Here is a 57,671-nt window from a genome sequence, read left to right on the forward strand (position 1 = left end):
AGGTAGAGATTTTTGAGAAGTTATAATTCGCAAAGCCTTTCCCAGATAAGCTTTGCGAGTTTTGGGAGATGTCTAATGATGGTAACACCAATATCTTCAGGATTGACGGCATTAATTCGTTCAATTACAACAGGATGATTTTGTTGAAAAAGTGAAACATGATCTGTATCGAGTACCCACAAACTCACTTAACTGCTTCCTCCGCATCCAGTTTCCGGTAATACTCTTCCATTTCTGCATCTCGCTCGCGACGAAGAGCTTGTATATCTTCCAGCATATCATCGAATTGCGGATCGTCTTTGAACATACCAGCAAACTTCATCCACGGATGCTCTGGTTTTGGCTGTTGAATTTCCAGAGAAATAAGTTCGGCTTTTGCTAAGCGATCGCCCAAAATGCTGCTAATATTTGCAAGAGCTTCTTCGCGAGTATTCCCCTGAGCCTTACAGTCAGACAAACCTAGAACCATCGCCTGATAATTTCCCTCTGTTTCCTGTTCCATGAGGACTGTCAAACCGGGAACATCCGCTTTTTGTTGTTGAATTTCCAGAGAAATGAGTTCGGCTTTTGCTAACCGATCGCCCAAAACTCTGCTAATATTAGTAATAGCCTCGGAGCGAGTATTCCCCTGGGCTTTACAGTCGGGCAAACCCAACACGATCGCCTGATACTTTCCCTCTGTTTCTTCTATGAGGACTGTCAAGGAAAAATCACCTAATTTTGCCGAGGGTTTTAGTAATATTTGAGTATTCATAAGAGTAAATTCAAGTAACAATTATGCCTTAATTATAACTGGCTTGCTCGCTCTTTAGGGCGATCGCACTCCCAAACCAAAGAAACCGGGTTTTTACCAATTCTACGGACTCGAACCTCTGGATTTTCGTAAAAAAACCCGGTTTCTGGCCACCCGTGCGTCCAAAAGCTAGGACGGGCACGCGAGCCCGTCCCACAATTGCTTTTTCTTGTGGGATGGGCACGCGATCCCGTCCCAAATATAGAATTTAAATGGGAAACAGACGATCGGGACGATCGCCCCTGCGATCGCCCCTACACGCATCACGAATCCCGATCGAGCTTAAGCACAGCCATAAAAGCCTCCTGCGGCACATCCACAGTACCCACAGACTTCATCCGCTTCTTACCCTTCGCCTGCTTTTGCAGCAACTTCTTCTTCCGCGAGATATCGCCGCCGTAACACTTCGCCAACACATCTTTCCGCAAAGCCGGAATATGCTCGCTCGCAATCACCTTAGCGCCAATTGTCGCTTGAATCGGCACCTTAAATTGGTGGCGGGGAATCAACTCCTTGAGTTTTTCCGTCAACCCGCGGCCCACATTGTAAGCCTTATCCCGGTGTACGATCATCGCCAAAGCATCAACCGGATCGCCATTAATTAAAATGTCCAGTTTCACCAGCGGATTTTCGCGATAACCGATCAGGTGATACTCCATGCTCGCATAACCGCGCGATCGCGATTTCATCTGATCGAAAAAGTCAGTCACCACCTCAGCCAAAGGCAACTCATAAACCAGCGTAGTGCGCCCCTGACTCAGATACTTCATATCCATAAAAATGCCCCGCCGACTTTGAGACAGTTCCATCAGCGCGCCCACATAAGTTTCCGGCGACAGCATTTCTACCCGCACGTAAGGCTCCTCAATTTTGTCCCGATACTGAGGATCTGGCAAGTGACTCGGATTGTCAATTGTTAGCACTTCTCCTTTAATTGTTGTGACTTGATAAACCACAGAAGGAGCCGTAACAATCAAATCCAAATTGTACTCTCTCTCCAATCTTTCCTGCACGATTTCCATGTGCAGCAAACCCAAGAAACCGCAGCGGAAACCAAATCCCATCGCGCTCGAAGTTTCCGGTTCGTAAGAAAGCGCCGCATCGTTGAGTTCGAGTTTTTCGAGAGCTTCCCGCAAGTCGGGAAATTGGTCGGCATCGATCGGGAACAAGCCGCAAAACACCATCGGCTTTGCTTCCGTATAACCCGGCCAAGGCTCGGGTGCCGGCTTTTTGACCAAAGTAATCGTATCTCCCACGCGAGCATCAGCTACGGCTTTAATTGCCGCGCCCAGATAACCAACTTCCCCCGCGTGCAGTTCATCTACTTGTACTTGCGTCGGTGACAGGATGCCCAATTCATCGATGACATATTCCTTCCCCGAAACCATTAACAACACCCGATCGCCCTTTTTGACACTTCCGTCCATCACCCGGAAATACACAATTACCCCGCGATAAGCATCGTAATAACTGTCAAAAATTAGCGCCCGCAGCGGTTTGTCAACAGTATCCTGCGGCGGCGGCACCAATTCGACGATCGACTCCAAAATCTCATCAATACCAATTCCTTCCTTAGCAGAAGCCTCAATCGCCCCGCTACAGTCCAGACCGATAATTTCTTCAATTTCCCCTTTTACCCGTTCCGGTTCCGCCCCTGGCAGGTCAATTTTATTTAGAACCGGAATAATTTCCAAATTATTTCCCAAGGCAAGGTAGACATTTGCCAAGGTTTGTGCTTCCACGCCTTGAGATGCGTCTACCACCAGCAGCGCCCCTTCGCAAGCAGCGAGCGATCGCGAAACCTCGTAGGAAAAGTCAACGTGTCCGGGAGTGTCGATCAGATTCAGCACGTACTCCTGACCGTCCTTGGCAGTGTAATTCATCCGAGCCGCTTGCAGCTTGATCGTAATGCCACGTTCGCGTTCGATATCCATATTGTCTAAAAACTGCTCCTTCATCTCCCGTGCTTGCACAGTTCCCGTCGCCTGCAACAGCCGATCGGCCAAAGTGGATTTTCCGTGGTCGATGTGAGCAATAATCGAAAAATTACGAATGCGAGATACAGGAACGTTTGTCATAAAACCTATCGGCCAAAGATTGACTTTTGTTGTATTATAAAACTTCATTCAATCTACAATCATTTATAGTCATTTAGAGACTTAAATAGAATTTAATTTTTTCTCGGCGGTGGGTTGACAGATCCATTATGTTTATGCTATGTTCGTCCCTTGACTCCAGCCAAGATGCACTCCAAGAAAAAAACTTTTCTCTCTGTGGCTATACAAAAAGCTGTTGAACGGTTGGGAATATTGCCGATCGCCAACATCCGTCCTCAAACCTCCAGCCCAGTCAGTCGATTGGGGCATTGAAGATTTTCGATTTGAGACGGCTCGGCGCGAGACTTCGGCGCGACTCTCCTAAGCAGCGCTAAGTAGAGTCGCCGCTCAGGAGAGTCCCGACGGAGCCCTGACGATTTTAGATTTACAAAGCAGCGCTGTGAATCAGCGAGCACGAACTCGGGTCTAAAATTTTGGGCGGCTCACGACGATTGTACGTGGCACGGTATCCATTTTTGGGGTCAGGTTGCTCTACAAAGGGCGTGAGCCAACTTAAAAATATTGGTGAAAAGTTGCTAGCGCTTGACAAGAAGCAGATAATTTGGTCAAATGACGGAAGCGGGACGGTAAGGCTGTAAAAAATATAAGTTTTCATCCGCTGTGCATCTCTACTAGAGGTCGGCCATCACTTCCTTCAAAACACTTCCTTCAAAACAAAAAGGCGTAAATTCCTAGAAGGAATTGAAACTTAAGAATTAAAACTAGGATTTTTTAACTATGAGCGACTCAAGTATACCCTCCCACAGTTCGTCAGAAAAAGTGGAACTGTCTATCCATATAGATTCTGAACTGCTAGACCAAATTAAGCACTTGACAAATGACCCCAGCAAAGTCATTGAAACAGCAATCAAGCAGTGGCTCAGAGGCGAGCGCCGCGAAGACGATCAGGCTATGAGTTTGCGCCGCAACCCGCCAGTCCCGCCCCGCGGCGAGTGGAACGACTGATGTTCTGTCCTCTCAAACCCCGAGACGGCGGGCGCAAATCTGCATGGCTGTGAAATTGCGGGCTGTGAAATTTCGACCGCGCGATCTCCGGCTTTGAGAGGACAGCAGATCGCGCGGGCGAAATACAGGTTGTTCGGAGCAATCAGGGTTAACTCACAACCTGGGAACTCTTCTCTTGTGACGGCAAAAATGCGTGAAGCGAAGCTATCCCGAAGGGAATCGCCCGTCCCCGACTTGAGTTGTTTCGGGCCTTGAATTTTCGCCGATTTTTCAAACTCGATCGTTAATCTGTGCAGACCACTAATTCCTAAATCTGAATTTGGATTTGTTAATTACCCAAAACGGCTGACCACAAATAGTTGTGAGTTTAGACTAGAGTTTTGAATTAAATAATTAATATTTTTTTAGTTCATTAATAAGTCAAAACGAAAGGGTAGAAGCATAAAAAAGTTGTGAATAGTGAGTGGCGAGCTGTGAAATTTTTAATTAAAAAGACAACAACTTTTTAGTTAATTAAGATAGCAACCGCGCCCGACGGTGAGGAAGTTCTTAATTTCCCAAATATGAACTCTTATATTGTTTCTTCCTTATTCCGCCGACCTGCTGGACTTCTTCCTTCTGCGATAACTCACAACTTAACGGTCGAAGCCCAAAACAATTTTGAGGCTGGAGTTGAGAATTATAGCAACCGCGCCCGACATCCGGTTCTTAATGGCTCTTTCCCCATACCGTCGAGTGCTTCTATCGCGACGATAACTAAAGCCTTCTATCGCGACGATAACTAAAGCCTTCTGACTTCAACATCTACTAGAAAAACTTAAGATTCAAAAATCAGAACTACTTTTATCCCCTACTCTGATGGACTCTAACACAGATTTCCGGCGATCGAGCCTCGCCTCTACAGCCTTTTTTCAAGAGTTAGGGGCAGAATTAGTATTTACCCAAGACGCAAGGGGTCGATATCTATCTTTTTACTGGCAAAAAGCCGAGCAGTACAACCTCACACCAGAAAAAATTGTCGATCGCCCCCTCAGCGAAACCCTGCAACCCATCGCCCCTGCACCTTATCTCGACCGGCTGCGGCGGGTGCTCGAAACCCTCGTCCCGCAACGGTTCAGCTATCCATTTGGCCACGCCGGACAATATTTTCTGTTCGATTTGACACTCACTCCGGCGATCGACTCCAACGGCAAAGCTGCAAAAGTCTTAGTTATGGGAAGGCTGCTGTCTGACAAACCCGCTTCCAGGCCGCCAGATTCCCCAGAATTCATGCCCGATAAAGCTTTGCCATCCCCCTCAAAGGCCCGCCAACAAATACTGTATCCAGCGAGCCTCATCGGTAGAGCGCTTTCTCCCTCTTTGGAAATCGACCGCAAAATCATCTCCCAAATCGCTCAAAACCTGCACAAAACCCTCGACTTAGAGACAATTTGGCAGCAAACGGTTAACAGTTTGGGTCAAGTCTTGAACGCCAGCCGCTGCATCATCTGTTCCTCCAAAAAACCCCGCGAAAATCTCGAATCCTCCCCATTCCTTGGCCCGGAAAATCAGCAAAATTATCCAGACCCAGCAGCCGAATTGCAACAGTCAATTGCCAGCGATCGATCGCCCCCGCTTTCCTCCGATCAAATCGAAAATCTCCAATCGAAAACTTTTAAAGTAGTAGCTGAGTACCGCCAAGAAGCTTACTCTTCGATGCTCGGACTAGAACTGCGCGCAGCCGAACAGCCCGGGTGGATTCAAACTTTAGCCACCTTAAAACCCGTAGCAGTCGATTACGCCTCCCCCGTCGCCGATCGGTTCGATCGGCATTCCGTGCTCGTAGCAGCTACCTCCTATGAAGACCAACCCAATGCCCTGATATGTTTGCACCGCTGCGGCAATTCCCCTCCATGGAGTGCTGTCGAACTCGAATTCGCCCGCGAGTTAGTCGCTCAAGTCGGCAGCGCGATCGCCCACGCTACACTTTACCAAGAATTAGAACAAGCCCGCGCCGAAGCCGTCGCTCTTTCCCAACTTAAAAGTCAATTTCTTGCCAATACTTCTCACGAACTCCGCACCCCCCTCAACGGCATCCTCGGCTTCCTGAAACTGCTTATGGACGGCATGGCAGATGACCCGCAAGAAGCACACCAATTTATCGAAGAAGCTTATCGATCGGCGTTACACTTGTTCAATGTGATTAACGATATTTTGGATATCGCTAAAATCGAAGCTGGCAAAATGGAGTTAGACCTCGCTCCCGTCAAACTCGGCGAACTGTTGCAGCAAGTTGAGAATTTTACGCGGGTTCAAGTGCAGCAAAAGCGATTGCAATTTCAAATCCAAACACCCCCTTCCCAGGACGAGATTATTGTGTACGGCAACTACCAACGCCTGCTTCAGGTAATTTTGAACCTCACCGGAAATGCGATTAAATTTACCACGGAAGGGGGAATTCGCATCAGTGCCGAAGTTATTAAGAAAAAAGTGACCGTTCAAAACCAGGAGTTCCCCGGAATCGTCAAAATCCGAGTCGCTGATACTGGCATTGGGGTTTCTCTCGACAAGCAAGATAAATTATTTGAATCATTTTTTCAGGTGGACGGCGCTCGTACCAGGCAATACGGCGGCACCGGTTTGGGATTGGCTATTTCTCAAAAACTGGTAGAAGCAATGGGGGGTACCGTAAATTTTTACAGTATGGGGGAAGGACTCGGATCTACTGTTACTTTTACTGTGGCGCTTTATCAAGAACCCCTCTTTAAAAATTAATCATCGGTCATCGGTCATCGGTAATCGGTCATCGGTCATCGGTCATCGGTTATCGGTTATCGGTTATCGGTTATCGGTAATCGGTCATCGGTCATCGGTAATTTGTCATCTGTTATCGGTCATCGGTAATTTGTCATCGGTAATTTGTCATCTGTTATCGGTCATCGGTAATTTGTCATCGGGACGTTAAAGGAAGTGCGGCAACGAAGCAGTGTAAGGGATTTGACGGATTTAACAGATTTAACGGATCGATGTTGAAGTCAGAAGTCCGAGGTCACAAGTCCGAGCTTCTCAGGAAGAAGCAAGAGGGAATCAGGAATCAGGAAGAGGTAAAAAACAGCGGTAGCGGTTCTCAACTTTCTCTTCTGTACTCGCCAGTTGTCTTACCAATTCCCAATTCCCAATTCCCAATTCCCAATTCCCAATTCCCAATTCCAATTACCTTTTTCCCAATTACCAATTACCTTTTTCCCAATTACCAATTACCTTTTTCCCAATTACCAATTACCTTTTTCCCAATCTGTACCCACTCACTGAAGAATTGCTATATCAGTGTATCCATGACTTCCGTTTCGTGAATAAAGGTCATCGATAATTGGCAATTTTCCTATTAACAGAGTTATATACCGTTCACAGTATCAATTTTTACTTTATCCGCTGCCAAACTCCCTCCTTAGGTGTTTTGGACTCAGACCGAGCGCCCCCGCCACTTCCAGACCCCACGCAGAATTAGCATCAGTGGCATTCGGAGGGTTAGGGATAACACCTAATCTTTATCTGTCCCCTGGGGGCTGACACCGCCGAGTAAACCCCCGCCAATCGCCGACTTTACAATAACTTAATGCTAACTCATACCACTGATTCAGCTTCCAAATCCCTAATGTAAAGGATTATTAATAAAACTTGACACTCTCTGTTCTATGTGAGAATCATAAAGATATTGTAAAGACACCGGGACTACTTAGTAATCTTTGACTGAGTGTGGCAAAATTTAAGTGTAATTACGTAAGTCCCAAGTAGGACAGCCTGCTGCTGGCAAATGCAGTAAATTCCTGCTCTGTTGGCGGGGTGGTAAACTTTTGCCAGTCTCGTAGAAAAGGGTTGCTATGAATCAGCAAATATCAGCTCAATCGCAAAAACTTTTACTCCAAATTGGCAGAAAGATTCGTCGAACTTTGGATCTCGATACCATTTGGCAGCAAACAGTTAACACTCTGGGACACACACTAGGCGTCAGCCGCTGCATCATTTGTCCCTATCCAAGTTCTAGCCTGCAAGTCAAAGTGGCTGCTGAATACTGCCAAGAACCATTTCTACCAATGCTGGGAATGGAAATCTCGCTCACAGCAGCACCTCATTTCATTCAAGCTCTGGCTACCCTCGAACCGGTAGTAATAGAGTCCTTTAAAGCCGACGATCTTTTTGAGCGGCAGTCGGTGCTAGTGGTTGCTACTGCTTATCAAGAACAACCTAACGGCATAATTAGCTTGCATCGGTGCGAGGGCGAATCGTCGGCGCAGGGTAATGCCGATCGAGCTTGGAGTGAATGCCAAATCGAATTCGCACAAGAACTTGCCGATCAAGTCGGAAGTGCGATCGCCCTTGCCACCCTCTATCAACAGAACAGCCAGCGACTACAAGGACTATCCCAGCTCAAAAAGCAATTTTTATTGAGCGCATCCCACGAGATTCGCACTCCCCTAAATCACATCATCGGCTATCTTCAACTAACTGTAGATGATATGGCGGACGATCCAATAGAGGAGAGAGCTTTTATCGAAGAAGCTCACCGTTCGGCTCTCCACCTTTCTAAGGTAATTGGTAATGTCTTAGATTACATTCAGTTAAGTGAAGCTTGCCAGACTCACTCAGAGTTAGACACTCTCAGGAGTAAGGAGGAATCTGGACACAAGTAAAGAGGCCAGCCCCGCATTCAAAAAGTCGAATATTTACCCTGGAGGCAACTCTTCTGCCTGGAAAATCAGACACTTGCATCTATAGATTCCATGAATAAATTCAGTGGCTGGTTACTCAATTATTTTTATGTTATTAGGGTTTTGTGCAGCACAGCATACCAACTACTAAACGTAGTGTCGGGGTGTATTTATCATATTATGTCCGCTCGAACCACCCCTATCAAATAGGTTATTTTACCGGAAACGATCTCGCCAGCAGAAGATTGCAGTTTCGCACTTTGAATATTTTTTACTTGTGCTTGAGAGAATTACGTATCGCCATTTTTTTTCTTGGTTTTTGCAGGGCTGACATAGCGCGCCCAAAAAGGTTCTTCCATATTTTTCAGCGCTGCTAGTTTTTGGCGCTCCTCCTCTATGCGCTGGCGTTCTGAAAGGTCAGAAAATATGTTGATACTGCCGAGTGTCTCGCCGCCTGCATCTCGCACGGGTGCGGCCCAAAGCCAAACATCGATCGAACTACCGTCTTTTTTCAACAAAGACAATTCCAAACCGTTTTGCAGTTTGCCATTACCCGCAGACTTCAGCAGCGCGTAAAAATCCTGCTTTTTGCCTTCAGGAATATTCGGTAAAGGTTGCCCCAAAACCTCAGCCGCAGTCCAGCCAAAAAGTTGTTCGGCGGCGCGGTTCCAGACAACGGTACTGCCGTCATTGGTGGTACAGTTAATCGCCAGCGGCGCCGATGCCATCTGCGCTATCATTACTTGGTTAACGAGTTGCAGTTTCAATTCTACTTGCTTGCTAGCGGTAATTTCCTGACAAGCGCCCCACAAACGGACAACCCGTCCTTCAGTTTGGTCCCACACCGCTTGCCAGCAGTCCCGCACCCAGCGCACTTCACCTTTTTGATTGATAATGCGGTACTCATTGGCTCCCGTGCGGCTGAAAGTACAGCCTTCTAATTGTTTAATTAATATTTCCCTATCGTCGGGATGAACCAGTTCGGAGTTCCACCAACCAAACGATTCTAATTCTTGAGGAACGCGGCCAGTGCAGCGCTCAAAAGCTTCTGTCGCCCACTCGCAGGCAAACTTGCCGTCTGGCAGTCCCTTAAAAGAATAGGCAAAATCCGAAGTAATTTGCGACATAACTCTGTAGTGCAGTTCCGACTCTCGGACTGCGATTTGTGCTTGCTTGCGTTCCCCGATTTCCCGCGAATTAATTACGATTCCCTGCACGCTAGAATCGTAAAGCAAACTGTTGCCCATCGCCTCCAAGTAGATCCAAGAACCGTCAGCGTGGCGTTTCCGATATTCGATCGGCCCCCCAACTCCAGGATATTCTAGCAACTTGCCAAAATACCCCTGCCAAGCCAGCAAATCGTCTGGATGGATTAACTCGCCGTGAAACTTGCCAATTCTTTCTTCTGGGTTGTAACCCAAAATCCGCTGTAGGGCTGGGCTGTGGTATCGGACTCGCCCGTCGGCGCCGACAATGCTAATTAGATCCGGAGAATTGCGCAGCAGAGCTTGCAGTTTGGCTTCGCTTTTAGTTAATGCTTGATTGTCTCTGCGGTGCTGGCTGACTTCTTGGTTCAACTGCTCCTGTAGCTTTCTGAGTTGCGATGCTTGCTGCGCGACTGTGCGTTCCAAGAGGCGATTTGATTTTTCGAGTTCAACCAGCTTTGCCGCGTTATTTGTCGCGCTTTCAAACTGGCGGCCCGCTGCCATGGACTGCAAAGAATTTGATAAATCTGCCACAGTTTTTGTTAAAATTGCCTGTTGCGGTGGTGGCAACTTGCTAGCTTGTTCCTGCAAGATTTCTAAGTATTTATAGACTGTTTCTAGCATTTTATTAATGGGGGAATCTGATAGTTGCCACAGGTGCAAATTCTAAAAAGCGGACACAAGTTTTTTTAAGATAACCCATAACTAAGACGACTATCTGGCGATCGACCGCGATCTTAATCACCTGCCATTTCGTCACTTTATTTTCAGATCATAGCAACCGACACAGAAATTAAATTATTGTGGCGATCGCATTGCCAGCCCAGCAGCACCCGAGGTAGCAGTGCTCGGGCGAGAGTCGGCAACCCGCCTATGCGGTGAATGCAGGACACAGGAGCGGTTAAGCTAAACTAGATGGGTGTCAAGAGAAAGAGGGATTTATGACAGAGCCAGCCAACGCTCGCGATTTGTTTCGCGCTGCTTACGAACACCGCTACACCTGGGATGCCAACTTTCCCGGTTACAGTGCCGATATTGAGCTCAAACAGGGCGACGAAGTATATACGGGTCATGTTTCTATCAAACCAGACATGAGCGTGGAAGTCACGGGCATTGCAGACGAGGAAGTAAAGCAGAGCGTTTACACCCAAATGCGGGACATTGTTACCCACCGCAAGCGCTCATCATTTGAAAAATCTCACGGCAAAAATAGCTTCACCCTAGGCGAGAAGGACAGCACCGACGCTGTGGATATTTTAGTGCAAGGCGACTCAATGGGATCGAATTATAAAATCCGAGGTCTCTCAATTTGTCAAGTCAGCCGGGTGATGGGCCGCATGGCTTTCGTAATTGACACGCACAAAAGCTTAGAGACACCGGAAGGTTCTTTGGCCAGCCACTACGATGCCGTTTTCCGCAACCCCCAAACCGACGAAATCATCAGAGAACTCGAATTTGAAGATACCTTTGACAAGATAGGCGACTATTATGTCATGACCAAGCAAGTAGTGCGATCGAAAGAAAAAGGTCAACTGACAACAACCGAGTTTAACTATTCTAACGTCAAACTGCTAGAACCAGCAGTAGTCTAAGGTTATACCATTTTCGATTGGGGATTTTCGATGGGCAATGACTGATGACAACCCGGGTTGGCAAAATATCCTAAAGTTGCATTACTTTTGGGAACTGGTATTAATTGCAAAATCCGTTTTCTTGCTGAAAGCGGGTTTTGCGATTAATGTATCGGGCTAAACTTGATTTAGCCGCAAGTAACGGTACGATCGAACTTTCATCAACTGCAAGAAATCATCACAGAGGCAAAATATGACGACACTAGCACTAACCAGAGATAACGTCGAACAAGTTCTCGATGAAATGCGCCCCTACCTGATATCCGACGGCGGCAACGTCGAGCTCGTAGAAATCGACGGCCCAGTCGTGCACCTGAGACTGCAAGGAGCTTGCGGCTCTTGCCCCAGTTCCACAATGACCCTGAGAATGGGCATTGAACGCCGCCTGCGCGAAGCCATCCCTGAAATTGCTGAAGTCGAACAGGTAATGTAGCTTGATAATGAGTAATTAACACTCCCACCCCTTGAGCCTTAGATGAGTGTGAATTTTTTTGCAACACCGATCGTCACAGCAATCTAAGCTGGTATTCAGTAAAGCGCCTGGAGCCATTAAAGAGGATGAACGCGACCCCTTCTCCCCAGAACTTTCTGCACAGGATTCGCAAGCAGCTCGGATACAAAGTACGTATTGTTGGACGGCGGACATCGGGAAGTCCGCTACAAATGGCGGCTCGATAGTCTGAATCGTTGGGCGGGCAACCTGCTCGACCAACTGGCGTCCGAGGGTGTCCTCAATCCGATCGATACTCCTGTGGAATCAGATATCGAACTTCATATGCTCTGCAGTCATTCCAGCGTAACGATGGGAATCTGGAGCTTGTGGAGCCTGCTGCGATGGGGGGAGGGCAAGATAACCCCGGCGATCCAATCGGACGGTTCGATCGCCCCGGAGGATGTCTTGCGGTTTCGGAAGTTCTTTCCGCACGTCCGATTCATCATGCCTGAAGAGGCGGAGCGGTTGGTGGAGCAGCGGTTAGTCGGGAGCGAGTTTGAATTCTTGCGCCGCTTCTTCCACACTCACTTCTTCGGTTCGCGACTTCTTACTTCCCATATGTCAGAGCAGGCGCGAGTAGTGGTTGGTATAGACTCCGATGTCCTGGTCTTCGATCGCCCGACTGAGGTTCTCGAACAGTGCGCAGCAGCCAAAAACAGCCCCGCCCTCACGAGTTTCCGCGACGAATTTGACTGGGTGACGGTATGCGCTCCGGTCAAGGAAATGGAGGCGCGGTGCGGGACTCGCATTGAATCCAGGTTCAACGGCGGCCTGGTGGTTCTGCCCAAATTTGGGGACGAACAGTTTCGCTTCATGGAGCGGATGCTGCGGGCCTACAGGCCCGAATGGCGCGCCCATTATTTCGCAGAGCAGACCCTGCTGGCGCTGATGGCGGGGGAGTTCGGGTGGAATCAACTGCCGCCTTTGTACCAGATGGGAGAGGAGACGAATTCTCCCGATGCGATCGCGATCCACTACATCTCGAACCAGGCAGTCCGTCCCCGGTACTTCTCCGAGGGAGTGCCCCGGCTAGTCGGGCGACGGCCGTGACGCTGCCCAAATCAACGATTAGGCTGTTTCGGATGCCCCCCAAATTTCGCGCGTGCGATCGATCGTCCCACGCGCCGTGCGAGCGCGTCTCTACCGGAGATCGATAAGTGCAGCGAATATCAGCGCGGCATCCAGGCCCTGAACTTATTGAGGAAGTGGGAGGAGCGCTCAATCTTAGGAGTATTTCTGAAGTAGTAAATCTATAGGAAGACCAAACCCCAAAAAGTAGCGAGCTGCCACCACGGCTGCCAGCAATCCTAAAAGCAGAAGTGTAGCTTGAATATCTTGCACCAGACAATTCACTTTTTCACGCCAGAGACCGTAGCTAATTGCAGCGTACAAGCCAAGGTCATTCAGGGCAACTGCGACGATCGCTCCGGGCAGTCCTGCGATGGAAAATGCTACCCACAATCCAATGCTAGTCCAAATAAAGCGCAAGAATTGGCCGAAAGCTGGATATTGAATCTTCCCGAGCGCAAACAGAGCTGACTCAATTCCTGTATTGCAGAGTACGCGAGGCCAAATGCCAAGAGCTAGGATCGGCAACATCCAAGCAGCCTGAATATACCTATCGTCATACAATATCTTAATCGCGACATCCCCAAAGCTAAGCAACAGTGCTAAGCCAGCCGCGAATGCGATCGGGATCGGTTGGCGATTTTTGAGGATTTTAGCGCGAAGTATCTCGCGAGGCTGGTCAACCAACTTGGTAATAGCCGGAAACATCACCTTGCCACGAGCGGGCTAAAGTGACAGAGCGCGGTATGTCAGCAAGCGTGAGAGCAACGCCGTAAACGCCCAACACATCCAATGTCAGTAATTTTCCCAGAATCAGCCGATCGGCTTGCTCAGCAAAAAATGTTAAAGCTGTTGAAACAAATATCCACTTTCCAAAAGACAGAATTTCTCTAACTACCTCTTGATTCAAGATGAAGCGGTTAGGGGAACCACAATTCCAATAATGGCTCCAGACCAATTGCAGAATTTGTGACGCAAAGGAACCCATCAATATCGCCCAGATGGTCGGACTCAACCAAGCCCAAACAATCATTACCACAATCCCGATCGACTGTCCCGACAACTCAAAAATTGCTAGCTTACCAAAAGCCATATTCCGGTTGAGCGTGAACACCGAAGTTGAATTGAACCCGGAGATCGCCGTCCCCAAACCCACCACAGGGATTAACCAGAGGAACTGAGGCTGTTGGTATAACTGGGCAATTGCCCAGGCCAGCAAAAGCGTACAGAACCAAAGAATCACGCCGCGACAGACCTGCAAAGTCCAGGCAGTGTTGAGAAAATCTGGCTCTTCCCCGCGCTTGTTCTGGATGACGCTAGTACCGATACCGAGGTCTGAGAACAGGTGCACAGCCGTGATGAATACGTAGACGAGACTCATAAGACCAAACATTTCCGGTACTAGCAGGCGAGTCAGGATCGGGTTAGTGCCTAACCGCAGCACCTGACTGAGCCCATAACTAGCAATCGTCCATACTGCCCCTCGGACAGCAAGCTGTTTAACTGATGACATAATAAATTTGGCGTAAGGGACACCGAAAGAGCGGGCTTTTGAGCGAAGTTGGGGTATCAGTTAACACAGAAAACGGTCGCCTATCTATTCAGCGATTAATGGCGAGATTTCTCGATTTTCGACCTCAACAGCACTGCTAAGAAAGCTGCTCTGTGCAGCGCGATCGGCACCCCGGCCCGTCGGCAACTCCCCCGGCCCTAAATGTGTCGGTCTGACATAACATATAGCGGTTCTCAGGTTGCTGGAGGTACGCTGAAACTTTGCATTATCAAGCTTTCAAGGTCAAAATTCCTACGCGAACCTTTTTGAGAAAGGCTATAGTTCCACTGTACTTAACAAAAACATCATAAACTTTATGTTAGGGAACAAAGTGGAATTGATCTGAAAGTTGCACAAGACGTAACTACCTCATTAATAATTACTCATTACCAATGTCACACCCTCTCTACGTCGCCTTTATTTGGCACCAGCACCAGCCTTTGTATAAATCGAGGGCATCCGCCGCTGAGCCAGACACCAGTTCCAAGTCAAACTCGCCGATATTGCAGTCCAGAAACGTTGACCTCCAAGCTCACTATCGACTGCCTTGGGTGCGCTTGCACGGAGTCAAAGACTACTTAGATTTAGTGCTGATTCTGGCAAAATATCCCAAACTGCATCAAACAGTAAACCTGGTTCCGTCCTTGATTTTGCAGATAGAAGACTGCATAGCAGACAGAGCATTAGACCCTTACTTGGCGGTAACTCTGAAGCGAACCGAGGATTTAAACATCCAAGAACAAGAGTTCATTTTAGAACACTTCTTTGACGCCAACTACCACACCCTGATTGGGCCGCATCCCCGCTACGCTCAACTCTACACTCAGCGGCAAGAAAAAGGCATTCAGTGGTGCTTGGCCAACTGGAAATTGCAGGATTTTGGCGACTTGCTGGCGTGGCACAATTTAGCTTGGATTGACCCGCTGTTTTGGGACGACCCCGAGATTGCAGGCTGGCTGACACAAGGACAAAATTTTAGTTTGGCAGACCGAAAAAACATCTACTCAAAACAAAAAGAAATCCTCGCCAGAATCATTCCCCAGCACCGTAAAATGCAAGCCCAGGGACAGTTGGAAGTGTCCACAACCCCCTACACTCACCCGATTTTGCCGCTGCTTGCTGACACAAATGGCGGCCGCATAGCGATTCCTAACATGACGCTGCCAGAACACAGGTTCCAGTGGGCTGAAGATATTCCCAGACATTTGAGAAAAGCCTGGGATATGTATCAAGACAGATTTGAGTGCCAACCGCGCGGTTTGTGGCCGTCGGAACAGGCAGTTAGCCCGGAAATTTTGCCCTACATTGCTAAACAAGGGTTTAAATGGATTGTCTCGGATGAGGCAGTATTGGGGTGGACAATTAAACACTTTTTTAACCGCGATGGGGCGGGGAATGTCTGCGAACCAGAATTGTTGTATCGCCCTTATCGTTTAGAAACTCCTGACGGCGATTTGGCGATCGTATTTAGAGACCACCGATTGTCTGATTTGATTGGTTTTACTTACGGTTCTATGGAACCGAAAAAAGCAGCGTCAGATTTAGTGGGACACTTGGAGTCGATCGGCAGAACTCTCAAACACCGACAGTCCGGCGGCCAAACAGCTTTAGAAAATCCCTGGTTAGTGACGATCGCCCTAGACGGCGAAAATTGCTGGGAATTCTATCCCCAAGACGGCAAACCGTTCTTAGAATCCCTCTATCAAACTCTCAGCGATAATCCAGATATCAAATTAGTCACAGTCTCAGAATTTCTCGACCAATTCCCAGCAACCGAAACAATTCCCGCAGCCCAACTGCACACCGGTTCCTGGGTGGACGGTTCCCTGACAACTTGGATCGGCGACCCCGCGAAAAATCGCGCTTGGGACTTGTTAGGGCCCGCGAGACAAATGCTGGCAAACCATCCAGAGGCCACAGAAGAAAGCAACCCAGAAGCTTGGGAAGCGCTTTATGCGGCCGAAGGTTCTGACTGGTTCTGGTGGTTTGGCGAGGGCCACACGTCGAATCAAGATGCTATGTTCGATCGGCTGTTCCGGGAACACGTAGCTGCAATTTACGAAGCTCTCGGCGAGCCTGTACCCCCGTCCGTGCTGCGGCAAGTAGAGGCACACGAGGTTCAAGGCGACCACCAACCGCTGAGCTTTATTCACCCGATTATCGACGGTATCGGCAACGAACAGGATTGGGACAAAGCAGGCCGGATTGAAGTTGGGGGAGCAAGGGGTACGATGCACCGGAGTTCGGCAATTCAGCGGCTTTGGTACGGGGTTGACCACTTGAATTTTTACCTTCGCGCCGACTTCAATGCAGGGGTGCGACCGGGAATTGATTGCCCGCCGGAGTTAAACTTGTTCTGGTTTTATCCCGATCGCACGATGAAAAACAGTCTGATTCCGCTGTCGGGTTTGCCCGACCAAGCACCGCTAAACTACCGATTCCACCATCAGTTAGAGATTAATTTGCTGACGAAATCGATTGGGTTTCACGAAGCAGGAGAGGGCGATGAGTGGCATCCCCGCCTCAGCCGGGCCCAAGTGGGATTGGATAAATGTTTGGAGGTAGCAGTGCCTTGGGCGGATTTGCAGATTATGCCCGACTGGCAAATGAGGCTGATTGCGGTTTTATCGTCCGGGGAGCGTTACTCTAGCTGTATGCCGGAAGATACTTTGATTCCGATCGGAATGCCGTAAAAAGTCAGCAGTCAGCAGTCCTGCCGTCATCAGTCAACAGTCCTGCCGTCATTAGTCATTAGTCATGAGTCATGAGTCATTAGTCAACAGTCATTCGTCTCGGAGTGCTGTGCGATCGAACCTGCTATAAAATTGGTTTGATCGTTCGGACTTCAGTCCTCTATTTTTTCAGGACTGAAGTCCGAACGATCGACACCTGCTCTAAAATAGGTTCGATCGTTCGGAGTTCAGTTCTCTGTTTTTTGAGGACTGAAGTCCTCATTACAAACCTGCTATAAAATTGGTTCGCAGTCTGGAGTTCAGTCCTCTGTTTTTTGAGGACTGAAGTCCGAACGATCGAACCTGATAATGGGTGAATTTACCGGATATCAAATCATTAGTCATTGGGAAATCATCAAACTAATGAGCCGCATTTTACTATTGGTCGATCGCCACCAACAACATTTGCCGATCGCACACCTCAACACCGAGCATGAGGCGATCGTACCCGATCGCACTTCCGAACCCAACTCCGAAATTTCCCTTCTCCAAATAGGTTTTGACTTGTGCATTCTCGACCAGGAAAATTACGATCGCATCGGGCCGCTGATAGAAGGATTAAAAGCAGCAGCCGAGCCGAGTTTTTTACCGTTTTTGCTGCTGCAAAAATGCCAAACGCCAGCTATTTATGAACCGCCGTTTTCGCCGCAGGCAAAACAACTCGATCGCAGAATAGACGATTTAATAACAACTCCCGTAGATGCAGCCCAACTGCACTTGCGGGTAGAGAATTTGTTGGCCCGCAGGCGATTGTCCCTAGAACTCCACAGACTTCAGGAAGTAATTAAAGAACGCACTTTTACAGAAAGTTTGTTAATCGACTCGCTGCAAACGGCAAACGAAAACCTGCAACGGGAAATCGCCAAGCGGGGAGAGGTAGAAGCTGCACTGGCAGAAAACTCCTATCTCGAATCGCTGATGAATGCCATGCCAGATATTGTCTGCTTCAAAGATGGCGAGGGCAGGTGGCAGGAGGCAAATCAAGCGATATTGGAATTGTTCGAGCTAGAAAAAATAGACTACCGCGGCCTTAAAGATTTTCAGCTAGGAGAACTCAGCAGTTTTTACCGCGAGGCCCTACAGGCGTGCGAGGTCAGCGATCGAGAAGCGTGGGAAAAAGGTAAGCTTTCTAGGGGAGAAGAAGCGATCGGGCGATCGAACGGTACTTTGAAAATCTATGACGTGATTAAAGTACCCGTATTTCACCCGGACGGCAGACGCAAAAGTATCGTGATTTTGGGCCGCGACATTACCGAATACAAGCAAGCTAGAGACGAACTCGTGCGCTTGGCGTCGATTGTCGAGTCTTCCGACGACGGCATCATCGGCAAAACCCTCGCCGGGACAATTCAGAGCTGGAACGCTGGAGCCGAGAAGATTTACGGCTACTGCGCGCCGTTCGTCAAGGGGCTGTCGATCGAGATTTTAGCCATACCCGAACGCCCCAAGGAAATTTCCCAAATTCTGGAAAATATTCGGGCTGGAGCCACCATCGACCATTACGAAACGGTACACTTGCGCAAAGACGGCGAACAGATAGATGTGTCTCTGACGATTTCTCCGATTAAAGATGCCACAGGAGCAGTAACGGGCATTTCGACAATCGCTCGCGACATCAGCGACAGCAAGCGAGTCGAAAAAGCTCTCGAACAACTCCGCCACCAAACAGAAATGATTTTGTTCTCCGCAGGAGAAGGAATTTGCGGGTTGAACAAACAGGGAAAAGTTACTTTTGTCAATCCGGCGGCGGTGAGAATGGCCGGCTGCGAATCGAAGCAATTGATCGATCGACCGCTCTATGAAAGCTTACACCGTTCACAGCCAGAATGCTCACAGGCGATCGAGCAAATTTCACCTGCAACAGACATCAATTCCGGCTCTGAACTTGCCACAAACAGCAGCGCCCAGGCGACGGGAAAACAGCCGTTGCGGGTAAGTTCTCAAATTTTAGCCACCTTGGAAGATGGAGAGGTGCGGCGCGTCACCGATGAGGTTTTTTGGCGGCGAGACGGCAGCAGTTTTCCGGTTGAGTACGTTGTCGCTCCGATGCGAGAACAAGGCGAAATTATTGGCGCTGTGGTGACTTTTAAAGATATCACCGATCGGCTGGCGATCGAGCGCATGAAAGATGAATTCATCTCGGTTGTCAGCCACGAACTGCGGACGCCCATGACTTCGATTCACGGGGCCCTGGGCCTCCTCAACAGCGGCCTGCTTGACGCTCACCCCCAGAAAGCCAAGCGGATGCTGGAGATTGCTGTCACTAACACTGACCGCTTGGTGCGCTTGATCAACGACATTCTGGATTTAGAGCGCATGGAGTCGAGTTACAGCACTGCAATCAAACAAACTTGCAATGTCGCGGATCTGATGTTGCAGGCGGCCGACGAGATGCAGGGAATGGCCCAACAGGCGGGAGTTACTCTGTCGGTGAGGCCTGTGGGGGCGCAATTGCTGGCTGTGCCCGATCGGCTAATTCAGGCCTTGACAAATTTGCTCAGCAATGCTATTAAATTTTCGCCTGCGGGTGCTACTGTTTGGCTGAGCGGGGAGTTGACCCACAATCCGGATGTGGCAGAAAAAGCTGGGTTGAATTCGGTCTCGTCTGTGTCTTTGTGGTCTCAATCGCCTGCCGCCAATCGGCACTTACGGGTGAGTTCGTCCATCCTGATTGCTGTTAAAGACCAAGGGCGGGGAATTCCGGCGGACAAGCTGGAGATGGTCTTTGAGCGCTTTCAACAGGTTGATGCTTCAGATTCTCGCCAAAAGGGAGGAACTGGTTTGGGGCTGGCTATTTGTCGCAGTATCGTACAGCAGCACGGGGGCCGGATTTGGGTGGAGAGCGTTTTGGGGGAGGGCAGCACTTTTTTCTTAAGTCTGCCAGTTATGGGTCCGGGAGAAAGTTAAGGGAGGGCATTGGTCATTGGTCATTAGTCATGAAAAAATATGAATGCAAAAATTTTCAATCAATCCCGGAGGCAGAAACCGGGCTTTTTGACCAAAATACTTGGTTGCCGCCAGCAGAAACGCTAATAGTCCTGGACGCATAGAGGCGCAGAAACCGGGTTTTTTTACGAAAATATACAGGTTGCAACCAGCAGATTAGGTAAAAAACCCGGTTTCTTTGTCGGAGTGCGTCTAGGACTAGCTAAAAAAACCCGGTTTCTCAGAGTCGCGAGTGCGTCCGGGACTGTCATTTTTGCCAAAGAGGGATTATACAGGCAGGGGCGGGCAAAAATCGCGATGTGAGGTCGAAAAGCGGATTTTTTGGGGGTAGATTTTACAGTTTTGTACATTTACTGTAAAGTTCGATCGGGTAAAACAGTTTGCTTTACAAAACATTCACATTTCCCCTCTAGTCTGGGATCAGTTCTCATTCATAAATAAAGATGTTAATTTTGACTGCCAAACGCATTTTGGTGATTGACGATGCCGAAGATATTCGGGAAGTGGCTCAAGTCAGTCTTGAGGTGGTGGGCGGCTGGGAAGTCCTGACTGCGAGTTCTGGCCGCGAGGGTGTGGCTAAGGCTCTTGCCGAACAGCCTGATGCTATTCTCTTGGACGTGATGATGCCCGACCAAGACGGGCCTACTACTTTTAAACAGTTACAAGCTAATCATGCTACGCAGCACATTCCAGTAATTTTATTGACGGCTAAGGCTCTCGCTAGCGACAGGCGGATGTTCGCGGATTTGGGGGTGGTGAGCGTGATTGCTAAGCCTTTTGAACCGATGTCTTTGGCTGCTCAGGTGGCCCAAGCTTTGGGCTGGGAGGAAGCATAGGTCGATCGCGCGCCTTGAATTTTATCAAAAATTTGGGTTTAAAACCCCGTGCTTCTAGCACGGCTTTCCCAAAATTTTTGCTACAATAGAACCAAGTCGGCATGGGGCCTCGGCACTCTGAGCGCAGGGACAGGTCGGGAAGTTCAACAGTTGACAGTTGACGTTCATGACAGTTGACCTGTGGAGAGCGACCTCTACCTAGAAGGAAGAGGATTGGAGTAATGAATAGTCTGATTTTAATTTCTCCCTCACTCGCGAGAGGCTTTCAACCAATTATTTCTGGTAAGACGACGAAAGGTAGCGCATCCCATTGAAGTGTCAAGGAATCCCCGTCGCAGAGAGCCCTCTGAGGTATGTCAAAACGAAAGACAATAAATTATTCCTGCTCGGTTTTTATGCTGAATATAATCGGGCAGGATTATATTTTATTTTGTAACAAGTTGCTCGTCTTCATAAGTTCTTCAGGTTTAGGTTTTAGTTTAAGCACATCGTCAGGCATCGATCCTGACTGTTGGCCGAACATCTTGGGAGAAGACGACTATGCCCTCAGCTTACATTTTGCTACTGATAGTTTCTCTGGCGGCAGTCTGGATTTACTGGCAAACCTCTCAAGATATTTTAGTGCTTGTGGCTTTCGCCGGACTGGGTTGTTTTATTTGGGGTTTCTCTTGGGCGCCTTGGAGCGTTCAGTTTCTGATTGTGGTGTTGCTGTTGGGCCTCCAAAAGTGCTACTTGTCAGACGCTCGCAGTTTTGAGTGAAAAGAGATTTTTTATTGTTGTGTCTGGAGTTGAGATGCGCGGGCATTCGTCAATCTCTGTAATTAATTGGTTATCGATCCATATCTTAAAGAAGGTTTAAAATATCATGAATAGTTGCCCTTGTTGCTCATCTCAATTGCTCCGCCACGCTCGCCACAATCGCGTTTATTGGTTTTGCTCGCGCTGCTGGCAGGAAATGCCGGATCTGTCGGAGATGATTTTAGGTAACAACCTGCGGACTCACAAACGAGACGGTTTGGTGAAGCTTCCAGCTTTAACTCCTAAAGTGAGGATTTTGGATTCAGTAGGAATTGCTTAGGAAAGCTGGAGTTTGACTGACGATAAATATTGAGACGGAAAAAATTTTTGATTGTGCCATCGGTTGGATTTTTTAATAAAAAATGCAAAAGCCCCTTCACCGCGAGTGAAGGGGACTTATACCATTTTAGATTTTAGATTTTAGATTTTAGATTTTAGATTTGGAATGGCTGATGACAACCAGGGTTGGGATCGCGGGCCTACAGTTGCATTCTTTTTGGAAACTGGTATTATTAGCGGGCGGGCGGGCGATCGCACTTGTAAAGGGGTCGATCGCCCGCCACAAATTGCAGCTATTGTATAGAGTTAAGCTGATTACATCAAACCGATTTGAGAGAGAATGCCTTGACCGGTGAGGAATTCGGTAGCTAAGCCGATCGCGAAGCCCAGCATTGCCAAACGGCCGTTCCAGGTTTCAGCGAACTCAGTGAAGCCTACTTTTGCGTCTTTGTTTTCCATGACCAGAAACCTCGTTGTATTTCAACCTTATGTAACTAAACTTAACACAACAAGAGAAACATTGCAACATATTTTTACATTTATTTTTCAAATGGCCCCGATAGGCTCATCGGGGCCCACGGGGAGAGGGGGGAGTTTGCACGCTAGATCGTCTGCGGGATGTTAGAATGGGGCACGCGGACTCGCCCCGACAAGCAAGGGCGATGGTGACAAACTGCGATGAAACTGATTAAGCGGACGGCTCTTTATTTTCAAGACGGTCGATCGGATAAAGTATACGAAGTCGATTTGTGTCAGGCGGGCGAAAACCTGTACTCAGTCAACTTTCGCTACGGACGCCGCGGCGCTACTCTCAAGGAAGGCACAAAAACCGATACACCAGTGCCCTTAGTCCAAGCTGAGAAAGTTTTCGACAAGCTAGTCGCCGAAAAGGTAAAAAAAGGCTATCAGGAAGCAGCAAGCATTCCCGATGCTGCACCCGCGCCAGAACTTCCTCGCGCCGAGACGCGCCAGCAAGCTATTTTGAACCGCATCGCCGGCGGGGGCAATGCTAAATGGCCTCTGGAACGGGCTATTTGGCGCGCTGGCGAACTGAAAATTGCCGAAGCCGGGCCGGGACTGATTAACTTAATCGGTACAGGAGAACCGCTGCGAGACTACTGTATTGCTTGGAGTTTGGGTTGGTGCGGCGGCGAGGGCGCTGTGGAGGCGCTGACTCGGCTTTATCGGAATCCTGCGACTGCGGAGTTTGTGAGGAGAATTGCTTTTGAAGGATTGCTGAAGTTGGCGGATGAGGAAGGGCGATCGAACTTGCGATCGTCCATAATCGAATTGCTACCCGCACAGTTGCGCGAATTAGCCGAAAACGGCAGCGCGGAGGAATTTTCTACAGCATTGAAAACTCATCTAGATACCCAAGATTGGAAACTTTTTACTGTAATTGATGAAGCTTTTTCGACAGCAGTGAGAACCGATCTGGACAGCCAAGATGGCAGGCGTTTTGCTGTGCTTGATACAGTTTATCAAATTGATAGTGAAGGCGCGCGAGCGGCTTTACTAGATATCTTAAGAACCGCACCGCTAAAACCGCATTACTTTAAACAAATTCGCCACATTTTCAAAATGGCCGAATACCGCCGCGATGCCGAAGTATTTGCGATTATTGCGCGCCGCTTTGAAGACGAAAAAGCCATGTACCGCAGCAATCCTTGGGCTATCATCATTCCTGGTGGCGGCGGCTATCTGATGAGGAGTGAATGGGCGTACAGCGAACAAACCGGGTACACTCACATCAACGGTTTCCAAGAGGAAATGCAGAGTCCCAATTGCCGAATTGCCTACAGCAGCAATACGCGCAGCTACTTAATCAAACGGGTGTGGCGCACTCTCAAACAATTAGGCGAAGAAAGCGACGCTAATTATGTAAAAATGGCTGTCAGCATCCTGCTGCAATATTCCGATGCTGATGCTGAAGGTGTCAGGAATACACCTTGGTATCGCTACGAACGAGTAGGCAATACATGGAATACGATTTCGCATTCCGTTGACTGGGATGCTTGGGCAGGATATTTAACATTAAACCGCATTTTGTACGCCAACAGTCCGCGCTATGTCTTAATGCCAAACAATCAAGCGTGGCGCTGCAAAGAAGGTTACAAACCCGGAGATGCGGAACCGTCGGCGCGAGAGGAAGCTTTTCCCGAAGTTTGGGAACAACATCCCGATGCGCTGTTGCAATTATTGTTAGCCAGCAACTGCCACCCGGTTCACCATTTCGCTGTGAAAGCCCTGAAAGCTTGTCCGCAATTTTTGGCTGGGATAGATGCTGACAGCGCAATCAAACTTATTGCTGCACCTTACGAAGTTACAGCAGAATTTGGTTTCAATTTGGCAGTCCAAAACGGATATCACAGATATCCAGCCCACCGGGAAGTGATTGTAGCGCTTGTTAACTGCGTATTTTTGCCAGCAAGAACCCAAGCTTTTCAGTGGATTGACGAACAGCGCGATCGCATTTTATCAGATACAGAACTAATAGTTGCTTTAGTCACCAGTTGGTACGCAGACACCAGGCAATTTGCCCGCAGGTTTCTCAATTCATCAATTCTGGAGTCTGCAACAGTCAGGGTACTAATTGGCAAACTTATAGCTTATTTATTAACATTTCAACCAGCAGAATTCATTCCGCCTCATACATCAATTGTAGCAAAAGACATCGCCGACACGCTCCTGCTCAACTTTACGCCGCAACTGCGGAACATAGGATTGGGAGTTGTCCTGGATTTGCTGCGGCATCCGCTGCCGGAAGTTCAGGAATTGGGGGCGAGAATTTTGCTGAATCACGAAATCGGCGCGGCTGATTTGCCACCTGAATTAATCGAATCGCTAATTGCATCGCCCTACGAACAAATTAGAGGAATTGGCATCAGGTTATTCGGTCAATTGCCTGACGAATCCCTAACAAATTCTCAGAAAAGTTTGATAGTAGGAATGGCCGTCAATGCTTTGGCAGATATCCGCAATTCTATTAAACCAGTAATTCGGCGTTTGGCGGCAGAATATCCAGAATTTGCAGCGCGGGTTGCTGGTGAATTGATTGATATCTTGATGTTGCCGGAAAGACAGGAAGGAGTACACAGTTATTTGCTAAATTTGCTGCGGCAAGATATTCCGGGGTGGATGTCTGCGATGGATAAAAACAAGACTTGGCTGCTGCTGAAAGCTAAGTCTGCTGTCGCGCAGGAATTAGGCGGATTTGTGCTGGGCGAAAATTGCACGAATTGGGCGGCAGAGTTTGATACAATTGAGCTGGTAAAACTGGCAAGTCACGAGATTTTATCCGTGCGGGAAGCGGCGCGGCAAATGTTTTTGCAAAAGCTAGATACGATTCGCACAAATTCTCAAGAAATGCTGTCAGCCGTGCGACTGTTGGAGGCAAAGTGGGAGGATTCGCGGGAATTTGCAGCGAGGATTTTTCGCACGGAATTGACTGATGAAGATTGGACTCCCGAAATCATGGTTAGCCTTTGCGACAGCATTCGGGAAGACGTGCGGCAATTTGGCAGAGATTTGGTAATTCGCTATTTTCAGGATGAGTGCGGACAAGATTATTTGCTGAAGTTTAGCGAACATCCGTCAGCGGATATGCAGTTGTTTGCGACAAATTATTTGGAGAGTTATGCTGCAAGCAATCCCGAGAAATTGCGGGAGTTGGCGCCGTTTTTTGTCGCCGTTTTGTCGCGGGTGAATCAGGGAAGAGTTGCGAAAAAGCGAGTTTTTGCGTTTCTGGATGCGGAAGCCCAAAAGAGTGAGGCGGCGGCGAGGATTGTCGCGGATATTTTAACCAGGCAGTCTGCTACGATCGCCCTTGGAGATAAAGCAGCCGCCATCGAGACAATGCTGAAAATTCGCCGGAGTTATCCTCAGATAGATTTGCCAATTCAGGTAAAGCCTGTAGTTGAGGTGAGGACTTAATGCGATCGTCCAAATTATCTGCGTTAATCTGTGTTAATCTGCCTGAATCTGCGGTTGGTCTATCTATCAAAAATTTTTCGCTGTAGGGTGCGTGACTTTGAAGAGATTTGGGCGCAGTGTAGAAAATCTCTGATGTCACGCACCGTAATTCTCTTTATATAAAAATAGTCGTCTCGGCGGTGATTTGTTAGGATAGTTAAGGGCGAGCGTAAATTATGCCAAAAAAAATTAGAGAAATAAAAAGTATGCTGCTGAAAGCAGGATTTACGTTCCGCTCAGGCAAGGGAAGCCATACAAAATGGTATCATCCCCTGATTCCAGGTGCTTTAACTCTATCGGGCAAAGAAGGAGATGATGCCAAACCTTACCAGGAAAAAGACGCCGCTAATGCGATAAAAAAAGTACAGGAACTAGAAACAGAACGGGAGGAAGAATAACAGTGAATAGTCGCTATACTATAATTATCCAATGGTCTAACGAAGATGACTGTTTTGTTGTCAGTCTTCCCGAATGGGGAGAGTTTTCTCACACGCATGGAAATAGTTATGAAGAAGCACTCAAAAATGCTATGGAAGTTTTAGAACTTTTGATTGAGTCATGCTTAGAAGATGGCAAACCTTTGCCAGAAACTCAGATATTTGGAAAAGCATTGCTGGCAGCATAAAATATACGATCGTCCCTTAATTATTATGGAATTTAACTACTCTTACAAAGGAAATACCGAAGTTGCTGAAAGCGGCGGCAATACCCAAATGTCCTTCTCCCCAGACACCAAACGTCCGCCCACCTATTTTATCGGAGAATTGCGCCAAAACGTTGCCTTTCGCGAAGCAATTAGCGCCTTGCACGATGTCGTTGTTTCCGATATGCGCTTCAAACCAAAAGACAAAACAGCCTATAAAGAATGGGCAGCCCAACAGCAGGAAATGGACTGGCAACTCGTCGCAGCCCGCCAACAAAAACTCGCGGAAAAAGTTCAGCCGCTGCAAGCCGAATTAAACGATTTAACTCAGCGTCATTCCCAACGCTTAGCACCTTTTTATCAATCCCAAAAGCAATACTTCGACTACCTTTATCAAAAAGACCGCGATGCTTGGTTTGTCCTCGATCCGGTAATTACAGTTCATCCAGACGAAGTATTCTTCGAGTGTTTCAGTCAAGATGAATCGAGTTACGGCCGCCTCGGTGCCAGCTACGAAGTGTTTAAAAATATCAGCGAGTTTGCTTGCGGCACGACTAACATCGACTACTCCGCAGCGCTTTACGATGAATTTCAAAAAATCCGCAGTTACAAGACTACTTCCCTGCAAGTAGATCCGTCCGGTTTTGAAGTTCAGACTGTGAATGAGGAGACTTTTAAAGAAGTTAAAATTGACTTACCCGACAGTTGGGTGAGAGGATTTTTGCAAGTTAGTTCGGCGATGTCTTTGCCGGCGGTGCGGTTTGATTTGCACCCGATGGACATCCACAATATTTGTTTTATCTTGCGCCGCCACAAGGAGAAGCAAGGCCCGCGCAGTATGCGCTACCACCTGAAGCCGGGGGAACCGGTGCGGGTGATTTTCGATCCTTGGGGAACGGAGGTAGTTTGCGCGCGATCGATCTATACTGGTTCCCAAGAGCAGCAAATTCGCGTTTGGGGAAGGCGCCGCATTCACATTCTCGAAAGACTGATTCCCGTGGCGAAAAAGTTCACAGTTCACCTGTTAGGAACGGGAATGCCTTCTTTTTACGTAGCCGATTTGGGCGATATGTCATTTACCCTGGGATTGTCGGGATGGAGTGCCAATGATTGGTCGCAATCCGGCAACTTTGATTTAATGGCACCCCGCGCCGATGTTGATGCTTGGACGCAGCAATTAATCTTTGATGCGCTCAAAGAAAATTGGGTAGAAACTGCTGACAGTTTGGCAACAAGACTGAAGTTAAATCGGGCGTCGGTGTTGGGTGCATTGAGTGCTTACACGCAAGCGGGAAGGGCAATTTACGATTTGAACAAACAGGTTTATCGAGTGCGGGAATTGAGCCGAGAACCTTTACCGCTAGAACGGTTGAGATTTGCCAACGAAAGAGAATCAAAAGCAACTGGATTCCTGAGTGAAAATGCGGTACAAGTGACCGATTTTACCAGCGATTCTTCCGGCTCATTCACTGTGCGAGGCAGTGTCAAAGACCGGGAAAAAACTTTGAATCCGCACTTGACAATTGATGCAGACGAGCGTATGATTGAGGCAGAATGTACTTGTAATTGGCACCAGCAAAATAAGCTGTACAAAGGCCCTTGCGAACACATTTTAGCGCTGCGAATGCAACACGCACGTCAGTGTCAATAACCAGCGTCAATAACTTAATAAATCGCGCGTTTAAATTGGTAAACAGCCTTGCAATCCGGGCGGTGGATCGCCGTCCTTGCGCTTAGTCGAGACAAGCATCACTAGCCTGCTCTTGACTGTGCGGGGCTTCAGGTACTGTTGGTGTTGCGGTGTGGCTTCTGTGAAGCCAACGACCAACAGTACCTGGCCCCGCTGGAGTTGAGCAGTCTAGTCCTGAGGGGTTTACGAAGGGGCAACCAGTGGCGGCGCGCGATTTTTTTTGTTAAATTTAGAGGTTGGGAGGGTTCGAGGGATGGTAAATGTAGCAATCAATTGGATGTCAATTCTGGGCATTGTCGATATAGCTTTGGCGGTTGCTTATCTAGTTAGTGCGATCGTAAATTCGGGAATGCGATCGCAAATTATCGGCGGTACAGGCATAATTCTTTACATCATTCAAGGAATCATGGCTGTTGTAGTCTTGCCCGTCAGCGGTTTTATTTTATTCTTTCAAGGTTGGCGGCTAGATCCTATTTTGGGATTTCAGCAATTTTTACTTCATGTTTTGCTGATTTTCTTAGCATTTAAGGATGCTTTTATTTACGGTTTAGTTACTCGACAATCTCGGCGGTGAGATGCTTGGGGATGTCATAAAAATAATTGTTACTTAATAGCAAATAGCAAAAATCTAGTGACACTCTGCGTAGGGTGCCGCGGAAGAGCAAACCCTAATTGTTTCGCACGCAGCATAATTCCGGGGCACCCTACAGCCTGAATCTATTAGCGTCGCGGCCGGAATTGGATAAAAAACTCTGTGTCACAGTCATTAAGGCCTTTTGCTCGTTGAGTGCTACATCCAAAAAATACAACACCCAGCCCATCGCAGTCACAAAGTTGGTGTAATTATTCACCTATTATTTGAGATTTATTTTTGATTCGCTCCAGTACCTCCTCTAAAAAATCTTCGTTTTTGCCAGCAACCTCGATCATCTCCCGCAGCGTGTCAGCGTATGACAAGGTACGCTTGTGGTGGTCGGGCATTTTTTCAAAACGCGGCCCCCACCGCTTGACGGCATCGATATTAACGCCTAAAACCTTTACCAAAAGCAGGTTGCAACGCGCTTTGTAGCCTCTGGCTGTTTCTTCTTCTTGTGTGGCGTGGAACCACCGACGGCAAAAATCCCAAGCTTCCATTAATTCACTCAGCAGGCTAAACCATTTGTCGCGTCGCGACGTTCTGCAAGGCAAGCAACATAGGGGAAAAATTACACTGTTTGAGGATTATGGTATCATCCCATTTGGTGTAAAATTTCCCCTAATAGACTATAGCTGACAATTGATTCGACGATCGCACAGCATGAAGTTCGGGATCGCACTTGGTGGCAGTTGTTGAAAGGGAAGGGCGATCGGCAAAAGATCGTAAACTAATTAAATATAAGCAGGTTTATTAAAAAAGATCGGCTTTTACGAAAAACTCGCAACTCTGAATGTAGCAACAAAAAAGAAAGGCAAGTAAAAACAATATATGGCTATTAGCAATCGCGAACGAGTTGACACAGCTTTAAATTTATTATGTCAGGCATTGTATCCTTATCTTAAACAGGAAATGCAGAGAGTTTACAGCAATAGCTGGGAAAAAGAGGCTAAGTCCTGCTTACCTAAGCATAAACCATTGAAACAAAAATCAGCAGACAGTATTCTGAGTGAAGATGTTGCGATGCTGCTGTTAGTCATGTCAAAGCAGTGGGATAAAGTTTTCAACGAAAAGCTAAATTATACAGGAAACGGCCTAGTAGTTGAACTTATCCAAGTCCGCAACGATTGGGCACACCAAGTCCCATTTTCCACCGCTAACACCTATCGCGCCCTGGATAGTATTGCCCGACTACTAAAAGCTGTCTCCGCACCACCAGCCGATATTAAAGAAGTAGAAAAGCAACAGCAAGAAGTCCTGCGACTCCTGTCTCAAGAACAAACTCGTCAAGAAAATCGCCATTTTTCTGCGGAAGAAGACCGCATTAGAGAAAGATTGGGCGATTTACTAAAACGGCTACCTTTTCAGGATGCTTCTCTGCTAAATCAGGCACTCACTCACCGCTCTTACCTTTACGAAAATCCTAAAGCAGTCAGCAAAGATAACGAGCTATTAGAATTTCTAGGCGATGCCTTGCTGACTTTTCTAAGTGGCCAATATCTCTACCGCCACTACTCAAATAAAAATGAAGGCGATCTAACTCGCCTGCGTTCCTTGTTGGTCGAAGACAAGCAATTGGCAAAGTTTGCTGCCGCCTTGAATGTCGGTCAGTGGATGCTGCTAGGCAGGGGTGAAGCAACAAATGGAGGCACTGCTAAAGAGTCGTTGCTCAGCAACACTTTTGAAGCAATTATCGGCGCGTATTTTCTCGATTCTGGCATTGAGGCAGTCCGCGATTTTGTAGAACCGCTATTTACGCCAGTAGTGGAAGAACTTATTTCTGCTGAGCCAGAACCGGACTCTAAGATTCCTGGAGACCCAAAAAATCAGTTTCAGGAACGGGTACAGCGGAAGCTCGGGCCAATTACCCCTGAATACATCACAATCAACGAGGCAGGGCCAGATCATGCTAAAGAATTTACTGTTGAAGTGCGCGTAAATGGAGAGGTTTACGGTAAAGGAAGTGGTCGCAGTAAAAAAGAAGCTGAAAAACGTGCTGCTGAAGACGCACTTAAAAACTCAGGCTAATATAGAAACGTTTTCCATGCTATTAATTTCCCAGCAAGTCCAGACATCAAAATGTACAAACTTCCAAAATTCAAAGATGAATCCCTCTTGCAACGCGCTTTCACCCACCGCTCCTACGTTAACGAACACCCAGAAGCAGGCGAACACAACGAGCGACTAGAATTCCTCGGCGACGCTCTGCTAGGTTATCTAGTCGGCGAAATCTTGTACAAGCGCTATGAAGATTTTAGCGAAGCTCAATTAACTCGCTTGCGCTCTGGATTAGTCGAGCAGAATCAGCTAGCAAAGTTTGCTGAGCAACTAGGTATAGGCAAGTTAATGCGCCTGGGAAAAGGTGCAGAAAAAGATAAAGGTCGCGAAAATCCCTCTTTGCTTTGCGATACTTTTGAAGCGATGATTGGTGCGTACTATCTCGACTCAACCATGAAATCTGTCCGCCCCTTTGTTCAAAAGCTGTTTATTCCAGTTGCTGATAGTATGGTTTATCCTCAGTCCAATACTGAGCCAAAAAACCTTGTAGACTTTAAAAATCGATTTCAGGAGTGGGCTCTAGAAAAATTCGGTCAAAACCCCGAATATTCGATCGCAGACGAGGAAGGCCCCGATCATGCTAAAGAATTCACTGCTGAAGTGTACGTCAGCGGCAAAATGTACGGTGTGGGCAGAGGCCGCCGCAAACAAGATGCCGAAAAACTTGCCGCCGAAGCCGCTCTCAAAAAAGTTGGGTTAACTTAGAGAAGTAAAGTTCGGTTTGGCGGCGAATGAATCGACTAATTATCGATGAGTTAACCCAGAAAACCGACAATATACAATTCACAATCTAAAATCCAAAATCTAAAATCTAAAATCGATATGACTGACCAGCCGCGCACTCGCCAGGAATTGTACGATCGCATTCGTTCTACCAGCAAACAAGAATTCATTCTCGAAGAAATGATCCGACTCGGTTTCTGGCCCGCACAAGGCGAAATTCCCGAAGATCCGGCCGACGAAATTCGCCGGAGCGGGGAAATTCGGCGAGAACTAGACGAACTGCGGCGGGAAAGTTCGCGGCTGCAAAACGAGCAAGCACTCCGCAAGGAAATGCTGAAACAGCGGCTTGCCGAGTCGCGGCGAAAACGGCAGGAAACTAAGGAACGCCGGGAAAGAGAACGGCAAGAACGCGCTGAGAATTGGCGGCAAAGAAAACAGCAAGAAATTGGCTATCTCGGCGAGGGTGTATCGGCAGGACTAAATAACACAAACTGCAACGCAGAACGCTTGCAAAGCTATCAGTTACCGCTTTGCAATACATCAGCAGAAATTGCTGCGGCGATGGACATCAGCATCGGACAATTGCGGTTTCTCGCTTTTTCCCGCAAAACTTCCCATATTTCCCACTACATCCGGTTTAAAATACCTAAGAAAACTGGGGGAGAAAGACTTATTTCCGCGCCCATGCCCCGCCTCAAAAAAGCACAGCACTGGATACTTGCCAACATTCTCGAAAAACTCGAATTGCACGGCGCAGCCCACGGTTTTCGATCGCACCATTCAATTGTCACAAACGCTCAACCTCATGTAGGTTCAGAAGTTATTATCAACTTCGACCTCAAAGACTTTTTTCCCTCAATTTCTTACAAGCGAGTTAAAGGACTTTTTCAATCTTTCGGTTATTCTGAAGCTGCGGCTACAATTTTCGGATTGCTGTGTACGGAACCGGAGATTGAAGAATTGGAATTAGACGGCAAAACCTACTTTGTCGCAGTTACAGAACGCCATTTGCCCCAAGGTTCTCCCGCAAGTCCAGCTATTACGAATTTGCTGTGCCGCCGCCTCGACAAGCGCTTAACTCAAACGGCTGAGGAATTGGGATTTGTTTACACTCGCTACGCCGACGATTTGACATTTTCCGCATCGGGAGACAGCTTGCAAAACATTTGTAACGTACTCAGGCGCACGGAGGCGATCGTTACTCATGAAGGATTTAGTATTAACGAACAAAAGACTCGAATCTTGCGGAAAAATCGGCAACAAGAAGTTACTGGAATTGTTGTTAACGAACAACTCAGTATTTCTAAGAAAGTTTTGAAACGCTTCCGCGCTGCTTTATTTCAAATTGAGAAAGACGGGCCGGAGGGCAAGCGGTGGGGGGATTCGGCTGATGTTTTAGCATCCATTCAAGGTTTTGCTAACTTTGTAGCAATGGTAAATCCTGAGAAAGGTGCAGAATTTATCGAACAGGTGAAAGCAATTAAAAATAAATGGTAATATCGCCCTGCTAAGGAACGAAAATTTAATAACTTAAACATTTGCCACACTTACCTCTCTCCAGAAGCGGTGAGGTAAAGAGAGGCAGAGCCTCCGGATCTTCATTACCAGGCAGAGCCTGGTAACGAGCAAAATGAAGGTATTGATGCGTCCGGGAGGCTCGAAATTATAGTTAATAAGGACTAAATTCATGACTACAAACAACTTTTATTTTTTGCCTAAAACCACCCTTTCTTTCTCAGAGTAGAAGCTTTTTTAGCTATCCGAATTAAATATCTAGGCGACATATCTTTATCGACAGTCATGCGAGAGATGCGGTAGTTATTTTGCAGTCGGTTTACTCTGAATAAATGGTCATCGTACAAAAAGCCCGTTAAATGATATTTAGGCAAAATCTCTTCCACTTCGGTGTCTGATGCGCCGTAGGGATAGGCGATGTGAGCGCCGATAACTTTATTTTTGTCTAAATCTCCCATACATTTTCTCAACTCTAACTTAGATTTAGCAATTTCAAATTCTAATTCTTTCCTGCTCAGCTTAGTTAAGTTTTTGTGAGTAAAACCGTGAGACTGAACGTCATAAAAACCTTTTTGGTATCCATCTCTTAAATCGTTGCAAGTAGTGTGGGCTAAAAAATCTTTGCCCATATCAACACCTAAAAAGTGAGGATTGACAAATAACACAAATTTGCCCTTTTCTTTGTAAGTAGCTGACAGTTTTTCTAAGAGGGGAAGTGCATTTTCATGGACGCCTTTGTAGCCGTCGTCAAAGGCGAGCATAATCGGTTTTTTACCGAGATTTTGAGCGGGTATGGGCTGCGATTTGTCGATAAAGTATACGTACAAGTCTTGAGATGATAACAACCAATAGTTTTCTTTAATTAGATATTCTAAAAATACTGAAAAATCTTGTTTGGTGTAGTCAGTGGGAAAAGCGAGCCTCCGAGGCGGCAATTCGGCGGGATTTCGAGTGTCTACAATGTCGTGAAAGCCGATTATAGGGATTCTGAGGAAGTTAGATTCTACTGCTGTGAAGCCAGAAATACCTATGCTGATTGCAAATATTAGCAATAAGTAGATCGGTTGGGCTTTGTGTAGCAGCCGAAACAGGAAATCTCGCAGGATTTTTACGTTTTTTGACAATTGCTCGCTCCTCATACTTTTATCACCAATTTGTGTGCTTTTCATCTCTACCATTAATCGAGGTAAATTCAGCAAGATTGACATTTTTTTTGCTATTTCTTTAAAATCTAGGTAGAGTGTGCGGGCCGATCGCCCAAAATGATTCCCAGAGCCTACAATGCGGTATAATCGGGGCTGGCGCGAGTGTTACGGCCGTCGATCGAGGGTTGCAATGGCAGAAATCCGTTGGCGAGTACCCGAAGGTCGATCGTACTTTTGGGAAATATCAGAGCAATTCATGTCTACTCAAAACCCGACTACCCTAACTGTTGAAGCAGCACAGCAAATCCTCAAAGATTTTACTTGTCTGGATATGCAATCTGTAGCGTCGCCGCTGGAAAAACAGGCGCTGCGTGAAGCGATTTTGCTGGTAGCAAGTTTGTCGGATTACCAAATGCTGGGAGTTTGCGCGGCTTCGACGGATGAGGGTTTTTCAGCTTTAGAAAGTTATTTGAAGGCTTTGGGATATCAAGCTGTTTTAGATCCAAATGCTGTCTCGACCTTTGCTGGTTCTGTTTATATTAAGTTTAATACTTTGAAGGGTTCGTATTATGTTGACGGTTATACCGGAACTTACCGGGGCGTTTTGGTGTCTTGTCAATCGGTTGAGGAAGGTGGAGTTAGCGGGACTTACGGTCATTTACCTCTGGATTTATTTGTTGATTAATTGGGCATTGGTATTGGTGTCAACTTAGTCCGCAAGACCGCCAGGGACTGAAGTCCCTGTCTAATAGCAAAAGTCCTCTGAAGAGGACTGATGAGTTCTTGAGTCCTCTTCAGAGGACTTTCGCTTTGAGGCAGGGACTTCAGTCCCTGCCGGACTGCGGGTTTGAGCTTAAGTTACTGTAGGCTGCGTCAGGAAATAGGCGATCGCCTAAATCGGAAATAACGCCTGACGCACCCTACAAAGCACAGAGATTAACCTTTACCAACGCTCAATTCTGGCTCGGGTTCCGGTGCTGTTTCTTCGGGTGGAATTCCCAAAATATCGCTGTACAAGTTGACATATTTTCTGGCAGAAATATCCCAGCCAAAATCTTCTCTCATGCCGCGCTTTTGCAGTTCTTTCCACTTATCTTTGTAGCGGAAGCCTTCCCATGTTCGGATCATGCAGGTGAACAAGTCGAGGGGCTCGTAGCGATCGAAACAGTAACCTGTGCCGGTATCATTAATTGGGTCGTTGTGAGATACGGTATCGACTAAACCGCCCGTGCGGCGCACCATTGGGACGCAGCCGTAGCGGAGGGCGAGCATTTGGCTGATGCCGCAGGGCTCGAAACGGCTGGGCATCAGGAAGGTGTCGCAGCCTGCGTAAATGCGCCGGGAGAGGGCGTCGTTGTAGAGTAATTGGGTGGACATCCGACCGGGATAGCGGGCTGTCATTTGCCAGAGTTGGGTTTCGTAGTAGCGATCGCCCGTTCCGAGTACAATAAACTGAGCGTCGGTATAAGCCATGAAGCGATCGAGCATTTGAATGATCAAATCCAATCCCTTCTGTTCTACCAGCCGCGTCACCATGCCGATTAACAGGGCATTTTTATTCACTTCCAAACCGACTTCTTCTTGCAGCGCAATTTTGTTAAATGGGCGCTTTTCAATAGTATCAACACTAAATTGTTGGTGGAGATACTTGTCAGTTTCTGGGTTGTAAGATTCTGTATCAATTCCGTTCAAAATCCCGGATACCTTGCCACCGAGGTAAGACAGCAAACCTTCCAAAGTTTCCCCGTAAGCTGCGGTTTTGATTTGCTCGGCGTAAGTGGGCGAAACTGTATTTACGCGATCGGCAAACTGTACTGCGGCAGCCATAGTATTGTGACCTTGCATATACCAAGGACACCAAGTCATCTGCTCCAAACGCCAGCGCCACGGCCCTTGATAAGCTAAATTGTGAATAGTAAAAACCGTGCTGATATCGGGGTCTTGGCTCATCCAAACAGGTATCATCCCCGTGTGCCAGTCGTGACAGTGGATAATTTGGGGTTTCCAGTGATTCCAGGCAAATTCAGCGGCAGCATTGGCAAAGAAAGTGAACCTCCAATCTTCATCTACGCCGCCGTAAACGCGGCGGGGTAAGAAAGAGGGATGTTGCATTAAGTATAAAGGTACATCCGTTCCCGGCAAAACACTTTCAAAGACGGAGAAGCTTTGGAACATGGCCGCCCCATTCCAAACAGGTTTTTTGGGAACGTCCATTTTGTCGGCGACGAAACCGTAGTAGGGCATGAAGATGCGGACATCGTGACCCATGCGGCGCAGAAATTTAGGCAAAGCGCCGACGACATCGCCCATACCGCCCACTTTGGCGAGGGGTGCTGCTTCGGCGGATACAAATAAAATGCGCATTATTTTTTTGTGTTCCTTGGGATAGTTAGTCTAGATCAAGTTTAAATGGCGAGGGACACAATGTTAACGCGCCGTCCAAAAACAAGTATAAATCTCTATTGTCGATCGCTCCAGCAATTTTTTTAGTGCTTAGTTCAAGCATTTAGTAGAGGCTGTGAAGGAAATCTCAAATTTCCTGTCTCAAATCTCTAGTCTCAAATCGACCTTAGAGGTAGGAAGTATGGAGTTTCTGGTAGATAAGATGCGTTTTGATAGTTGGGATACAAATACTGGGAATTGCTAATGGCGGACGTATTGATTGCGATCGCACGTACTGTAGCTGACTATCGATGGCGCTGGGGGCCGTGTAAATTATTGTTACAAAACCTGCCAATATGCGTAAAAATAGAAGGCTTTTTCCTAAATACCTATAGAGGCTGAAATTTGGGGAGGAAAAAGCTATGGGGTTTGTGTCAAAGGATGCTGCGGGCGATCGGGCTGACAAAGCAGGCGGCAGCAATAGTAAACCCAAGTCAAATCAGAAGGTGGAAACAGATATGTCATCAGGGCGAGAAAGTAGGGAGAATCCGATTATTCAGGTTTTTGATAAAATCGAGGACATTCTGTCGGAAACTTGGGCAGAAACAGGGTTTGGAAAGGTGACTATTGAGAGTGAGAGGGAGAAGAAAAATTTGATTCGGGTAACTGTTAAGGGTTCGACTCATTATCGGTACTTGATTACAGATGAAGATGTTGAGGAGTGGAAGTCGAGAACGTAAAGTGCGATCGGGGGCTTATGTCTGTTTGGTGTGGTTACTATAGAGATAATCGCATATTAGGATAAATTTGTTGTGGCGGTTTCGGCGATCGATTCTGCCACACAGATCGTCTCGATCGACGGGCCCCCATCCAAGGAGCGCGGCGGGTTTATATGATTTATTGGTAGGTGTCAAAGATTTAGGCGAACCCGCCCCTACAGCCCGGGGAAAATATTAAGAAAAATTTGTAGGGGCGGGTTCACCGATCGATTCTGCCACCCACAGATAATCTTGATAAACCCGCCCCCACCCAACCATGACACTCAGTAAAAAAAAAGATCGGCGCAGGTATTGACAGGTTGAATTAAATGCTGTAGATTATCTTTAATTCACGGGAAGTACACCTACAAGCATCTATCCTGTACGGCTGTGAGTGCCGACAGTTTCATATTTTCAAATAATTGAATATTCGTAACAGAAAACCTAGTTCGAGACGGATGTGAGTTTCGCGGGGCTGGGGAAGTGGTGATGTCGCATTATGTGCGATCGCCCCTTCTCCGGCTTTTTTGTTTTTTGGCCAACAATTAGTTTTTTTGAGGAGATTGGATTATGAAAGGGCTAACAGATGATGAGTTTTTCGGTACTGAAGTGGGTACGGGTGTCGAGGATCGCGCTTTGATTGTGGGAAGTGCGATCGGGCAGAATTCCCTCAGCAGTTTGGCGACAAGTCCAGATTTTCTGGCCAAGATGCAGGTAGCATTCGGCAACAGCTTTGATGTTGAGAAAGCTGTCAAGTTAGCATCAGCTTGGGCACGGGGAGATTTTAGCGAATTTCCAGAGATTGAGATTCGTTCCGAAGCTGAGATTAATGGTGCTTTGGGTGCGTTTGCGGCTGCGACAGGGAAGATTTATCTGTCGCGGGAATTCCTTGCCAAAAATGCGGGGAATGTTACGGCGGTTGCGGGTGTTTTGCTGGAAGAGTTTGGGCATTTTGTTGATTCGCAGATTAATAGTGTAGATGCGATCGGGGATGAGGGGGAGATTTTTTCTGATTTAGTTCAAGGTAAGGCGTTGAGTCAGGGGGAATTGGCGGGGTTGAAGGGTGAGGATGATAGTGCGATCGTTGTTTTGGATGGGGAATGGAGGGCGATCGAGCAGAAAGTACAATCAGAGCTACTTGACTTTTCGGGTAATAATGTTAGGCTTGGTCAAAATTTACCATTCAATGGCGAGTTCAGATACACCGATTTAGACTTTGAACTTAATAAGTCTGATGGCGTTAAAAACCCCGTATTTGGATTTAACTCGAATGTCAACGCATCGGTTGGCTTAGTTCCTTTTGTAAATTTGTTCAGCTTGGGAGATGCTAGTTTCAAATATCCAATCAATCTTAATGTAGAATTACCCAATAATGTTGGACTCGGAGAAAAATTTGAAATTAAAACAACTAATTTTAACCCTGGGGAATTAAACCTTGAAGGTTTGGGATTTGAGCTAGCTAGTGCAGGAATTGATCTTGAATATGCTCTAGGACCAATTAATCTCAAAGATGTTTACATCAAGAAGCCTACGGGTGGAAACCTCTTTAGTGGGGATTTAATCAATTACAGTGGTTTTCCTAAAACAACCACTAATCTAGTGAAGAAAAGCTTGGGAGACCTTAATGCTAGTTTAAGCTTTCCTCTGGTAAAAAATGTTTTAGACCTCAATGTTACACTTCCAAAAATAGAGGAGTTTAAACAAGAGAAAGAAAACTCTAGCACAGATTTATCTTTACCTTTGATTAAAGCTAAAGGTATGACAAAGGATAGCTTCATAACTTTATCAGGAGATATAGATGCAGCAATAGTTAAATATTTACCAGCAGCAAGGCCCTTAAAAGCTATTCTCGAAGGTATAGGTTCTGAATTAGGTGTAGAAGCATCAGGACTTGGCTTTTCAAAAGAATTTCCTGATGAGAAGGGAAGAGGAGCAGCAGTTCTCGGTTTTGATCTTCTCGACATAAAAGGTAATGTAGGGGTAGGTCTTCAGGAAGACTTAACATTTGAACCGAAGGATCTCTCGATTACACTGTCAGTAGATGGTGGTCAGGAACAGAAGAAATCCCTTAAAAATTTGTTATCGGAACCATTTAGCTTGACTGCTCCATCTGAAGGGTGTGGAGTAATGGAAGTAAAAGCTAAATACGAGTTGATCGGCGAACTAAACACAAAGCTTTCTCCTACAATTCAAGGTTCTCTGAATACTCAGGGTATTGTGGTAAGTAAAAAATATACCTTTGGTCCACTCCAAAAAGATGAACCATCACCATTAGGTCCATTAATTGGCCCTTTGAAGTTTCCTGAAGGAAGTATCGCTATACCAAAACCCATAGTTAGTAGCTATCCTAACGATAGCAATGCTTTTTTTAAAGTCGCTCCAATTGAAATTGACAAAGTAGGTAATAGTGTCAGGAATATAGTGGAAGTTACCTACAAAATCCCTTACAACTTACCCGTCTCAGTCTCAGATGCAAGCATAGAAGAAGGGAATAGCGGCACTAAGGATCTAGTTTTCCCAGTAACACTACGTGATACACCAAAGGAGGCAGTAACGCTATCATATAGCTCGCCTAAAGGTAGTGGCTCAGTCACAATTGCAGCAGGTCAAACCAGTGGTGAAATTAAAATTCCTGTAACAGGAGATGAAACAGTAGAGCCAGATGAAACCTTCACGCTTACAGTCAAAGACCAAAATGGTAAACTATTTGCTGACTGTAAAGGCACAGATTCTTCTGAAGCCACAGGCACTATCATTGATGATGACGAGGGGAAACCTAACCCCCCCAAAAATGGAGGCAAAACCTTCAACGATCCCCGCATCGTCACGATCGACAAACAATATCACGACTTTCAAGCCGCTGGAGAATTCACCTTAATCGAATCAACAACTGGCGACCTAAAAATTCAAGTCCGACAACAACCTATTAACAACAACCCTCGCAGCAATGTCTCTGACAACACAGCCGTAGCCACAGTTTTGGCTGGAAAACGCATAGGAATTTACAAAGGTCAAGGACTTTTAATTGATGGCCAACCAACCCAAATTGCCAACGATGATGCACTTGCCATTGGAGGCGGACGCATCTATCGTGAAGGCAGCACATATACTATTGTTTATCCCACTGGCGATCAATTAGTTGCAAGTGTAGGAAGTCGCGTCAATGTCGAGGTTTTCCTCACCGACGATCGCGAAGGCAAAGTCAAAGGACTACTCGGCAACTTCAACAAAAACCCCAAAGATGACTTAGCAAAACGCGATGGAAATGTAATTCCTGAACCAGTTTCCCAACAGCAACTTTACGGCGAATATGCTGATAGTTGGCGAGTGAGTCAAGCAGAATCCTTATTCGACTACAAACCGGGTGAAAATACCAACACCTTTACCCTGAAAAATTACCCCCGCCAGAAAGTTAAAATCTCCGACTTAACCCCCGCCGACGTTCAAAAGGCAGAAGAATTAATTGGCGATCGCATCAAAAATCCCACCACCCGCGAAGCTGCTATCATCGACCTCGTACTCACTAAGTTCGATCCTGATATTCTTGAGGAAGCACTCAACGCACCAGATCCAGATAGCGTACTTGCGATCGCCTCCCCATTCACCGCCAACAGCGACTTTACCACCACCACCGTCAACACAGCCACAAAAATCGATATCTTAGCCAACGATACCACCGCAAAAGACCCCCTCTCCATCAAAGAATTCAACACAAAATCAGTTGCAGGCGGCATCATTACCCTCGACAACAACAACACCCCCAACGATAAAACCGACGACAAACTCACCTACACCCCACCCCCAAACTTCACCGGCACCGATAAATTTAACTACCTCCTAACAGACGGCAAACAAATTCAAGCCGCCACCGTTAACATCAACATCAACAGCCTCAAACTTGACAACCTTTCCGGCAATAACGGCTTCGTCCTCAACGGCACTGAAGCAGGTAACTTCTCAGGAGTTGCTGTCAGCAAAACCGGAGATATCAACGGCGACAAAATTGACGATATCATTGTCGGATCGTTCGGTGCCGATCCCAATAACGTCAACGCCGCAGGCAAAAGTCAAGTCATCTTTGGCACTCAAAAATTCCCCGCCAGCGTCAATCTTTCCCAACTCAACGGACAAAATGGTTTCACCCTCAACGGCACCGATGCCGAAGGTTTCAGCGGCGGCACAGTCAGCAGTGCCGGCGATATCAACGGCGACGGCATCAAAGACTTTATTATTGGTGCCTTCGGTGCCACTGTCAACGGTCAAAATAATGCCGGAAAAACTTACATTGTCTTCGGCACAAACAAAGGATTTCCTACTAACTTCAACCTCGCTAATTTGAACGGAAATAATGGTTTTGCCGTTACAGGAACCAACACCTTTGACTACGCCGGCCTCTTTGCTAGTGGAATTGGAGATATTAATGGCGATCGCATTGACGACTTACTCATCAGCGCACCCGGCCCCCTCGGTGGCACACCCGGTAAAAGCTACGTCATCTACGGCCGCACCACAGGTTTTTCTCCCAACTTCAACCTAGCAGAAATTAACAACAACAACGGCTTTGTAATTAACGGCATCGACGGCAATTCTAGCGGTACTGCCAGCAGCGGCGACATCAACGGCGACGGCATTCCCGACCTCGTAATTGGTGCAGATGGAGGCAACACCAGCGGCGGCATTAATGCAGGCAAAACCTATGTTATTTTAGGTCAGCAAGGCGGATTTACTGGCAGCGTTAACGTCCCCGAATTAAATGGAACCACCGGATTTGTCATCGCCGGCCTTAGTGCTGAAGAACGTTCTGGAATCGCCCTCACAGCCACAGGAGATATCAACGGTGACGGCAATAAAGACCTCGTAATTGGTGCTCCCGGTGCAACAGTTGGAGACCAAATTAACGCAGGCAAAACCTACGTAGTTTTTGGCAAAAAAGAAGCCTTTCCTGTCATTGTCAACCCCGCTGAATTAAACGGCAATAACGGCTTTACCATATTCGGTTTCGATGCCGAAGGCTCAGCGGGAAACGCCGTTAGCTATGCCGGAGATATCAACAAAGATGGCTTTGACGATTTGTTAATCGGAGCCTCCAGCGCCAACTCTGACGATAAAAACAATGCAGGCAAAACCTTTATTGTTTTTGGCAAAAAGGAATTTTCATCTAATTTCAGTTTAGCAGAAGCTAACGGTAAGAATGCCTTAGTTTTAAATGGAGTAGAAACCGATGGTTTAGTTGGCACTGCTGTCAGCGGTGGGGGAGATATTAACGGCGACGGCATTGACGATATAATTGTTGGCGCACCCGGCAGTTTATTTCAAGATTCTCCCGGCAAAAGTTATGCAGTTTTTGGCAGCCGAGGTTTCGGTTTTGCTAACCCGAATAATGGCTTGCAAGGCACTCTTGGGGATGATATTATCAACGGAACCCAAGCCGATGATACTATTTCCGGTCGGCAAGGAAATGATAAAATCTTTGGCAACTCAGGTCAAGATGTGTTATCTGGTAATCTCAATGACGACTACTTAGATGGTGAGAAAGGGCAAGATATTCTCATCGGTGGAGATGGAAATGATAGCCTTTTTGGTGGACTTGGCAATGACGTGCTTAAAGGCGATAGTGGTAATGATATTATCACCGGAGTTGACATCAATGCTATTAACCCCGGAATTGAGGAAGTTGACACCTTAACTGGCGGAGGTGGTAGCGATATTTTTGTCTTGGGAGATGTCAATAACACTTACTACGATAACCTGGATAGCGATTACGCGCTGATTACTGACTTTAATGCCAGTGAAGATACGATCCAATTGCAGGGTAAAGCCGATGATTACTTGCTAGTTCCTTTCTCGCAAGCTAACCAAACTGGTACGGCAATTTACCGCAAGGCGGCTCAAAATGAATTAATTAGTATTCTCCAAGGAGGTGCAAATTTGAGCTTGAGTGGTAGCTATTTCAGGTTTAGCTGAGAATTGTGAGGCCAGTTTGCATCATTTGTTGGTGGGGTGGGGGCGGGTTTACATAATTTGTCGGTGAGTGTCAAATATTTGGGTGAACCCGCCCCTACATGGATGGTAAAATGTTGGATAAAATTCCTGGTAAAATATTACATAAAATTTGTAGGGGCGGGTTCGCCATGAATTTTGCCACCCACCAATAACCTTAATAAACCCGCCCCCACCCAACCGATAACCCCGAACAACCATCTCTACCTCACCGTTAAATTCAATTAATTCTTAATTTTGGTGTGGGGGCGGGTTTTTATCATTTGTCGATCGCTCTCCAAGATTTTGCCAAAACCGCCCCTACATGAATGATAAAATAATAGATGTGAGCTCTATCGCCCTTTTCATCCATCCCCGTCCATCTGCGTTAATTTGCAGTAAAAAAAGAGCGTGAAGCGCAGCTATCGGGAGCGTGAATCGCCCCTCCTTCTCCTACCTTGAAAATTTTAATGGTATAATTAAGTCTATCTGTAAGTTTTCCATTGACAGTAAACATAAAAAATGGTATGCAGTTTGATAAACGCTGGACAGTTCGCGATCGCTACGGCAATGATATTTATTTAACCGAAGAACGGTGGGAACACATCATCGACCCTGACAATCACCCCGAAATGGAAAATTGCGAAGAAAGTCTCCAGCAAACAGTTCGTTCAGGTCGTAGGACACAAGATTCATAAATCCACAAAAGTACCGTTACAGTAAAGAATTTGACAATTTAGTAGAGGACAATACCCATATTGTTGCAATTGTCCTCTGCCGGTATCGTCCAAGTGAAAAGGGTCAACTAATACCAAACAACTATATTGTTACAGCTTATCAAAAAATAATGGGTTAACTCTATGAACAAGCCAAATATCAAATATGATGAAGTCAGCGATACCCTTACAATTTCCATTGAACCACGAGTACCTGCAACAGGGATAGAACTGACAGATCGTATCCTATTACGGATTAGTAAAACTGAACGCAAAGCCATCAGTATTATTGTGTTTGACTACTCTATATTAGCCCAAAAAACAGATATGGGAACCCGAAGTTTTTCCATCGCAGCAGGATTATCGCAGCTATCAAGCGAACTCCGAGAAATGGTTTTTGAGATTTTGCTGCAAAAACCAGTATGTGATTTTTTGCATCTCTCCGCTTACACGCTGTCACTGGTTGAAACAATTCCGATCGTTTCTCTGCAACCCCTCCCTGTGGCGATGAGTGAAGTGTAATTGAGCAAAGTGCGATCGCCCTTTTCACCTCTTTTCACAAAAAGTGCGATCGCCCGAATCACAGATTACCGACAACTAGCGACTATTCCTCATCAGGTTCACCCTCAAAAGTTTCTTCAAATCCAGCTAAAAAGTCATCCAAAGCTTCCGAGGCGATCGCCAAATTAATACTATCAGCATCTTCCAACCCCCACGTATTCACCCCAACAACTTGACCGGCCATATTAATCAACGGGCCGCCCGAATTTCCCGGATTAATCGCCGCATCAGTTTGCAACACCTTCACCTCGGCAACCTCATCTTCATCATCCTCGCCCACCTCATACTCTTCGGGTTCGCGGATTTCACTAATAATACCCTGAGTTACCGTTGATGCCAACTGTCCCAAAGGATTGCCCACAGCAATTACCCGATCGCCCACTTTCACATCAAAAGACAACTCTAGGGGAGGATATTCTTCGGGAGATTCTACTTGTTCTCCTGTTTTCGGATCGATGATAAAACCAGTAATCAAAAGCAATGCTAAATCCTCTTCCGCATTACCAGTAAATACCACCTCTGCCATTCTCAACTTTCCGTCATTAGTTTCGACTAAAACCTGTTCGACTTCATCTTCTTCATAGAAATAATCTTCCTCGGCAATATCTTCGACAACGTGATAGTTAGTGACAATTATGTCAGGGAATACAAAAAAACCGCTCCCCGAAGAAATTTCTTCTCCTGTATCCCAATCCATCACGTAAACTGAAACTACGGAGGGCAAGACTTGCTCGACGACATCAGAAGAGTTTCCCGCCTGGGTTTTAAACTCTTTCAATTGCTGCTGCAAAGCTTTTCGATCTGCCTGCATTTTGCCATAAAGTTGCTGAACTTTTGCCAATTCTAGCTTTAATTGAGTTTCCTGAGCGCTCATATTTTGCATTTCCCTAAAATAGGTTGCTGATTTATTTTCGATTTTTGATTGTAGATTTTGGATTGTACGTTGACAATTATAGGGCTGATACTAAGAAACCCGGTTTCTACGAAAAATCCTGGGCTTTACAGCAAGGCATCCATCCATAAACCGGGTTTCTCAACACCGTGCGGAGCGTCCTAAATTAGTCAGATATTTGTGAAATCGGCAATTTTATTTAAAATCACCATCTAAAATCTACAATCAGACTGCTATTGTACCTGTGAAAGCAAAAGCGAACCGCCAATTATTTTTATTTTACAAAAGGCGATGTATCGGGTCTCAAAGCATTGACAAATAGATGCCGATCGCATTTACGAACCGCGTTGAAATTCGACAAATATTTCCTCTAAAATTGCACTCGCTCCCTGGGCGCGCAGGCGGTGGGCGAGGTCGATTCCCAGCATTTCAGCAGTCTCGGCGGCGCCGGAAACAGTATCTTTGACAAATCGCTGGCCGTCGAGACTGGATACCATTCCGGTTAAGGTTAATTGACCGTTTTCTATTTTGGTATTGACGCCGATCGGCACTTGACAGCCGCCTTCTAATTCCCGCAGAAATGCGCGTTCGGCATAACATCTTTGGGCGGTTTCCGAGTGTTCGAGAGCTTTAATCACTGCCATGATTTCTGTGTCTCCGGCGCGGCATTCGATGCCCAAAGCACCTTGTCCGACGGCGTGAAGCGAGATTTCAGGATCGATAACTTGGTGGATGCGATCGCCCATTCCCAATCTTTCCAATCCGGCAACTGCTAGAATAATCGCGTCGTAACCGCCCTCATCTAATTTAGCGAGTCGAGTATTGAGATTACCGCGAATATCTTTGAATACAAAATGAGGGAAATGGTGCCGCAGTTGAGCCAGCCTGCGCAGGGAAGAAGTGCCGATTACGGAACCTTCTGGGAGGGTGTCGAGTTGCTTGTCTTTGTGCTTGGAGTGAACTACCAGGGCGTCAGCGGGATTTTCCCGTTCGGTGACGCATCCTAAAATTAAACCTTCGGGTAAATTGGTAGGCAAATCTTTCAGGGAATGAACGGCAAAGTCCGTTTCATTGTTAAGCATTCCCGTTTCTAATTCTTTGGTGAAAAGTCCTTTATCGCCAATTTTAGCAAGCGCGACATCAAGAATTATGTCCCCTTGGGTAGACATGGTGTGGACTTCAAAAGTGTGTTCCGGGAAGTGTTTCTGTAGCTGTGCTTGCACCCAGTGGGTTTGAACGAGAGCGAGTTGGCTTTTGCGGGAACCGATGCGGACGGTTCGGGAGGGGGCAGATGTGGTTGGGGACATAAGATCGATCGGAGGATAGCTTGAAATGAGCTAATATATTCACCTGATCTAGCGTACCGCAGGTGGGGACTTTAATTGCTGGTTGGGATAATTCAGGGGATAAAACTGAGCCGATCGACATTCTGAGGGACAGGCAGCCGACGGTGTATGATGTGCCTAAGAATCTGGATCGAGCTGTTTTGGCTGAAGAGTTTGCTCCTAGGTAACAGGATTTGGGGATAGAAATGTTGGAATGAGGGGAAAAGGGCGATGTAATTGCGATCGTCAGCTACGGCAATTAATAACTGAACTTAGTGCATAAATCTTTGATTGATAGGAAACCGCTCCTTAACGCTCCTTAACGCCGATAATTTCCTGATTGGAGAGTGAATGGCAATTCAACTCTACCAAACAATAGTATCCAAGTAAATCAATATCGTGCTTCCTCCCTTAGCCTAATGACTGTTGCGCTCAGCGGTTCGCCCTTTACTTGGATAGAGTCTCGGAGTGTTTTGAGTTCAGCTAACCGCTGCTCCTTGGATAGCGGCCCGACTACGCGAGCTACTACTTTGCCCTCCTGTACGATTGTCACTTCTTCTCCTTTCGCCACCTTTTCCAAGATAGCTTGCAGATTCTGCTTGGCTTCTTCAACGCTAATCGCCTGCCTCTTATTATTAGTTTTTTAGGTACAATTAAATTGTACATCAACTGGAATCTCAAATCTCAAATCTCAAATCTCAAATGGTATTAACGTTGTCCTGCTTGAAGTGCAGAATTTGCGATCGCAACAACATCTGACTGCCGTCCATTTTTGATACTTACTCGGTACAGCACCCCCAGCCTTTGCCACTCAACAGAAGCAGTGCAGTAAGCACCGCAACTATTGAAATAAATTCCCCTGATTCCGCCAGCTAATTCAATGCTTCTATAAGTATCCCTCGGCAATTGTGAAGGAGGCGAAAATGGTTCATCTCTTTTAGCTTCGATTGTGCCGAAAGCACAGGCTCCCGCGCGGCATCCTTTGCCGAAATACATTCCAACAATGTAACCGTGGGAACCTGCTTGCACGTCAAAATCAATTTGCTGAATGTCAGAGAATGGCAGTATATTGGGGAGGAAAACAGGGACTCGCGTTTTGCCTTTGATTTGCTGAAAGATGTTACTCGCAGGAAAACGACTGTTAGCTTGATTTGCACCTGACTTATCGGGGATTGGGGGAAACTTTTGGACAAAATCTCTCCACTGCAAAACTCTATTTTTACTAACGTTCAGAGTGGGAATAGAATATTTTTCTACGGCAATAGAAGGGCGGCCATTTTTTAGGTCGAAGTTGCGGCGAATGACTGTAATTTCCGGTTTGCTTAACCCGTAAGCTGCGGCTGTGGAGCGGGCTCTCTGGCAGCTAATTTTGAAGCGTCCCATGTCAATGTTGCCATTTTCTGCTTCATAAGACCAATTGTAACCCTCAGCAGTCCGATCGCGATCGCACAAAAAACCAGAAATCTCAAACATCTTGGCAATATGAACGTCGTACAAGCGCAACTTGCGGCTGCCGGCAGATTTTGCAGTATTGCGATCGGGTACGATAAATTGGATGGATTGCCAGTTATCTTGAGAAGCATAATTAAACCAGCGAATTTCTGTAACCGGTACTTCTGGCCTTGCTAGCGCGGAGTTAGGTGTCAAAAGTGCGATCGTCAAAGCAGTCACCACACCAGCAAAAATCGCCCCAAATAGCCATCTTCCCCTCATCCTGATTTCCCTATAGACATTACAACCATTCTGTCTTGCTTCGCCAGCTTTGGAAAGCGGAGGACTTACTCATGCAATTTTAGATTTGAGATTTTAGATGGGAGATAATTGACTAAATAAAAGTTTCGAGCTTGCGTAAAGTTGCATTGTTTAGGAAAATGGTGTCCAAAAGTGTTTTGACAAGCTACTTATAGCGGCAACAAACCATGATAGTCATAAATCATCCCAATTGAAAATCCAAAATCTAAAATCTAAAATCTAAAATCGTCTTAGCGTTTCCCAGCTTGAATAGCAGAATTTGCAATCTTAATTAAATCTGCTTCCCTTCCATTTTTAATGGCTACAGTATACATAAAAGTTTGACTTTTCCACTCAAGAGTAGCCGTGCAGTAAGCCCCGCAACCGTTGTGAAAATTTCCTTTCACACCGCCCGCAAGTTGAACGGTTTTTAACGTCTTAGTTACCCCTTCCATTTTAGTAGAAAACTCACCGCCTTTCTGACCTCTAATTTCCCCAAAAGTGCAAGCTCCCGTACCTTTGCAATCTGCTGTAAACTCCATAGAAACAGTATAGCTGTCGGGTTTACTTTGGGTTTGATAGTAAAGCTTCTGCGAAACAGGAACACGGCTGGGGAGAAAAATTGGTACTTGTGTTTTGCCTTTTAACTTTGGCAAGATTTCACTTACCGGCACAGCAGCATCAGCTCGAGCAACAGGCTTTGTTTCCGCCAGCACCTGCGGCAATGCGCCCGCACCAAAAACTCGCGATACAGGTACCAAAGCACTCAATACACAAGCAGAAGTCGCCAAAAGTAATAATTTATTGTTCACTATTTTTCTCCTCAATGTCGAAACAGTCCAGTTTTTCGCCCAAGCGCGTTCACTATATTACAACGCTACTCCAAAATACAAAAATCACCACAGGCATTCAGGAAAAAATAAAATTACGATATTCTTTACAAATGCGCTATAATATGCAATTTCCGATAAGATAGAGAAGGCGAGTAATTTAGGAGTCGAACGTGGAACTGCAAGAGTATTTACGCCAGCACGGATTAGAAACTTTGTGCGAAACTTATCATATCAAAGTTACCCGCCACCGCCAATATCCCGATTTAGTCTGTCTGAAATACTCGCAGATAGAATCCCCGCTGGGCGAAAAAATAGTCCAGCAGTGCCGGGGCATTATTTTAGATTCATCTCAAGATTGGCAGATTATTTCTTATCCCTACGACAAATTTTTCAACTACGGGGAAGGCCACGCCGCTGCAATTGATTGGAGTCATGCCAAAGTCTACGAAAAACTAGACGGTTCTCTGACTGTACTGTATTTTTACAAAGGAGAATGGAGAGTGCAATCTAGCGGCACTCCCGACGCAGCGGGGGAAGTTAACGGTTTTGGATTCAGCTTTGCCGAACTGTTTTGGAAAGTGTGGCAAGAATTGGGGTATCAATTGCCGGAAGAAACCGACGAGTGTTTTATCTTTGAGTTGATGACGCCTTACAATAGAATAGTTGTCCAGCAAAAAAACAATCAAATCGTGCTGCACGGGGTTCGCAACACTCAAACTCTGCTAGAAACAGACCCGAGTATTTGGGCAAATAAATACGGCTGGGAGTTAGTAGCATCCTATCCTTTAACTAGCTGGAAAGAAGTTGTCGAAGCGGCTCAACATTTAGACCCGATGGATTCTGAAGGGTATATTATCTGCGATGCTAATTTCAACCGAGTTAAAGTAAAGTCTCCGCAATATGTCGCCATTTCCCATCTCCGCGAAGGGTTTTCTACCCGCCGGATGATAGAAATTGTTTTGACTAATGAAGGAGAAGAGTTTTTAGCTTATTTTCCTGAATGGATTGGGTTGTATCAAAAAGTTAAGAATAAATATGAATTGTTAGTTCAAGAAATCGAGGAGGTTTACCGACAGCACGAACATATTGAAGTTCAGAAAGATTTTGCGTTAGCTGTAAAACATTTGCCGTATTCTGGGATTTTGTTTTCTTTGCGGGCTCGCAGAGTTGCGGGAGTGAAAGAAGCTCTCCGCGATGTTAATATCTATAAAATAGAGGAGCTATTGGGTTTAGATTACATCCATCTAGGTTTGTAGTAACGACTGCTGTCCTTTCTTGAATGAGGACTTTAGTCGTCACTACGAACGAAGATTAACATTATATTTTAGGTGGCAGAAGAAAGAAATGCACCTAATTAAACCTAAGATACAGCTAAAAAGCTTGCTGTACGAGCATTCTTCCTTCATCCTTCATCCTTCTTCTTTCTAATTACCATGAAAAGAGTTATTGTACTTGTCGGTTTACCTGCTTCGGGAAAATCTCAATTTGCTAGGGAATTGCTGCTGTCTGAACCTGCAAAGTGGGTGCGTAGCAATAAAGATTTGCTCAGAGAAATGGCTCACGCTTCTCATTGGTCGCCGGCGAATGAAAAGTTTATTTTGCAGTTGAGAGATACGATTATTTTGATGGCTTTGGAAAGCGGCAAGCACGTCATTGTTGATGATACTAATTTCGGGTCTCACATCGAGCATATCAAACAGTTGGTAAAAGGTAAAGCCATCGTCGAAGTTAATGATTCTTTCCTGCAAGTTCCGGTTGAGGAATGTATTAAACGGGATTTGAAAAGGCTTAATTCTGTGGGCAAAGAGGTGATAATGAAGATGTACAATAAGTACGTGCGGATTCCCGTTGGGCCGCCGGAATATAACCCGGATTTGCCGGATGCAATTATTGTTGATATGGACGGTACGCTGGCACTTCTCAACGGCAGAAATCCTTTTGATGCTTCGACGTGCGATCGCGATTTGCCCAATCCGCCAGTTTTAGATACTGTTCGCAAGTGGCAGTCCAGCGCCCATATTATTGTAGTGTCGGGCAGAACCGATGACTGTCAGCCTCAAACTGAAAAATGGTTGCAGCAGTATGAGGTGAATTATGCGGCTCTTTATCTGCGGAAAACCGGAGATATGAGGAAGGATGCGATTATGAAGGAAGAGTTGTATCGGCGGCATATTGCGGGGAAATATAATGTTAAGTTTGTATTGGACGATCGCCAGCAAGTTGTTGATATGTGGCGGTCGTTGGGAATGACTGTTTTTCAAGTAGATGAAGGGGATTTTTAACTGAGGATCGATTTGGGCGATCTCCCAACTCCTAATGCTACACTCAAAGTAACCCGGAATAGATCTAATTCATCTGCGTTAATCTGTGTTGTATCTGCCCTCATCTGCGGTTAAAAAAAGAGAATTTCTCGAGCCGCCGATGACAATGGATTCACGCTGATTCACGCAGATAAAGAGAAGAGAGATAGGAATAATTCCGATGGTAACAGATTTGAGATTATTTACTTATCGCGTCCCAGCCAGCCAGCGGTTAAACAAATTTTTCACAAACGGCGTTAAACGAGTGCGATTGTAAGCATCTCCCGCTTTCCGAATTGCTTCGGCTTGCGTCGGATACGGATGAATTGTACTCGCAATCTTTCCCAAACCAATATTGTTAACCATTGCCAAAGTAATCTCACCGATCATATCTCCAGCGTGTCGCGCTACAATCGTTGCACCTAATATTTTGTCGCTGCCTTTCTTGACGTGGATTTTCACAAATCCTTCCTGTTCGCCGTCAATAATTGCCCGATCGACCTTACTGAAAGGAATTAAAAATGTATCGACATCAATTCCTTGGGCTTGCAATTCGCGATCGCCCAATCCGACGCGCGCCACCTCCGGATCTGTATAGGTACACCAAGGTACCGTCAAGGCGCTGAGCTTTTTGCGCCCGAAAAACAGAGTGTTTTGAATCACCATCCTGGCGGCAAAATCAGCAGCGTGAGTAAATTTATGTTTCATGCAAATGTCGCCTGCGGCATAAATGCGGGGATTAGTAGTTTGCAAATTGTCGTTGACAAAGACGCCAGTTTGTGTATCGTATTCGACACCGACAGCCTCCAGATTCAAGCCTTCCACGTTGGGCGATCGCCCCGCACTCGCAATAATTTCATCTACTGTTACCGATGCTTCCTTACCTTGAGATTGATAATAAATTACTTTGCCTGAATTTGTTTTCTCAACGCCCTCTATTTTAGATTCAAGTATTAGTTGAATTTCTTCTCTTACAAAAGCCTGCTGCACAATTGTCGCAGCATCCGCATCTTCCTTGTCCAAAATCTGAGCATTTTTGTGCAGCAACACGACTTCGGAACCCAGCCGCCGAAAGGCTTGAGCTAATTCGCAGCCGATCGGCCCACCGCCAATTACCGCCAAACGCTGAGGTCTTTCTGTGAGGTTAAATACAGTTTCGTTTGTCAAATATCCAGCTTCTTGCAAGCCGGGAATTTGCGGTTGTCGCGCCCTTGCGCCTGTGGCAATTACTGCTTTTTTAAAGCGCAGACTTTGACCTGCAACTTCTATGGTAGAATTGCTAGTAAAGGAGCCGGAACCTAAGAAGACATCGACTCCTAAAGTGTGTTGGTAGCGATCGGCTGAATCAACATCGCTGATTCCCGCCCTAATCCGGCGCAGCCGTTCCATGACTGCGGAAAAATCCACTTCTGGAGTGTTAGAAACATTAACCCCAAATTTACTAGATTCCCAGATATCGCCGACAGCGCGGGCCGATCGAATTAAAGCTTTTGACGGGACGCAACCGACATTCAAACAATCGCCGCCCATTAAATGTTTTTCAATCAAAGCAACTTTTGCACCCAAACCCGCGGCGCCCGCAGCCACAATTAATCCGGCGGGCCCGGCGCCAATTACTACTAAATTGTAACTGCTGGCGGGCTGCGGATTTACCCAATCGGGCGGATGCAAGTAGGAGACTAATTTTTGGTTGTGTTCGTCCATCGGGGGGACTGTTACGCGATCGACTTTTGACTGCGACATGAGCAAATCTTCCTAATTAAACAGTTTCATCTAAAGCTTTGCGAGCAATCCTAGTTATATAGACAGTGACGGCGACAGCAGCCGTAAAACTGATGGTATTAATCAACCATTTTACAAGTTCGGCTTGAGGATTTGCCTGCTGATTTACCGTACATATCGCAGCAATATTTCCCACCAAAGAACCCGAGTAAACGTACATCACAGTTCCCGGTATCATGCCGGAGGAGCCTAATACATAATCTTTCAAAGAAACCTGAGTAATCCCCAAAGCGTAATTCAATAAATTGAACGGAAATAAAGGGCAAAGACGAGTTAAAAAGACTATTTTAAATCCTTCTTTAGCAACTGCGCGATCGAGCGCTTTGAACTTCGGGTGAGCTTCCATATATCTTACCACGCGATCGCGCGACAGGTACCGCCCGATCAGAAAAGCAAAGGTCGCCCCTAAAGTTGCGGCGATTAACACGTATATCGAACCCCACCACAGCCCAAACAGCACCCCGCCTCCCAAGGTCAGCACGGAACCAGGTATAAATAGTACAGTAGCTAAGTTGTAGGTAGCGATAAAAGCGACTGGCCCCCAAATGCCTAAATGCTCGATTTGGATTAAAACGGTTCTTAAAAGCTCTTGAAGGTAGGCAGATCTGGTTGCTATAATTAAAAGGGCGATCGAAAGTGCGATCGACAAAAACAACAATCTGCCTTTAAAAATATCCCTGCTAGAAATCTGATTTGCTTCTGGCTCCATAATTGACCCATAAATAGATAGATACGAGCATTATATAGCAGTTGTCAACTTACCCGATCAACCATGACAGCAAAAATGCAACTCCCTATCCCCGACTATTTCGATCCAAAAAAAGTCAGCGCCGTTTGGCGAGTTCCCTACGCAGAAAGGACTGCTGAAGCTAAACAATGGGCAGAACAACACAGCATCCAGCCTTCTGCTAGCGACAAAAACCGGATTTGTTTGCTGATAATCGACGCTCAAAATACATTTTGCTTGCCGGAATTTGAACTATTTGTCGGCGGGCGTTCCGGTAGCGGCGCTGTCGATGACAATTTGCGGCTGTGCGAATTCATCTATCGCAATTTAAATTCAATTACAACGATTGCGCCGACAATGGACACGCACACCGCCATGCAAATTTTCCATCCAATCTTTTGGATCGATGATGCAGGCGAAAACCCCATTCCCGCCGCCACATTAATTACTCTGGAAGACGTGCAAAAAGGCATCTGGAAAGTCAACCCAGCCGTCGCCGACAGCATCGCCGGTGGCAATTATTCTGCACTGCAAAAACACTGCCTTCACTACGTGCAGAAACTCAGCGACGACGGCAAATATCCCTTGACAATTTGGCCGTATCACTCAATGCTGGGCGGCATCGGACACGCCCTGGTTTCCGCCGTGGAAGAAGCGATATTTTTCCACAGTATGGCGCGCAACAGTCAAGCACTTTTTGAGATTAAAGGCGGCAATCCCTTAACTGAAAACTATTCGGTTTTGCAGCCGGAAGTCTTAGACGGGCCCGACGGGGTTTCTATTGCTGAAAAAAATGCTAAGTTTATTGATAAGTTGCTCGATTTTGATGCGGTAATTATTGCGGGACAAGCAAAAAGTCACTGCGTTGCTTGGACGATTGATGATTTGCTGACTGAAATTTTGGCGCGAGATCCGAAGTTGGCTAGGAAAGTTTATTTGTTGGAAGATTGCACTTCGCCGGTGGTTGTTCCCGGTGTTGTTGATTTTACGGAACAAGCAGATGCGGCTTTTCTAAGATTCGCGCAGGCGGGCATGAATGTTGTTAAATCTACTCAGTCAATTGATAGTTGGGCAATAAGACTCGGCGGTTGAAACCAGGTTTATACAAGCGATGTCCCTCTCTAAGAGACTCAAGAATAAGATGCGTTACAATTTAAATAACTTTGCAAGCTTTTTTTAACTCAGAAGTAACCGCTTAACTCTATGAATACCCTTGACCAAGTGCTAGAAAATGCTTTAAACTTAACCTACGAACAGCAGGAAATGTTGATTAAAATTCCCCAAAACCGTCAGCGTGAAAATCGCCGTGCAGAAATAGCTGCGGATGCCCAAAAAACTTTGGCTGATTTCCGTGCAGGCAAGTTTCGACAGCAGTCAGCCGAGGAGGTCATTGCAGCTTTGCACCAGTCTTTATTAATTGAGTAATCGGATCTAACTTACCCAAAAAAAATCTCTCTTGTTCTCTTTCTCTGCGTTCTCTGCGTTCTCTGCGGTTCATGAATTCTTCTAATAACTATTTCCCATCCAATCTCGGTACGCCTTCCAAAAAAGCACCGCTCAACATTAATTCAGTTATCCGATCTAGTTTGCCGCTGACTTTCAATTTTTTATCTGTTTGAAAACGCTCGATGTCTGCTTTCAAATCGCCGCTATTATATCCTAATTTAGTCAAATAATCGATCGCTTGTTTGTCACTTAACAAGATATCCGCAGAACGGAAAATCGGCACGTATTCCTCCCGCCAAATCTGGGCAAAAGTTGCCCTGTCTAAATAGAAAATCCTGCCCCGCGCCGGGTCTCCAATGGCTGCTACACTGTCGTTCATTCCCAGCAAAGCCACCGCGTGCGGCAATTTCCGAGGGCCGTCAAACAGCCAAACTGCTAACACTCCGGGGCGATTAATTTGCTGGATTTGCTCCCAAGTCGGTGCTAGTTCCACTGCATTTACACCCAAAGCCCTCGCTGCTACAATCAACTGCGGCATCGAAGTGCCCAAGCGACTCGTGCCGGCAAAACGCGCTACACTGGATTCCGTCGCCTCGATTCCCCAACGCCTCAACACTGTTGCTAGCGCCGCCGGTGCACAACTGCTGTTAGAAGTTTGCCGAAACACACCGTTTGGCCGCAAATTATCTACCAAGTCATCATAAATTGGCGCTAGAAAATAAGCTTCAGCGCCTGTAAATCCGCCCAATCCCAGCAAGCCAATTAAGATTACTGCGACTACTTGCGATCGCGCCGTCAGCCAACTTATGCTAAACCCAATACCGCAGACTCCCATCAGCATCACCCGCAGCAGAGTCCAAGTTACTCGCATTCCGTGAAAGCGCCACTCTAGGGGCAAAATCGGTATTTGAGGCAGATTTAAAGCCAGCAGCAGCAAGCCCACATAAAAACCCAAAAACAGCAGGGCGATCGAATTTTGGCCCTTAAACAAATCGTTAGCCGTCACTCCCGATCGAACTAACACCCTTCCGAAACGCATTCCCCAGACAAACAGCACCGAACCCAGCAGCAGCGTTACCACTATTTCCATGAGGGGGAGATGGGGAGAGGGGGAGATGGGGAGAGGGGGAGTGCACAATCAGCAAGACTTGGAAGATTAAGTTTAAATTTAACATTTAAATTTATCGGCGCATCTGCCTTGACATCCTTGTCATCAAACCGGAATTTTAAACTAACCTAAAAGCTGCAAAATGTCAAGGAGTTGAGTAACTTTTTTTGACCTTTCGTAAAACTCCCAAAAAAAGATTTAGCACCGAAAAGAATTTCCCAAACCTATTGCAACAGACAGACACATCTGTTGTAAGATAGATGGAAGTCACAACGCATTCAAACAATTAACCAACCCTCTTGTCGCTCAATATATTCACGCTCCAACGATCGAGGAATTGTATTGAGCGCGCCGATTAAGGAGCGATAAAAGCTCGCCAGACAACAAAAATTCAGGAAAAATCATGCCAGCAAAAGCCGCCAACGATGTAGACGTAGCAGAGCAATATTGGCACTACTTAGAAAGATCCAAGGTTGCAACTAAATTAGAAACCAACCTGGAAAACGGCCTCGATCCAGCAGAAGTAGCTACTCGCCAACAAAAATTCGGGCCAAACGAACTCACAGTCAAAGCAGGGAAACCAGCATGGTTAAAATTTATCCTGCAATTTAACCAACCTTTGCTGATCGTATTGCTGAGTGCAGGTTTAATCAAAGCATTGATTGGAG

Annotated in this window: 49 protein-coding genes (1 of these 49 running past the window's edge); 30 read left to right on the forward strand and 19 right to left on the reverse strand. The window is 46.5% G+C overall.

All coding sequences use genetic code 11. The annotated features are described in order from the left end of the window. Window positions 1-184: 184 nt before the first annotated feature. The 3 genes from QUB63_RS02805 to lepA form a co-directional block, all read right to left on the reverse strand. Window positions 185-754, reverse strand: coding sequence for a type II toxin-antitoxin system HicB family antitoxin (locus QUB63_RS02805; RefSeq protein WP_332943269.1), 570 nt, complete (start codon window positions 752-754; stop codon window positions 185-187). A gap of 28 nt (window positions 755-782) precedes the next feature. After that, a complete protein-coding gene (locus QUB63_RS02810; protein WP_332943271.1) occupies window positions 783-977 on the reverse strand; it encodes a hypothetical protein in 195 nt (64 codons plus the stop codon). 79 nt (window positions 978-1,056) lie between these two features. Continuing rightward, on the reverse strand, window positions 1,057-2,871 hold the full coding sequence (gene lepA, locus QUB63_RS02815; RefSeq protein ID WP_332943273.1) for a translation elongation factor 4: 1,815 nt from the start codon (window positions 2,869-2,871) through the stop codon (window positions 1,057-1,059). 756 nt (window positions 2,872-3,627) lie between these two features. Here lepA and QUB63_RS02820 point away from each other — a divergent pair. Then, window positions 3,628-3,855, forward strand: a complete 228-nt coding sequence (locus QUB63_RS02820; RefSeq protein WP_332943274.1) for a type II toxin-antitoxin system CcdA family antitoxin — start codon at window positions 3,628-3,630, stop codon at window positions 3,853-3,855. An 858-nt stretch (window positions 3,856-4,713) separates the two neighbouring features. Beyond that, window positions 4,714-6,609 carry an ATP-binding protein gene (locus QUB63_RS02825; protein ID WP_332943275.1) on the forward strand — a complete coding sequence of 632 codons (1,896 nt, stop codon included), beginning with the start codon at window positions 4,714-4,716 and terminating at the stop codon, window positions 6,607-6,609. 312 nt (window positions 6,610-6,921) lie between these two features. Here QUB63_RS02825 and QUB63_RS02830 read toward each other — a convergent pair whose 3' ends face one another. Continuing rightward, complete coding sequence (locus tag QUB63_RS02830) at window positions 6,922-7,047, reverse strand: hypothetical protein (RefSeq protein ID WP_332943276.1); 126 nt, start codon at window positions 7,045-7,047, stop codon at window positions 6,922-6,924. 668 nt (window positions 7,048-7,715) lie between these two features. Here QUB63_RS02830 and QUB63_RS02835 point away from each other — a divergent pair. Further along, entirely contained in the window at window positions 7,716-8,525 is an 810-nt protein-coding gene (locus QUB63_RS02835; RefSeq protein WP_332943277.1) for a sensor histidine kinase, read from the forward strand. A 308-nt stretch (window positions 8,526-8,833) separates the two neighbouring features. Here the strand turns inward: QUB63_RS02835 and QUB63_RS02840 are convergent, their stop codons facing one another. Continuing rightward, window positions 8,834-10,372, reverse strand: a complete 1,539-nt coding sequence (locus QUB63_RS02840) for a PAS domain S-box protein (protein WP_332943278.1) — start codon at window positions 10,370-10,372, stop codon at window positions 8,834-8,836. A 317-nt stretch (window positions 10,373-10,689) separates the two neighbouring features. Here QUB63_RS02840 and QUB63_RS02845 point away from each other — a divergent pair, with 317 nt between their 5' ends. The 3 genes from QUB63_RS02845 (at window position 10,690) to QUB63_RS02855 (ending at window position 12,922) form a co-directional block, all read left to right on the forward strand. Then, window positions 10,690-11,340: a DUF3386 domain-containing protein gene (locus QUB63_RS02845; protein ID WP_332943279.1), complete on the forward strand. Its 651-nt coding sequence runs from the start codon at window positions 10,690-10,692 to the stop codon at window positions 11,338-11,340. A 232-nt stretch (window positions 11,341-11,572) separates the two neighbouring features. Continuing rightward, the gene (locus QUB63_RS02850) at window positions 11,573-11,812 is read left to right on the forward strand and encodes a NifU family protein (RefSeq protein WP_332943280.1); all 240 of its coding nucleotides are present in this window, start codon (window positions 11,573-11,575) and stop codon (window positions 11,810-11,812) included. A gap of 195 nt (window positions 11,813-12,007) precedes the next feature. Beyond that, on the forward strand, window positions 12,008-12,922 hold the full coding sequence (locus QUB63_RS02855) for a hypothetical protein (protein ID WP_332943282.1): 915 nt from the start codon (window positions 12,008-12,010) through the stop codon (window positions 12,920-12,922). Between the two features lie 174 nt (window positions 12,923-13,096). Here the strand turns inward: QUB63_RS02855 and QUB63_RS02860 are convergent, their stop codons facing one another. After that, on the reverse strand, window positions 13,097-13,648 hold the full coding sequence (locus QUB63_RS02860; RefSeq protein ID WP_332943283.1) for a hypothetical protein: 552 nt from the start codon (window positions 13,646-13,648) through the stop codon (window positions 13,097-13,099). Next, window positions 13,620-14,453, reverse strand: coding sequence for an oligosaccharide flippase family protein (locus tag QUB63_RS02865; RefSeq protein WP_332943284.1), 834 nt, complete (start codon window positions 14,451-14,453; stop codon window positions 13,620-13,622). Before QUB63_RS02865 ends, QUB63_RS02860 begins: the two co-directional genes overlap by 29 nt. 431 nt (window positions 14,454-14,884) lie before the next feature. Here QUB63_RS02865 and QUB63_RS02870 point away from each other — a divergent pair, with 431 nt between their 5' ends. From QUB63_RS02870 to QUB63_RS02895, 6 genes are all read left to right on the forward strand, one after another. Then, entirely contained in the window at window positions 14,885-17,185 is a 2,301-nt protein-coding gene (locus tag QUB63_RS02870; protein ID WP_332943286.1) for a glycoside hydrolase, read from the forward strand. Window positions 17,186-17,533: 348 nt separating this feature from the next. After that, window positions 17,534-20,131, forward strand: coding sequence for a PAS domain S-box protein (locus tag QUB63_RS02875; RefSeq protein WP_442921751.1), 2,598 nt, complete (start codon window positions 17,534-17,536; stop codon window positions 20,129-20,131). Between the two features lie 482 nt (window positions 20,132-20,613). Then, on the forward strand, window positions 20,614-21,006 hold the full coding sequence (locus tag QUB63_RS02880) for a response regulator (protein WP_332943287.1): 393 nt from the start codon (window positions 20,614-20,616) through the stop codon (window positions 21,004-21,006). A gap of 540 nt (window positions 21,007-21,546) precedes the next feature. Continuing rightward, entirely contained in the window at window positions 21,547-21,765 is a 219-nt protein-coding gene (locus QUB63_RS02885) for a hypothetical protein (RefSeq protein WP_332943288.1), read from the forward strand. Window positions 21,766-21,871: 106 nt separating this feature from the next. Further along, a complete protein-coding gene (locus QUB63_RS02890) occupies window positions 21,872-22,084 on the forward strand; it encodes a hypothetical protein (protein WP_332943289.1) in 213 nt (70 codons plus the stop codon). A 165-nt stretch (window positions 22,085-22,249) separates the two neighbouring features. Continuing rightward, complete coding sequence (locus tag QUB63_RS02895) at window positions 22,250-22,387, forward strand: hypothetical protein (RefSeq protein ID WP_332943290.1); 138 nt, start codon at window positions 22,250-22,252, stop codon at window positions 22,385-22,387. Window positions 22,388-22,398: 11 nt separating this feature from the next. Here the strand turns inward: QUB63_RS02895 and QUB63_RS02900 are convergent, their stop codons facing one another. Beyond that, entirely contained in the window at window positions 22,399-22,542 is a 144-nt protein-coding gene (locus QUB63_RS02900; protein WP_325314842.1) for a chlorophyll a/b-binding protein, read from the reverse strand. A gap of 219 nt (window positions 22,543-22,761) precedes the next feature. Here QUB63_RS02900 and QUB63_RS02905 point away from each other — a divergent pair, with 219 nt between their 5' ends. The 5 genes from QUB63_RS02905 to QUB63_RS02925 all read left to right on the forward strand — a co-directional run bounded on the left by QUB63_RS02905 (window position 22,762) and on the right by QUB63_RS02925 (window position 28,962). Next, entirely contained in the window at window positions 22,762-26,016 is a 3,255-nt protein-coding gene (locus tag QUB63_RS02905) for a WGR domain-containing protein (protein ID WP_332943294.1), read from the forward strand. Window positions 26,017-26,231: 215 nt separating this feature from the next. Further along, window positions 26,232-26,453 (forward strand): type II toxin-antitoxin system HicA family toxin, encoded by a 222-nt coding sequence (locus tag QUB63_RS02910; RefSeq protein WP_293246577.1) that lies wholly within the window; start codon window positions 26,232-26,234, stop codon window positions 26,451-26,453. Between the two features lie 2 nt (window positions 26,454-26,455). Then, on the forward strand, window positions 26,456-26,680 hold the full coding sequence (locus QUB63_RS02915; RefSeq protein ID WP_332943296.1) for a type II toxin-antitoxin system HicB family antitoxin: 225 nt from the start codon (window positions 26,456-26,458) through the stop codon (window positions 26,678-26,680). A gap of 25 nt (window positions 26,681-26,705) precedes the next feature. After that, a complete protein-coding gene (locus QUB63_RS02920; protein WP_332943297.1) occupies window positions 26,706-28,349 on the forward strand; it encodes an SWIM zinc finger family protein in 1,644 nt (547 codons plus the stop codon). Window positions 28,350-28,641: 292 nt separating this feature from the next. Continuing rightward, complete coding sequence (locus QUB63_RS02925; RefSeq protein ID WP_332943298.1) at window positions 28,642-28,962, forward strand: Ycf66 family protein; 321 nt, start codon at window positions 28,642-28,644, stop codon at window positions 28,960-28,962. A 269-nt stretch (window positions 28,963-29,231) separates the two neighbouring features. Here QUB63_RS02925 and QUB63_RS02930 read toward each other — a convergent pair whose 3' ends face one another. Beyond that, window positions 29,232-29,522: a hypothetical protein gene (locus QUB63_RS02930; RefSeq protein WP_332943299.1), complete on the reverse strand. Its 291-nt coding sequence runs from the start codon at window positions 29,520-29,522 to the stop codon at window positions 29,232-29,234. Between the two features lie 331 nt (window positions 29,523-29,853). On the opposite strand from QUB63_RS02930, the gene rnc (QUB63_RS02935) reads away from it, so the two are divergent. The 3 genes from rnc (QUB63_RS02935) (at window position 29,854) to QUB63_RS02945 (ending at window position 33,300) form a co-directional block, all read left to right on the forward strand. Beyond that, a complete protein-coding gene (gene rnc, locus QUB63_RS02935; RefSeq protein ID WP_332943300.1) occupies window positions 29,854-31,050 on the forward strand; it encodes a ribonuclease III in 1,197 nt (398 codons plus the stop codon). Window positions 31,051-31,101: 51 nt separating this feature from the next. Then, window positions 31,102-31,785 (forward strand): ribonuclease III, encoded by a 684-nt coding sequence (gene rnc, locus QUB63_RS02940; protein WP_332943301.1) that lies wholly within the window; start codon window positions 31,102-31,104, stop codon window positions 31,783-31,785. A 117-nt stretch (window positions 31,786-31,902) separates the two neighbouring features. After that, the gene (locus QUB63_RS02945; RefSeq protein ID WP_332943302.1) at window positions 31,903-33,300 is read left to right on the forward strand and encodes a reverse transcriptase family protein; all 1,398 of its coding nucleotides are present in this window, start codon (window positions 31,903-31,905) and stop codon (window positions 33,298-33,300) included. Window positions 33,301-33,518: 218 nt separating this feature from the next. Here the strand turns inward: QUB63_RS02945 and QUB63_RS02950 are convergent, their stop codons facing one another. Beyond that, window positions 33,519-34,442, reverse strand: coding sequence for a polysaccharide deacetylase family protein (locus QUB63_RS02950; protein WP_332943303.1), 924 nt, complete (start codon window positions 34,440-34,442; stop codon window positions 33,519-33,521). Between the two features lie 157 nt (window positions 34,443-34,599). On the opposite strand from QUB63_RS02950, the gene QUB63_RS02955 reads away from it, so the two are divergent. Then, window positions 34,600-35,148 (forward strand): DUF1824 family protein, encoded by a 549-nt coding sequence (locus QUB63_RS02955; protein ID WP_332943304.1) that lies wholly within the window; start codon window positions 34,600-34,602, stop codon window positions 35,146-35,148. A 251-nt stretch (window positions 35,149-35,399) separates the two neighbouring features. Here the strand turns inward: QUB63_RS02955 and glgA are convergent, their stop codons facing one another. Next, on the reverse strand, window positions 35,400-36,827 hold the full coding sequence (gene glgA, locus QUB63_RS02960; RefSeq protein ID WP_332943306.1) for a glycogen synthase GlgA: 1,428 nt from the start codon (window positions 36,825-36,827) through the stop codon (window positions 35,400-35,402). A 440-nt stretch (window positions 36,828-37,267) separates the two neighbouring features. Here glgA and QUB63_RS02965 point away from each other — a divergent pair, with 440 nt between their 5' ends. The 4 genes from QUB63_RS02965 (at window position 37,268) to QUB63_RS02980 (ending at window position 44,820) form a co-directional block, all read left to right on the forward strand. Beyond that, entirely contained in the window at window positions 37,268-37,585 is a 318-nt protein-coding gene (locus QUB63_RS02965; protein WP_332943307.1) for a hypothetical protein, read from the forward strand. Window positions 37,586-38,173: 588 nt separating this feature from the next. Then, window positions 38,174-43,567 (forward strand): VWD domain-containing protein, encoded by a 5,394-nt coding sequence (locus QUB63_RS02970; RefSeq protein WP_332943309.1) that lies wholly within the window; start codon window positions 38,174-38,176, stop codon window positions 43,565-43,567. Between the two features lie 542 nt (window positions 43,568-44,109). Beyond that, window positions 44,110-44,280: a hypothetical protein gene (locus QUB63_RS02975; RefSeq protein ID WP_332943310.1), complete on the forward strand. Its 171-nt coding sequence runs from the start codon at window positions 44,110-44,112 to the stop codon at window positions 44,278-44,280. A gap of 162 nt (window positions 44,281-44,442) precedes the next feature. Continuing rightward, window positions 44,443-44,820, forward strand: a complete 378-nt coding sequence (locus QUB63_RS02980; protein ID WP_332943311.1) for a DUF2283 domain-containing protein — start codon at window positions 44,443-44,445, stop codon at window positions 44,818-44,820. A gap of 82 nt (window positions 44,821-44,902) precedes the next feature. Here QUB63_RS02980 and QUB63_RS02985 read toward each other — a convergent pair whose 3' ends face one another. The 5 genes from QUB63_RS02985 to QUB63_RS03005 all read right to left on the reverse strand — a co-directional run bounded on the left by QUB63_RS02985 (window position 44,903) and on the right by QUB63_RS03005 (window position 49,619). Then, window positions 44,903-45,733, reverse strand: a complete 831-nt coding sequence (locus QUB63_RS02985; protein ID WP_332943313.1) for a S1C family serine protease — start codon at window positions 45,731-45,733, stop codon at window positions 44,903-44,905. A 353-nt stretch (window positions 45,734-46,086) separates the two neighbouring features. Further along, window positions 46,087-47,058: a hydroxymethylbilane synthase gene (gene hemC, locus QUB63_RS02990; protein WP_332943314.1), complete on the reverse strand. Its 972-nt coding sequence runs from the start codon at window positions 47,056-47,058 to the stop codon at window positions 46,087-46,089. A 409-nt stretch (window positions 47,059-47,467) separates the two neighbouring features. Continuing rightward, window positions 47,468-47,695, reverse strand: a complete 228-nt coding sequence (locus tag QUB63_RS02995) for a type II toxin-antitoxin system Phd/YefM family antitoxin (protein ID WP_332943732.1) — start codon at window positions 47,693-47,695, stop codon at window positions 47,468-47,470. Between the two features lie 89 nt (window positions 47,696-47,784). Continuing rightward, window positions 47,785-48,789 carry a hypothetical protein gene (locus QUB63_RS03000; RefSeq protein WP_332943315.1) on the reverse strand — a complete coding sequence of 335 codons (1,005 nt, stop codon included), beginning with the start codon at window positions 48,787-48,789 and terminating at the stop codon, window positions 47,785-47,787. A gap of 269 nt (window positions 48,790-49,058) precedes the next feature. Then, the gene (locus tag QUB63_RS03005; RefSeq protein ID WP_332943316.1) at window positions 49,059-49,619 is read right to left on the reverse strand and encodes a hypothetical protein; all 561 of its coding nucleotides are present in this window, start codon (window positions 49,617-49,619) and stop codon (window positions 49,059-49,061) included. Window positions 49,620-49,810: 191 nt separating this feature from the next. Between QUB63_RS03005 and QUB63_RS03010 the strand changes: the two genes are divergently transcribed. Together QUB63_RS03010 and QUB63_RS03015 are read left to right on the forward strand one after the other, a co-directional pair. Further along, window positions 49,811-50,896 carry an RNA ligase gene (locus tag QUB63_RS03010; protein ID WP_332943317.1) on the forward strand — a complete coding sequence of 362 codons (1,086 nt, stop codon included), beginning with the start codon at window positions 49,811-49,813 and terminating at the stop codon, window positions 50,894-50,896. 177 nt (window positions 50,897-51,073) lie between these two features. Then, window positions 51,074-51,922 carry a phosphatase domain-containing protein gene (locus QUB63_RS03015; protein WP_332943319.1) on the forward strand — a complete coding sequence of 283 codons (849 nt, stop codon included), beginning with the start codon at window positions 51,074-51,076 and terminating at the stop codon, window positions 51,920-51,922. Between the two features lie 225 nt (window positions 51,923-52,147). Here the strand turns inward: QUB63_RS03015 and QUB63_RS03020 are convergent, their stop codons facing one another. Together QUB63_RS03020 and QUB63_RS03025 are read right to left on the reverse strand one after the other, a co-directional pair. Further along, window positions 52,148-53,683, reverse strand: coding sequence for a mercuric reductase (locus tag QUB63_RS03020; RefSeq protein WP_332943320.1), 1,536 nt, complete (start codon window positions 53,681-53,683; stop codon window positions 52,148-52,150). Between the two features lie 16 nt (window positions 53,684-53,699). After that, window positions 53,700-54,431, reverse strand: coding sequence for a TVP38/TMEM64 family protein (locus QUB63_RS03025; protein ID WP_332943321.1), 732 nt, complete (start codon window positions 54,429-54,431; stop codon window positions 53,700-53,702). Window positions 54,432-54,494: 63 nt separating this feature from the next. Here QUB63_RS03025 and QUB63_RS03030 point away from each other — a divergent pair, with 63 nt between their 5' ends. Together QUB63_RS03030 and QUB63_RS03035 are read left to right on the forward strand one after the other, a co-directional pair. Further along, window positions 54,495-55,541: an isochorismatase gene (locus QUB63_RS03030; RefSeq protein WP_332943323.1), complete on the forward strand. Its 1,047-nt coding sequence runs from the start codon at window positions 54,495-54,497 to the stop codon at window positions 55,539-55,541. Window positions 55,542-55,652: 111 nt separating this feature from the next. Continuing rightward, window positions 55,653-55,874 (forward strand): hypothetical protein, encoded by a 222-nt coding sequence (locus QUB63_RS03035; RefSeq protein ID WP_332943324.1) that lies wholly within the window; start codon window positions 55,653-55,655, stop codon window positions 55,872-55,874. An 88-nt stretch (window positions 55,875-55,962) separates the two neighbouring features. Here the strand turns inward: QUB63_RS03035 and QUB63_RS03040 are convergent, their stop codons facing one another. After that, window positions 55,963-56,985 carry a cysteine peptidase family C39 domain-containing protein gene (locus tag QUB63_RS03040; RefSeq protein ID WP_332943325.1) on the reverse strand — a complete coding sequence of 341 codons (1,023 nt, stop codon included), beginning with the start codon at window positions 56,983-56,985 and terminating at the stop codon, window positions 55,963-55,965. Between the two features lie 421 nt (window positions 56,986-57,406). Here QUB63_RS03040 and QUB63_RS03045 point away from each other — a divergent pair, with 421 nt between their 5' ends. Beyond that, window positions 57,407-57,671 carry the 5' end (the start) of a cation-translocating P-type ATPase gene (locus tag QUB63_RS03045; protein ID WP_332943326.1) on the forward strand. 2,504 nt of this gene lie beyond the right edge of the window, so only the first 265 of its 2,769 coding nucleotides appear in the window; the start codon lies at window positions 57,407-57,409; its stop codon lies beyond the right edge, outside the window.

Origin of the sequence: Microcoleus sp. ARI1-B5 (assembly GCF_036705795.1) — a bacterium.
Taxonomy (GTDB): domain Bacteria; phylum Cyanobacteriota; class Cyanobacteriia; order Cyanobacteriales; family Microcoleaceae; genus Microcoleus.

Excerpts from the sequence above, each read along its gene's own strand:
- lepA (WP_332943273.1), bottom strand. The coding sequence starts at position 2,871 with ATGACAAACGTTCCTGTATCTCGCATTCGTAATTTTTCGATTATTGCT.
- QUB63_RS02860 (WP_332943283.1), bottom strand. The coding sequence starts at position 13,648 with ATGTTTCCGGCTATTACCAAGTTGGTTGACCAGCCTCGCGAGATACTT.
- QUB63_RS02980 (WP_332943311.1), top strand. The coding sequence starts at position 44,443 with ATGAACAAGCCAAATATCAAATATGATGAAGTCAGCGATACCCTTACA.
- QUB63_RS02875 (WP_442921751.1), top strand. The coding sequence starts at position 17,534 with ATGGGTGAATTTACCGGATATCAAATCATTAGTCATTGGGAAATCATC.
- QUB63_RS03030 (WP_332943323.1), top strand. The coding sequence starts at position 54,495 with ATGACAGCAAAAATGCAACTCCCTATCCCCGACTATTTCGATCCAAAA.
- QUB63_RS02975 (WP_332943310.1), top strand. The coding sequence starts at position 44,110 with ATGCAGTTTGATAAACGCTGGACAGTTCGCGATCGCTACGGCAATGAT.
- QUB63_RS02900 (WP_325314842.1), bottom strand. The coding sequence starts at position 22,542 with ATGGAAAACAAAGACGCAAAAGTAGGCTTCACTGAGTTCGCTGAAACC.
- QUB63_RS02885 (WP_332943288.1), top strand. The coding sequence starts at position 21,547 with ATGCCCTCAGCTTACATTTTGCTACTGATAGTTTCTCTGGCGGCAGTC.
- QUB63_RS02840 (WP_332943278.1), bottom strand. The coding sequence starts at position 10,372 with ATGCTAGAAACAGTCTATAAATACTTAGAAATCTTGCAGGAACAAGCT.
- QUB63_RS03025 (WP_332943321.1), bottom strand. The coding sequence starts at position 54,431 with ATGGAGCCAGAAGCAAATCAGATTTCTAGCAGGGATATTTTTAAAGGC.
- QUB63_RS03020 (WP_332943320.1), bottom strand. The coding sequence starts at position 53,683 with ATGTCGCAGTCAAAAGTCGATCGCGTAACAGTCCCCCCGATGGACGAA.
- QUB63_RS02890 (WP_332943289.1), top strand. The coding sequence starts at position 21,872 with ATGAATAGTTGCCCTTGTTGCTCATCTCAATTGCTCCGCCACGCTCGC.
- rnc (WP_332943301.1), top strand. The coding sequence starts at position 31,102 with ATGTACAAACTTCCAAAATTCAAAGATGAATCCCTCTTGCAACGCGCT.
- QUB63_RS02835 (WP_332943277.1), top strand. The coding sequence starts at position 7,716 with ATGAATCAGCAAATATCAGCTCAATCGCAAAAACTTTTACTCCAAATT.
- QUB63_RS02945 (WP_332943302.1), top strand. The coding sequence starts at position 31,903 with ATGACTGACCAGCCGCGCACTCGCCAGGAATTGTACGATCGCATTCGT.
- QUB63_RS02930 (WP_332943299.1), bottom strand. The coding sequence starts at position 29,522 with ATGGAAGCTTGGGATTTTTGCCGTCGGTGGTTCCACGCCACACAAGAA.
- QUB63_RS02805 (WP_332943269.1), bottom strand. The coding sequence starts at position 754 with ATGAATACTCAAATATTACTAAAACCCTCGGCAAAATTAGGTGATTTT.
- QUB63_RS02850 (WP_332943280.1), top strand. The coding sequence starts at position 11,573 with ATGACGACACTAGCACTAACCAGAGATAACGTCGAACAAGTTCTCGAT.
- QUB63_RS02920 (WP_332943297.1), top strand. The coding sequence starts at position 26,706 with ATGGAATTTAACTACTCTTACAAAGGAAATACCGAAGTTGCTGAAAGC.
- QUB63_RS02955 (WP_332943304.1), top strand. The coding sequence starts at position 34,600 with ATGCGGTATAATCGGGGCTGGCGCGAGTGTTACGGCCGTCGATCGAGG.
- hemC (WP_332943314.1), bottom strand. The coding sequence starts at position 47,058 with ATGTCCCCAACCACATCTGCCCCCTCCCGAACCGTCCGCATCGGTTCC.
- QUB63_RS02985 (WP_332943313.1), bottom strand. The coding sequence starts at position 45,733 with ATGAGCGCTCAGGAAACTCAATTAAAGCTAGAATTGGCAAAAGTTCAG.
- QUB63_RS02965 (WP_332943307.1), top strand. The coding sequence starts at position 37,268 with ATGGGGTTTGTGTCAAAGGATGCTGCGGGCGATCGGGCTGACAAAGCA.
- QUB63_RS03040 (WP_332943325.1), bottom strand. The coding sequence starts at position 56,985 with ATGGAAATAGTGGTAACGCTGCTGCTGGGTTCGGTGCTGTTTGTCTGG.
- QUB63_RS02845 (WP_332943279.1), top strand. The coding sequence starts at position 10,690 with ATGACAGAGCCAGCCAACGCTCGCGATTTGTTTCGCGCTGCTTACGAA.
- QUB63_RS02970 (WP_332943309.1), top strand. The coding sequence starts at position 38,174 with ATGAAAGGGCTAACAGATGATGAGTTTTTCGGTACTGAAGTGGGTACG.
- glgA (WP_332943306.1), bottom strand. The coding sequence starts at position 36,827 with ATGCGCATTTTATTTGTATCCGCCGAAGCAGCACCCCTCGCCAAAGTG.
- QUB63_RS03000 (WP_332943315.1), bottom strand. The coding sequence starts at position 48,789 with ATGAGGGGAAGATGGCTATTTGGGGCGATTTTTGCTGGTGTGGTGACT.
- QUB63_RS03035 (WP_332943324.1), top strand. The coding sequence starts at position 55,653 with ATGAATACCCTTGACCAAGTGCTAGAAAATGCTTTAAACTTAACCTAC.
- rnc (WP_332943300.1), top strand. The coding sequence starts at position 29,854 with ATGGCTATTAGCAATCGCGAACGAGTTGACACAGCTTTAAATTTATTA.
- QUB63_RS02865 (WP_332943284.1), bottom strand. The coding sequence starts at position 14,453 with ATGTCATCAGTTAAACAGCTTGCTGTCCGAGGGGCAGTATGGACGATT.
- QUB63_RS02925 (WP_332943298.1), top strand. The coding sequence starts at position 28,642 with ATGGTAAATGTAGCAATCAATTGGATGTCAATTCTGGGCATTGTCGAT.
- QUB63_RS02910 (WP_293246577.1), top strand. The coding sequence starts at position 26,232 with ATGCCAAAAAAAATTAGAGAAATAAAAAGTATGCTGCTGAAAGCAGGA.
- QUB63_RS02820 (WP_332943274.1), top strand. The coding sequence starts at position 3,628 with ATGAGCGACTCAAGTATACCCTCCCACAGTTCGTCAGAAAAAGTGGAA.
- QUB63_RS02880 (WP_332943287.1), top strand. The coding sequence starts at position 20,614 with ATGTTAATTTTGACTGCCAAACGCATTTTGGTGATTGACGATGCCGAA.
- QUB63_RS02825 (WP_332943275.1), top strand. The coding sequence starts at position 4,714 with ATGGACTCTAACACAGATTTCCGGCGATCGAGCCTCGCCTCTACAGCC.
- QUB63_RS02905 (WP_332943294.1), top strand. The coding sequence starts at position 22,762 with ATGAAACTGATTAAGCGGACGGCTCTTTATTTTCAAGACGGTCGATCG.
- QUB63_RS02895 (WP_332943290.1), top strand. The coding sequence starts at position 22,250 with ATGGCTGATGACAACCAGGGTTGGGATCGCGGGCCTACAGTTGCATTC.
- QUB63_RS02870 (WP_332943286.1), top strand. The coding sequence starts at position 14,885 with ATGTCACACCCTCTCTACGTCGCCTTTATTTGGCACCAGCACCAGCCT.
- QUB63_RS03015 (WP_332943319.1), top strand. The coding sequence starts at position 51,074 with ATGAAAAGAGTTATTGTACTTGTCGGTTTACCTGCTTCGGGAAAATCT.